Raw genomic sequence first — 55,495 nt, 5'->3', positions numbered from 1 at the left:
ATTCGCCGGATTTTTCCGCCGGGATGATCTTGGCAAAGTGGCTGCGGCTCAGTGCCTGCACGCCGCCCTGGAACATGCCCACCAGCACGGCCAGTACCCAGAACTGCCACTGGCTGGTCAGGAAGAAGGCAAACACCGCAATGCCGGTGTAGGCCGCGATGCAGACCGGGATAAGCTGGCTGGACGGGTATTTTGCACTCAGCCGACCAAAAATCAGCGCCGAAGGGAAGGCCACGATCTGCGTTACCAGCAGGGCCAGCAAAAGGCCGGTGGTCTCCAGCCCCAGTGCCGTGCCGTAGGCGGTGGCCATATCGATGATGGTATACACGCCATCGATGTAGCAGAAGAAGGCCAGCAGGAACCAGAACACCTGCTTATCCTCGCGCAGATGCTTGAGGGTGTGGCCGATGCGCACAAAGCTCTGCCGGATGGCGTGCTGCTCTACCTCCACATAGTTGATCTGCTTATAGTTCCGCAGCAGCGGCAAGGTGGTGCCCAGCCACCACACAGCGGTGATGAGCAGCGCCACGGAAAGGGCGGTCATCTGGCTCAGACCGATAGCCCCGCTGCCCAGCACCAGTGCCAGACACACCACAAAGGGCACGCAGCTGCCAATGTAGCCCCATGCATAGCCCTGCGAAGACACAACATCCATGCGTTCCGGGGTGGTCACATCGCCCAGCATGGAATCGTAGAACACCAGACTGCCCGAAAAGCCGATCTTTGCAAGGATGAAGATGATCAGGAACGGAAGCCAAGTAGTGGCAAGGCCCATGGCACAGCAGCCTGCCACGCCCACGAACAGGCAGAGCATGAAGATGGGCTTTTTAAAGCCTCTGGTATCGGCCAGCGTGCCCAAAATCGGTCCCAGCACTGCCGTGATCACCGTGACCACCGAGCTTGCATAGCCCCAGTAGGCCAGATAGTTCACCGGACTCAATCCCCCGGCCTCGGCCAGCGCATTAAAGAAAATGGGCACCAGTGTGGCGATCATCAGCACAAAGGCCGAGTTGCCCACATCGTACAGGATCCACGCGCGTTCCAGCGGTGTCATCTTGAATTTTTCATGTTTCATCTTGTTTCCTCTCGCACCGCCGGGCGGTGCACCCTCATTTTTTGTGCCCGCTCAAAACTCCCCGAAGGTGTGGTCAAAGGCCTTGCTCAGGGGCTGGTCCGTGTCCAGCTTTGCCACAAATTCCAAAATCAGCGTTTCTGCCAGCGGAAGCGCCTGCGCATACAGTTCTTCCAGCCGCTTGCCGCTCTCCACGCACTTCGGGTTCGGCTGCGGATCTGCCACAAGGCCGTGCAGCATGTCGTATTTGCCCACCACCTTCATGCCTGTCAGCACCACCCAGCGCTTGACAGGATTGGATACCTGCAGCAGCCTGTGCACTGAGATCATGCCCTTGAGCGCTTCCAGTGCCACCTGCTCCGAGATGCCCTCGTAAAAGGGCGCGATTGCCTTTGCATTCTGTTCCGACGGGTGGATATGGCTGGCTGTGAAAAACTTCAGCGGGTCCAGCCCGTCGCGGCGCAGCAGCATGTTGTCAAACTCGGTCTCGATCTCGCAGTGGGTCACGCCGCTTTCCCGGGTAAACTGCTCCACATACGGGTGGCAGGTGCTGTCCAGTGCAAAGTGGCACACAAAGCCCAGCGCATAGGCCAGCGCAGCATCCCGGTCTGCCTCGCAGTGCACCACCCTGCGCGCCCGGTCAAAAAAGACCCGCCCCGGCTCCTCGTGCATGGCATTGCCCAATGCACCCACCGGGTTGGACTTGGCAGCATGGTAATAAAACAGCAGGTCCGGCCCGTGCAGGCCGATATCATAAAGCTCACGGTTCTGTTCCAGCTGAGCACGCAGTTCATCCGGCAGATGTTCCAGCACATTGGTGCCAAAGCGGCGGTGCGCATAAGTTGACGGCATGGCAGATTCCTCTCTTTCTCTCCGACAGGGTGCACAAAACGTCCCCCGGTTTTTGCGTTCTGTTTCAGTATAGCAGAAAGTTTCCCGACCTTCTACCCTTTTACGTCTGATTTTGGTAAAAAATTTGAATTATTTTGTGTTTTCGGCCAGTGGGCAGGCCGCGCAGCAAAAAAGGCACAGCCATCTGCAGACAGCTGTGCCTTCTCCCTTAAAATTCAGACTTTTTCGTAGCCCTGCGGCATCTCGTTCTTCCGGTTGCGGTCCATCAGGGTGCGCAGCGCGTCGCTGGCGCTCATGCCCTCCTTCACGATGGCGTTCACCGTCTGCACAATGGGCATTTCCACATTGTACTTTGCTGCCAGCTCCATAGCGGCAGGCAGTGCATTGATGCCCTCCACCACCATGCCGACCTCCTTCACGGCCTGCTCCGGGCTTTTGCCCTTGCCGATCAGAATGCCCGCACGATTGTTGCGGCTGTGCATACTGGTCGCCGTCACGATCAGGTCGCCGATACCGGCCAGACCCGCAAAGGTGTGGATGTTGCAGCCCATGGCCACGCCCAGCCGGGCGATCTCGGCAATGCCGCGGGTGATGAGGGCTGCGCGGGCGTTGTCGCCGTAGCCAAGGCCGGTGGAGATGCCAACACCCAGCGCAATCACATTCTTCAGCGCGCCGCTCAGCTCCACGCCCTTGATGTCGGCGTTGGTGTACACACGCATACAGGTGTTGCTGAACACATCCTGCACATACTCGGCAGCGGCTTCATCCGGGCAGGCCGAAACGATGGTGGTGGGCATGTCCAGCGCCACCTCTTCCGCATGGGTCGGGCCGGAAAGGGCCACCAGCTTTGTGTTTTGGGGGCCACCCTCTTTGTTCAGCTCGTCGGCGATGACCTCGGTCATGGTATATAAGGTGTCCGGCTCCATGCCCTTGGCAACGTCCACAAGGATCTGGCCGTCCGGGATGTAAGGCCGGGCCTTGGCCGTGGTGGAGCGCACAAATACCGACGGCACTGCAAACAGCAGCACATCCTTGCCAGTGCACACTTCCTCAATGCTCTTGGTAAACTGCAGCTCTTCCGGGATCTTCATGCCCGGCAGATTGGGGTGCACCCGCGTAGCGGAAAGGTTCTCCACCTCAGCCGGAAGCGCCGACCACACCTGCACATCATTGCCGCTGACACACAGCATCCGTGCCAGAGCCATGCCCCAGGTACCTGCACCCAGAACGCCAATTTTTTTCTTCGTCACGTTCGTGTCCTCCGTGTCTGCACCGCGCAAAGGGCACTGCGCCCTCTGCGGTGAATTTGCGCCTGTGCCGGGCCAAGCCCGGTGCGCGTTGTTATGTTCATTGTACACGAAAGCCGGTGCGCCGTCAACCGCTTGCCGCATTGCACAAAGTTTTCCAGATGGGTCGTCCGTTTTTGTACACATCACGCGTTTTGAGCAAACCGTTTGCACTCCATCCGGATTCATGCTATAGTATTCTGGTAGGTTTTGTAGGAATTTTAGAAAAAGCCCTTGACTTCAAGCGCACTCCAAGCCTTATAATACCCTTTGTTCTTCCGATTTACAAAGTATTTGAATACCGTTCTGAGGGAACATTTTTCATGTTTGAAGCATTTCTTTCCAACCGCACGGTCAGCGTGCTGGCGGAGGCCCTGCCCCGTATCCTTACGGCAGGCCTTACCATGACCATCCCGCTCACGCTGGTCTCCTTCTTTTTTGCCATGATCATTGCCGTGGCCGTTGCACTGGTGCAGTACGCCAATGTGCCGGTGCTGCGGCAGATCGCGCGGTTCTACATCTGGGTCATCCGCGGCACGCCGCTGCTGGTGCAGCTGTTCATCATCTTTTATGGTCTGCCCAGCGTGGGCATCATGCTGGACGCTTTCCCTGCTGCGGTCATCGCCTTTGCCTTCAACGAGGGTGCCTACTGTGCCGAGACCATGCGCGGCGCACTGGAAAGCGTGCCGCAGGGCCAGCTGGAAGCCGGTTACTGCGTGGGCATGAGCTGGTGGCAGATCATGCGCCGCATCGTGCTGCCGCAGGCCCTGCGCACCGCAGTGCCCGCCCTCTCCAACTCGCTCATCGGCATGATCAAGGACACCTCGCTGGCGTCCAACATCACGGTGGCCGAGCTGTTCATGGCCGGTCAGCGCGTGGCCGCCCGCACCTACATCTTCCTGCCCATCTACTGTGAGGTGGCCGTGGTGTATCTGCTGTTCTGCACGGTCATCACCAAGCTGCAGGCACTGCTGGAACGTCGGCTCAACGCCCACGGCTTCCAGTAAGAAAGGAGTGTGGCAACCATGTCCATGTTAGAGATCAAAAACGTCCACAAATCCTTTTTCACCTACACAAAGCCCCGCCTGCAGGCAGGCATCTTCCACCGGCCCGGTGCACGCAAAGTGACCAGCGAGCTGCAGGTGCTGCGCGGCGTGGACCTGACCGTGGAAAAGGGCGATGTAGTGGCCATCCTCGGCCCCTCCGGCTCCGGCAAGACCACCCTGCTGCGCTGTCTGAACTTTCTGGAGACCGCCGACGCAGGCCAGCTCACCTTTGACGGCGAGACGTTCGACCTTGCCAAGGCCAGCCGCGCCGACATTGCCCGGCTGCGCAAAAAGACGGCCTTTGTGTTCCAGAGCTACAATCTGTTCCGCAACAAGACTGCCTTGCAGAACGTGACCGAGGGCCTCATCATTGCCCGCAAAATGCCCAAAGAGCAGGCGGATGCCGTTGGCATGAAGATGCTGGAAAAGGTGGGCCTTGCCGACCGAGCCGACTACTATCCGCGCCAGCTTTCCGGTGGCCAGCAGCAGCGCGTGGCCATTGCCCGTGCGCTGGCATCTGACCCGGAGATCATCTATTTTGACGAGCCGACTTCGGCCCTTGACCCGGAGCTGACTGGCGAAGTGCTGGCCGTGATGCGGCAGCTGGCCGAAGAGGGCATGACCATGCTGGTGGTCACCCACGAGATGGGCTTTGCCCGCAATGTTTCCTCCAAGACCGTTTTCATGGAGAACGGCGTGGTAGTGGAGCAGGCTCCCTCGCATGAGTTTTTCGCCAACCCCAAAGAGGAGCGCACCCGCGAATTTTTGCGCAAGATCGCTCACACCGAGTGAGGTTACCATTTAGAATGGCCTCCGCTTCGCTCTGGCCATAATCAGCGGGATTTTGTTTTTATTTCGTGTTTGTCGCGGCCTGCGGGCCGCTCCAAACACATTTTCACCAAAAGGGTCGTAATGGACAGCTGCATCTGTCCCAGCAGGACGGCGGGAAGTTTCTCTGAGGACCGTCCGCTGGGGTGGGACCCTGTTGCCGAAGGCAATAGGGCGGGCGATGGAATGGCCTGCAACAGCAACGACCGCCGCCAGTGGCGGAAACAGGAAGTTGCTGTTGGGACAGCGGCCAGCAGGATGCGAGTGCTGCTCAAAGCACGAAGCATCCGCTGGGTGCCGCAACCCGTACTCGCGTCCGAGGAGAAAGCTTCCCGATGACCTGCCAACTTATAGTATCTACTGAAAGGACTTATCATTATGAAACGCAGAACATTTATTTCTCTTATGAGCGTTATGGCCGCTGCCGGCGTGCTGACTCTGTCCGGCTGCTCCAATTCTTCCGGCAGCACCGCTGCTTCCGGTACTGCTGCATCTGTGGCTCCTGCTGCCGGCGACCAGCTGTCCAACATCCAGTCCAGCGGCAAGCTGATCGTTGCACTGGAAGGCGCATGGCAGCCCTGGAGCTACCACGACGAATCCGATACTCTGGTGGGCTACGATGTGGAAGTCTCCCGTGCCCTTGCAGAAAAGCTGGGCGTGGAGCCGGAGTACGTGGAAAGCGACTGGGACAGCCTGTTTGCCGGTCTGGACGCAGGCCGCTACGACATCGTGTGCAACGGCGTGGAAGTGACCGATGAGCGCGCCAAGACCTATGATTTCACCGAGCCCTACGGCTACATCCACACTGCCCTTGCCGTCCGCAAGGATAACGACGAGATCACCAGCTTTGAAGACCTGAAGGGCAAGACCACCGCCAACAGCCTTGCTTCCACCTACATGGAACTGGCCGAAAGCTATGGTGCCACCGTACAGGGCATCGACACGCTGGAAGAAACCATCCAGCTGCTCACCGCCGGCCGCATCGATGCCACCCTGAACGCTGATGTCTCCTTCTACGATTACCTGAACGTCCACCCGGATGCAGATTTCAAGCTGGTGGCCCAGACCGAGGACGCATCCCACGTTGCCATTCCTCTGCGCAAGGGCGATGCCAGCGCCACCCTGCTGGATGCCATCAACACCGCCATCGACGAGCTGCGTGCCGACGGCACCCTGAAGGAGCTGAGCGAAAAGTATTTCGGTCAGGATATTTCTGCGGAGAACTAAAGCTTTTCTCAAATCGTAAAAGACCCTCAGTCCTTTGAAAGCTAAGGATCGAGGGTCTTTTTATTATTATACTAACTGCTTTTTATGTGTTTTTACTTTTGTCCGGTATAACAGTTCTGCAAGAAGCATCGATAAGCCCAGCACCAGAAACGTTCTGCACACTCCCCATACATCACCATCTATATGGATCTGAAAAATCAAGGTGGTATAAATCATCAGATGGTAGCAGTAAACTTCAGCAGACAGCTCCCTGCCAATATGAACCAATACCTTTTTCAGTCGTTCCGACATCCATGCAAAACTTGTAAAATGTCCCCTGTTCAGAATTGAAAGCACTGCCAGCACCGTGCTGAAATAAATTTCTTTCTTTCCAAAAGCATGAGCCTCCAGAACGCTCATCACAAGCCAAAAAGCTGTCGGCAGTTTAAACATCGCGGGCAGTCTATTCTTTTGGGCATATATTCCAATCAGAATAAACGGCATTCCTTCAAAAAGCCAGTTCCGATACCATGCCAACTTTTGTGGAACAACTGCCTGCAAGATAAGCATCACCGCCAAAAGCACTATGCCAATTTTATTGCCATATTTTTCCAAGTTAAAATCTTTGCACAGTTTTTTCCAGCAGTAAAGCACTACGTAGCAGTTCAGCATGGCAAACAGCCACCATAAATGCCATGCGTAGCTGTCTACCAGACTATTACTGTTATACACCAGTAGCTTTAAAATTTCAGAAATGCTGAATTTTTCTGAAAGCCATTCAGGAATAAATGTTCCCACAGACAGTTCCACTATCACTGCAAACAGGGTGTACGCTGCACCAACTCGGAGCAGCATATGTGCCGTCTTTTTTATTTTGCCTTTCAGCTGTTCCACCTGCTGTTCGGAGTCATCGGTTCGGAACAGATACCAGCCGGATACCGAAAAGAAAAACGGTACACTGATCCGCGCTGCCGCCGTTAAAATCCATCTGGCAGCACCAGGAAATGGGCAGTGAATAAATACCACAAGGGTGCATGCTAAAGCTTTCCAGATATAAAAATAATCACTTTCCTGTTTTGTTTTGTCCATAGTCTTCTTTCATTATGCATGAAAATAATCGTAGATGATCTGTGCCGTCTGTTTGCCCACGCCGGGGGTGTTTTCCAGCTGGTCAGGCGTGGCTTCCTTCACCGCACCCACGCTTTTGAACTGGGCCATCAGCGCCTTGGCCGTTTTGGGGCCGATGCCGGGGATTTCCGTCAGGGTGGAGGAATAACTCTTCTGCTTCATCTGCTGCTTGCGGTAGGCATTGGCAAAGCGATGGGTCTCGTCCTGAATGGCCGTGATAAAGGTAAAGGTGCCCCGGTTCATATTGATGGCAATTTCCCGGCCGTCGCTGTCCACAATGGCGCGGGTGCGGTGGTGGTCGTCCTTCACCATGCCGTAGAGCGGCACATCCGCAAGGGCAGTCCCGGCCAATGCTTCTTTTGCCGCGCTCACCTGCCCCCTGCCGCCGTCCATCAAAAGCAGATCCGGCTTCTGCCCGAACCAGTTGCTGCAGGGTTCTCCCTTTTTTGCAAGCTCTGCGTACTTTTCGTACTCTGCCGCCCGCCGGGAGACAGTCTCTGCCAGTGATGCATAGTCGTCCGTGCCCGCAACGGTCTTCATTTTGAATCTGCGGTAGCCCGCCTTATAGGGTTTGCCGTCCCTGAAGGTGACCATGCCGCAGACGCTGGAGCCATCGCCCCAGTTGGAGATATCGTAGCTCTCAATGGCCCTGGGCGGCTTTGCAAGGCCCAGCACCTGCGCCAGCTCGTCCAGCAGCTTTTCCTCCCGGGCATAGCGGCCGCTCTCCCGCGCCAGACGCTCCACCGCGTTGGTGTGGGCCATTTCCACCAGATGGGCCTTGTCGCCCCGCTGGGGCACATACAGCTGCACCTCGCTGCCGCGCTTTTCGTTCAGCGCCTGCTGCAACGCGTCGCTGTCCGGCGGCAGCTCATCCACCGCAATGATCTTGGGGATCTGCTCGTCATCCAGATAATACCGGGGCAGAAATTCCTCCCGCACGGCGGCAATGTCCGAGGTATCGTGGAACAAAAACTCCCGCTTATCGGTCAGCCGTCCGTCCCGGAAGCGCAGCACCGCCGCACACACGCTGTCCGGCGTGCCTGCCAGCGCCACCACGTCCATCTCCACATCCGGGTCCACAATGACCTTCTGCCCAGCGCTCACCTTGGTGATGGCTGCGATCTGGTCCCGCAGCAGCGCCGCCGTCTCAAATTCCAGCCGGTCCGAGGCCTCCTGCATCCGCTCATTAAGGATCTTCAGGATGTCCTTTTTGCCATAGCGGATCAGGTGCACGGCGCTCTTGACGGCCTGATTGTAGTTTTCGCAGCTGATCCTGCCGCTGCACACTGCCATGCACTTGCCGATGTGGGCGTTCAGGCAGGGCCGTCCCTTGCCGATCTCCTGCGGGAAGCGCTTATTGCAGCGCGGCAGCAGAAAGGCATCCATGGCGGTTTCTGCCATCTGCCGCGCCGCAAAGCTGGAGGTATAGGGGCCGATATACTCGGCATCGTCCTCCTCCTTTTGCAGCACGAAGGAGAGCCTGGGCCATGGCTCCTTTGTCACCTTGATATAGCTGTAGCCTTTATCATCCTTGAGCAGGATGTTGTACTTCGGCGTGTGGGCCTTGATCTGGCTGGCTTCCAGCACCAGCGCTTCAAACTCGCTCTGGCAGACGATCACGTCAAAGGCATAGGCATGGGCGATCATCTGGCTGACCTTGTTGTCGTGGGGCACGCCCTCGCGGAAGTACTGGCTCACCCGGATGCGCAGCCGCTTTGCCTTGCCGATATAAATGATGGTGTCTGTCTTATCCCGGATGATATAAACGCCGGGCAGCAGCGGCAGCATACAGGCTTTCTGATACAGTTCAGCTTTGGTCATGGATTCTCCTTGAAAAACAAAAAGCGGCAGGTTCCCCCGCCGCTCCATTTATAGACACAAATTACTCAGCAAAACCGGACTCCACCAGCTTGATCAAGCCGTCAACAGCAGCCTGCTCATCAGCGCCGTCAGCGATGATGCGGATGGTGGTACCGCCCACGATGCCCAGAGACAGAACGCCCAGCAGGCTCTTTGCGTTCACGCGGCGTTCTTCCTTCTCGACCCAGATGGAAGACTTGAACTCGTTAGCCTTCTGGATGAAGAAGGTAGCCGGACGAGCGTGCAGACCAACCTGATTTTCAACGGTAACTTCTTTCACGTACATAGTAAAGCGCTCCTATCTAATATCGTTTTGGGTATAGAATCTGTATCCTGTGCCTGTTGCGTTACGATTATTTTAGCGCAAGTCGAAACGGTTGTACAGCCCCCCGGCGCATTTTTGGCGGTTTCTCCAATGAAAAGCGGCCCATTTTTCATTATTTATACAAAGATAATAAAATTATTCCCCGAAGGTTAGAGGGTAAATACAAAAGTTTTCAACATTTTTTCGACCATCGGGCAATATCTCGGCCGTTTTTGTGCGTTTCCAGCACCATACCCTCCGGTCCGAACATCCATTTTCGTGCCTTTTTCGCTGTCCGATGCACCTGCAGCTGCCGTCCGGAGTTACTTCTGTGCGCTGCCCTCGTACCGCATCCAAACCAGAGCACACTTTTTCACCACAGCCGGATATTGCTCCGGCGTGAACTCCAGCTCGGTGCCGCTGGTCAGCTTCCAGCCCATGCGGGTGTAAAGCGCTATGGCGCGGGTGTTGGTGTTCAGCACGCTCAGCACCGGGTGCGGGTGCTCCGGCAGCTTCCTGCGGGCAAAGTCCAGCATCTTCATGCCAATGCCCCTGCCGCGGGCTTTTTCAGTGACGAACAGATGTTCGATGTGCCCCACCTTGTGGTTGATGCTCACGATGCCGTCCGGCACATCCTTGGTGGTGTGCAGGTAGCACACCCAGCCTGCGGCCTTTTCCTGCCGCAGCTGCAAAAGATATTCTTCCTCGTTGAGGCTGGCACAGTATTCCGGGGTCCAGTTCTCGGCACAGGTCGCACGCCGTCCCTCCACAAAGATGCGGGCGGCAGCAGCAAACTGCTCGTCGGTCTTGACAAGGCGCATGTTCTCGCCGCGCTTCCACTTGGGCAGCTCGGTCACAGGGTGGGTCTCACACCACTTCTCGTACAGCTCCGGGCGGCGCAGGCGGGTGCGCTCCCGGCTCTGTTCTCCGCGCCATGCATCGATCTTCTGGTGGTCGCCGCCCAGCAGCACCTGCGGCACGGCGCGGCCTTCCCACACCTCGGGGCGGGTGTACTGGGGATACTCCAGCAGGCCGTCCCAGTAGCTTTCTTCCTCGTAGCCCTTCTGCTCAGCCAGCACGCCGGGCTTCAGGCGCAGCACACTGTCCGCCACCACAAGGCTGGCCAGCTCGCCGCCGGTGAGGATGTAGTCACCGATGGAGATCTCTTCATCCGCAAAAGCATCGATCACACGCTCGTCGATGCCCTCATAGTGGCCGCATACCAGTGTCAGGTTATCGTACTGGGCAAGCCGCTTTGCGTGCTCCTCGGTGTAGCGCTGGCCGCCTGCCGTCAGGAACACGATATGCGGGGCCGGACGGCCCTGTGAAGCCACTTCCTGCTGCACAGCACGCAGGCAGTCTGCGATGGGCTGAGCGTACAGCACCATGCCGCAGCCGCCGCCGTAGGGGTAATCGTCGGTCTGCTTCTGTTTGTTCAGGGTGTAGTCCCGGATCTGGTGGCAGTGGGTCTCAATAAAGCCCTTCTTTGCCGCGCGCCCGATGATGCTGGCATCCAGCACCTGCTGGCACATTTCCGGGAACAGGGTCACGATATCCACACGCATTCCCATGGCTCACTCTTCCTCCCGTTCGCTGTCAAAGTCATCGTCCAGCAGGCCCGGAATGGGGGTGACGAGGAGATAGCCCTCCGGCGGGTTGCGCTCTTTCAGAAAAGCATCCACGCCCGGGAACATGTATTCCTTGCCGTTCGGTGCTTTGACGGTGTAGATATCCTGTGCACCGGGGTGATCCACGCTGGTCACAACGCCGTACACCCTGCCGGTGTCGGCATCCCGCACTTCGCACCCGATCAGGTCGGCCACATACCAGCGGCCTGCGGGCAGGGTGGCATCATTGCGGTCAAAGTAGAACACCTGCCCCCGCAGTGCACGGGCAGCATCCATATCGTCCACGCCTTCCAGCTGCAGCAGAGCCATCTGGCCCTGTGCGCGGATGGACACGATCTTATAGGCCCTGCCGCCCTGTGCCGAGGGGTACAGCCTGCCCACCTTTTTGAGAAAATTCACGCCGTCGCACCAAAGCTCCAGCTTCATTTCGCCGCGCACGCCGTGGGTGGTCACGACCTTGCCCGCTTCCAGATATTGCTGCATAATCTTGCTCCTATAATCAAAAAGGCCCCTTGCCGCAAGGGCAAAGGGCCTGTAGGGTGCTCAGTCGATCTCAACAAGGACCTTTTCATCGACCCGCACAGCAGCCGCGCGCATCACCACACGAATGGCTTTTGCGATCCGGCCCTGCTTGCCGATGACACGGCCCATATCTCCCTCTGCCACGCTCAGGTGGTAGACGATGGTGCCGTCCTCGCGAGGCTCGTCCACCGTGACCTTAACGGCTTCCTTATCCTCCACGAGACCGCGGGCAACTGCCAGCAACAGCTCCTGCATGAGTCAGCCCTCCCTACTTACAGAACGTTGGACTTCTTCAGCAGGACGCGAACGGTATCAGTGGGCTGTGCGCCGTTGGCGATCCACTGCTTTGCCTTCTCAGCGTCGATCTTGATCTCAGAGGGCTCCTTGTTGGGATCGTAGGTGCCGATCTCTTCGATGAAACGGCCGTCACGGGGGAAGCGGCTGTCAGCAACAACAACACGATAGAAGGGAGCCTTCTTGGCGCCAACGCGGCGCAGACGAATCTTAACTGCCATGGTAAATATCCTCCAAAAATTGTTTTGTGCGGCCCTTGCGGGCGCATGTTGATTATATTGTACAAACCCGCAAGGGGGTTGTATCACAAAGTTATTTCAGCCCGCGGAAGGCATTGGGGTTGCCCATCATGCCGCCCAGACGGCGGGCAAAACCCTTGGGGCTTTTCTTGAACTGCTTCATCATCTTCTGCATCATCTCAAACTGCTTGAGCAGCTTGTTCACGTCGGCCACGGTGGTACCGCTGCCGGCCGCAATGCGGCGCTTGCGCTTTGGGTTGATGATGGAGGGCTTCTCGCGTTCTTCCTTGGTCATGGAATAGATCATGGCCTCGATGCGGTCGAACGCCTTTTCATCGACCTGACTGGGATCGATGCCGCTGCCGCCAGGCAGCATGCTCAGCATCGCGCCTGCACCACCCATCTTGCGGATCTGTGCGAACTGGTCCAGCATGTCGTTCATGTCGAACTTGTTCTCCATCATCCGCTTGGCGGTCTCTTCGGCAGCCTTTTCGTCGGCCGTCTCCTGCGCACGCTCGATCAGGCTCAGCACATCGCCCATGCCAAGGATGCGGCTTGCCATGCGGTCCGGGTGGAACACATCCAGATCGTCCAGCTTTTCGCCGGTGCCCTGAAACTTGATGGGCTTGCCGGTAACGGCCAGCACTGAAAGTGCCGCACCGCCGCGGGTATCGCCATCGGTCTTGGTGAGGATGATGCCGTCGATGCTCACCTTCTCGTTAAAGGTCTTGGCAACGTTCACGGCATCCTGACCGGCCATGGCATCCACCACCAGCAGGGTCTCGTCCACAGGAACGGCTTCCTTGATGTCCACCAGCTCCTGCATGAGCACATCGTCGATCTGCAGACGACCGGCGGTATCCAGGATCACGACGTCATTGCCGTAATCCTTGGCGTGTGCCAGCGCCTTCTTTGCAATTTCCGGCGGCTTTGCGCCCGGCAGGGTGAACACCGGTGCGCCCGCCTGTTTGCCCACCACCTGCAGCTGATCGATGGCCGCAGGGCGGTAAATATCGCAGGCCACCAGCATGGGGCGGCGGCCCTGTTTGATAAAGTACTTTGCCAGCTTTGCGGCGTGGGTGGTTTTACCGTTGCCCTGCAGGCCGCAGAGCATGATGATCGTCTGGCCCTTGTTCTTGATGTTCAGGCGGGCCGCTTCGCTGCCGCCCATCAGGGCAACCAGCTCTTCGTTGACGATCTTGACCACCTGCTGTGCCGGGGTCAGGCTTTCCATGACCTCCTGACCCATGGCGCGCTCGGACACCTTTGCGCAGAAGTCCTTGGCAACCTTGTAGTTGACATCGGCTTCCAGCAGGGCCATGCGCACCTCACGCATCGCGGCCTTGATATCTGCCTCGGTCAGCTTGCCGTGACCGCGCAGCTTTTTGAACACACCGGCAAGGCGGTCGGTAAGGGATTCAAATGCCATTGTACGGTGCTCCTTTCACAGGTTTCAGCTCTCGTTTGCTTCGTCGATGGAGCGGATGAGCTTTAACATTTTGGTCAGCTGGTGTTCGTACTCGGTGGTGGTCAGGCCCTGCGGGCCGGTGCACTCGAACCGTGCATCGATCACCATTTGCTCCAGCTCTTCCAGCTTCTGCTGCACGCGGCGGTAACGCGCCGCAAAGCCGACCTTTTCCTCCAGCTCCTTCAGCGCGTTCTCGCCATGCTTGATGGCATCCCGCGCCCCCTGACGGGTGATGCCGAAGTTCTCGCCGATCTCGCTCAGCGAAAGGTCATCGTTGTAATACTGGCGCAGCATTTCGCGCTGTTTCTCGGTGAGCACCTCGCCGTAAAAGTCCAGCAGATAGCCCATTTCCAGATCTTTTGCCATCCTCTGATCCCCCGGTTTTGTGCCTGTACTTTCGAGAAGTGATGTAAAGTTCATTTGCTTTACGGATGAAGTATAGCAGATGCACCGCATCCTGTCAAGAGCCTTTCGGAGATTTTTCCAGAAAATCCGCCAAAAATTCGCCGTTTTTGCTAAAACGCATCTTGACGCGCGCAGTCCTTTTGCGTTAGGATAATATTGTTGTATCCCATGAAAGGAGGGTCTTCGTGCCGATCTACCCCAATTTTTACCAGACGCTCAGCGCCTGCCCCATCGTGGAGCTGCGCGGCTATGCTGCCGCCTGCGGGCTGAAGGGACGGCTGTATGCCTATCTGGACTTTGCAGGCCCCACCGGCACGGCCCGGGACGGCCTTGCCGAAGGGATGCTGGCCCTTGCCATTGAAAAAAAGAAGCTGATCTCCGGTCAGCCCATCATTGAAGCGGCCTCCGGCCCGTTTGCCGCTGCGCTCACGCTGGCGGGCCTGACCGCCGGTCACCCGGTGGTTCTGGTGATGCCGGAGGATGCCCCCGCCCTGCGGCAGGAGACCCTGCTGCGGCTGGGTGCGCAGATCCGCCACAGCCCGGCCCGCAGCGGTGTGAACGGTGCCCGCCGTCTGGCGGCACAGACCGCCGCCGCCAACGGCTGGTACTACATGGACTGGCTTGCCAACGATGATAACCCGGAGTACCACCGCCGCGTTACCGGCCCTGCCATTGTGCAAAGCATCGCGCGAGAGGGCAAAAGCGCCGTGGACGCTATCGTGATCGGCGTGGGCAGCGGCGGCACCGTGACCGGCGTGGGCGAGACCATCAAGGCATGGACGAACGATGTGCGCATCGCCGCCGTGGAGCCTTACGAATCGCAGGCGCTGGGCGGCGGCCTGACCGGCCCCCACGGCATCAGCGATCTGGGCTACGGCTTTGTGCCGGAAAACTTCAACGCCTATGTGGTGGACAACGTGGTGGCGGTGAACACCACCGATGCGCAGCGGGCCGCGCAAAAGGTGCTGCGCACCGATGCCATCCCGGCTTCGGTGGCATCCGGTGCCGTTTTGCAGGCGGCCGCACAACTCATCCATGTAGGTGCCAGCCGCTCTGCCCTTGCCATCCTGCCCGGACGGCAGATCGTAAATACATTATAAGGAGAAATCATAGAGTTTCCATGACAAACGACATGACAAAGGGAGCCATTACACCGCTCCTGATCCGTTTTACCATTCCGCTGGTACTTGGCAACCTGTTCCAGCTCACCTACAACGCCGCCGACAGCATCATCGTGGGCAAGTTCGTGGGCGAGGAAGCTCTTGCCGCCGTCGGCACTTCCAACCCGCTCATGACCCTTGCCATCCTGTTTATCAACGGCATGTGTCTGGGTGCCGGCATTCTGGTCAGCACTGCCTTTGGCGCAGGCGACACCCAGCTGATGGAGCGTCAGGTGTCCACCACCGCCATTGCAGGCACCGTGTTCTCGCTGGCGTTCTCGGCAGCATGCGTCGTTCTGGCCACGCCCCTGCTGCGGCTAATGCAGGTGCCCGCCGATATCCTGCCCATTGCGGTCAGCTACCTGCGCATCGTGTTTGCAGGCCTGATCTTCACCTTCTTCTATAACTTCCTTGCCGCCACCATGCGTGCACTGGGCGACAGCAAGAGTGCCCTGTATTTCCTGATGATCAGCTCTGTGCTGAACATCGGCGGCGACCTGTTCTTTGTGCAGGTGCTGAACTGGGGCAGCAACGGCTGCGCCCTTTCCACCGTGGTCAGCGAAGCACTGTGCTGCGTGCTGTGCGTACTGTACATCCGCTGGAAGGTGCCCATCCTGCAGCTGGGCAGGCGCTGGCTGGTGTTTGACGGCAAGCTGCTGCGCAAAACGGTCAGCTACGGCTGGGCCAGCGCCATGCAGCAAGCCACCGTGCAGCTTGGCAAGATCGCGGTGCAGGCCATCGTGAACACCATGGGTGTCAACGCCATGGCCGCCTTTACCGCTGCTTCCCGCATTGACGACTTTGCCTATACCCCGCAGCAGAACATCGGCCACGCCATGACCACCCTCATGGCGCAGAACCGGGGTGCCGGCAAGCACAACCGTGTGAAGCAGGGCTTCCACTGCGGTATGCGCATCGAGGCCGCTTACGGCGTGCTGATCGCCGTTGTATGCTTTGCCGGTGCGCCCTTTATCATGAAGCTGTTCGTCACCGACCCGGAGGTCGTCCATCTGGGCGTGCGCTTCCTGCGCACGGTTTCCCTGTTCTACCTGATGCCCGCAGCCACCAATGGCATTCAGGGCTTCTTCCGCGGCATTGGCGATCTGAAGGTCACGCTGGTGTCCAGCACCTTCAACATGGTGTTCCGTGTGGCGGCAGCTGCGGTGTTCGTGCTGGTGTGGAAAATGGAGATTGAAGCTCTGCCTTACAGCTATGCGGTGGGCTGGGTCGTCATGCTGCTCTACGAGCTGCCCATGCTGGTTCGGTATCTGCGCAGCCATGGAGAGGAATTATAATCGTTTTATTTGATTTGTGATACGAAAAAGGCTCTGCATCGCAAGGATGCAGAGCCTTTTTCGTATTAAACTTACTTGCGGCTTGCCAGCAGATTCTCGATCTTCTTCAGCGGGTCGATAATGCTGGAAACAGACATGTCGTGGTTCAGAGCCACCACAAAGTATGCAGCGTACTTGGAAACATCCACATCCACATACCAGTCGCGGGTGAGCAGCTCAGGCATACGGTAGGTCAGGTTGGTGCCCACAACATAGGTCAGCTTGCCCTCGGCCACAGCCTTGTCGAACTTCTCCAGACCGCTGGTGAACAGGGGGAAGGTGGCGTTGGCGATGATGTTGGCAGCGCCGCGCTCCTTCAGGTTGCTGGCGACCTCCAGCATGCTCTCGCCGGAAGCAATGATGTCGTCTGCGATAAAGACGGTCTTGCCTTCCACGCTCTCGCCCAGATACTCGTGGGCAACGATGGGGTTGCGGCCATTCACCACGCGGGTGTAATCGCGGCGCTTGTAGAACATGCCCAGATTGCAGCCCAGCACGCTGGAGAAGTACATGTTGCGGTTCATGGCGCCCTCGTCCGGGCTGACCACGGTAAACTTGCTCTTATCAAAGGAGAGGTCCGGGTCCTTCTTCAGCAGGCTCTTCAGCACCTGATAGGTGGGCATTGCGTTATCAAAGCTCATCAGCGGCACAGCGTTCTGCACGCGGGGGTCATGAGCATCAAAGGTGATGATGTTGCGCACACCCATGGTCTGCAGCTCCTGCAGGGCCACAGCGCAGTCCAGACTTTCGCGCACCACACGGCGATGCTGACGGCCGCCGTACAGGCTGGGCATAATGACCGACACACGGTGTGCCTTGCCGGCCACTGCCTGGATCAGGCGCTTCAGGTTGGCGAAGTGATCGTCCGGAGACATGTGGTTCTCGTAGTTGAACAGCTTGTAAGTCACGCTGTAGTTGCCGGGATCGACCACGATGAAGATATCGTCGCCGCGCACCGACTCCTTCACCAGACCCTTGGCATCGCCACTCTGGAAGCGGGGGCAGTCGCAAGGAATAATGAAGGTCTCTTTGTCAATTCCGGCAGCCTTGGCCCAGCGGACCAGATGCTTGTCGATCAGGCCGGTCAGTTCCTCTGCACCGGGGCAGGAGATCAGCCGCATATCTGCCACGCTGGGCTGCTCAAAGAACGACTTCGGGGAAATTTCAATAGACATAGTCATAACTCCTTATTGCTGTTTACGATCCGTATCATGCACACAAGAGCGCATATCTGGTTTTATTTTATCACATTTCGTCGATTCTGCCATATCAATTTGTTTCATGTCAGGATTTTCTGCGCCTTGCACAGCTGTTTTTCTTTTTTCTCAAAGAGAATGTGTGTTTTCGACAAAAAGACAGCCGATTCTTTGCCATTTCGCAAATTTCGGCTGATTTCCGTGGAAAAGTAAGACTTTTCTTTGTCTGAGCAGTCTGCCGGGATCGCTCTTCCGGGAGATAAAAATGCAGTGTGCCGGCAGCGGAGATTCTGCTGTTTTCGCTCGTTCGCCCTCCCCGGCAGAGCCGCAAAAACAAAGGCATCTGCAGCAAATTTGCTGAGCTTCAGAAGCTCAGCAGCGATCGTTGCAGATGCCTTCTTATTTTATATGATTGCGATAGGTGCTTTGTGTTCCGCTTACAGAGCAGCAACCGCAGCCTTCAGGGCATCCACGCGGTCGGTGTTCTCCCACTTCACGCCCAGATCCTCGCGGCCCATGTGGCCGTATGCGGCCAGCTTGCGGTAGATGGGCTTGCGCAGGTCGAGTTCGCGGATGATGGCGGCGGGGGTCAGGTCGAACACCTTTTCCACAGCCTGCTCGATCTTCTCATCCGAGACGGTGCCGGTGCCGAAGGTGTCCACCATGATGGACACAGGCTTTGCCACGCCGATGGCGTAGGCCACCTGCACTTCGCACTGCTTGGCAAGACCTGCAGCCACGATGTTCTTTGCCACCCAGCGGGTCGCATAGGCAGCGCTGCGGTCCACCTTGCTGGGGTCCTTGCCGGAGAAGGCACCGCCGCCGTGGCGTGCATAGCCGCCGTAGGTGTCCACGATGATCTTGCGGCCGGTCAGGCCGGTGTCACCCTGCGGGCCGCCCACAACGAAGCGGCCGGTGGGGTTAATGTAGTATTTGGTGTTCTCGTCCAGCAGCTCGGCAGGGATGGTGGCCTTGATGACCTTCTCCATCACATCGGCGCGCAGCTGTTCCATGCTGACGCTCTCGCTGTGCTGGCTGGAGATGACCACAGCATCCACACGCACGGGCTTGTTGTTCTCATCGTACTCCACAGTGACCTGGCTCTTGCCATCCGGACGCAGGTAGTCCATCTCGCCGTTCTTGCGCACCTCGGTCAGGCGCTTTGCCAGCTTGTGAGCCAGACTGATGGGCATCGGCATCAGCTCCGGGGTCTCATCGCAGGCATAGCCGAACATCATGCCCTGATCGCCTGCACCGCCCACCTGATCGTTGGTGCCCAGTGCGATGTCGGGGCTCTGGCCGTCGATGTTGGAGATGACGGCACAGGTGTCGGCATCAAAACCGAACTTTGCGCGGGTGTAGCCGATATCTGCCACCACCTCGCGGACGACCTTCTGGAAATCCACATAGCAATTGGTGGTGATCTCGCCCATGATGTGCACAAGGCCGGTGGATGCACAGGTCTCGCAGGCCACACGGGCATCGGGGTCGTGGGTCAGGATCTCGTCCAGAATGGCATCCGAGATCTGGTCGCAGATCTTGTCGGGATGTCCTTCAGTGACGGACTCAGAAGTAAACAGGTGTCTTGCCATTGTTTTGCCTCCTAAACTTTTTTTACTGGCAGGGTGTGTATTTCTTGCTCCAACATTCCGTTCAAGCTTTTTGCGCGAAAAATAAAAGCGCCCAGAGCCCGAAAGCTCTGAGCGTTGCACTCTTATCTCTCGGTTTCCCGCAGGATTTGGCACCTTGCGCTCACGCGCAGGTTGTCGGGCTTCACAGGGCCTGTCCCCTCAGCCGCTCTTGATAAGTCGGTATTCAGTTGGTACGTTCAGTATTCTATCATTGCTTCGTCAGATTGTCAAGAAGAGTATCACTCTTTTTAGACATTATTCTGAAATTGATGGAGCGTTCCCCTGCTCCGGTGCAGCATGGCCGTTCCGGGCAGCGTGGAAGGCGCGCTTTTCCGCATACATCCGCTCGTCCAGTTCCACCAGAAATTTCTCCACGCTGCCGCCCTCATACTTTGCCACACCGGTGGAGAAAGACAGCTGAAAGCTGCCCGCCGGGGCGGCGGCGTTATAGCGCTGCACTCGCTGCTCGATGGCGGCACAGGTCTTATCCATGATCTCCTCCGAACCGTGCCGGATCAGCACCATGAACTCATCGCCGCTCATGCGGATGGCTACCGAGTTTGCCACCAGCGCCCCGGACAGGATGTGACCGATCTCCTGGATCGCCCGGTCGCCCTCGGCGTGACCGTAGGTGTCGTTGATCTCCTTGAAGCAGTTCACGTCCATCATGATGCCGTAAACGTCCTTCTCCTGTGTGGCGTAGATGTGCTCCAGACAGTAGTTCATGTACTTGCGCCCAAACAGACCGGACAGTTCATCGGTATAACCTCGCAGGCTCCGGGTCTGACTGTCCACAAACACAAAGGCGATGGCTACTGACAGCCAGCCGAAGGCCATACCGTAGAACGCGCCCTGCAGCACCGTGCCCACCGCACAGGTAATCACAAAATAGTACACCGGGAAAAACTCCACCGTAACGCCATCGCGCCTGGCCTTATGCACCTGCCACACGCTCTCGGCATAATAGCCGAACAGCAGCAGGTAAAGCAAACTGTTCAGCGGACCGCGATGGTAAACGTTGTCCGCGGAGATGGTAAAGATCCATCCTGTGCCGAAAAGGTTCGCCGCCAGCAGCGCCAGAACAGCCAGCAGCGGCACGCCCAGCAGCAGATGCCTTCTGCGCAGGCGTCCGGTGCTGCGGTAGACCCGGAAGTCCACATACAAGCACCACGCATAGCCCACGCACACGGTAGCGCCGGTGCAGACGGTGTTGGTCAGGTACAGCCAGAACCGGCTTGCCGCGCCGGGCACGCCGTCCAGCAGAAAGCTGATCGTCTCTGTGGCCTGTGCCAGCAGCGTCACCACCAGAATCCGGCAGAACAGCGCTGTTCCCACGCTGTTTTTACTCTCGCCGCGCACCCGCAGTAAAAGCAGAAAGCATACCAGCACCGCCCCTGTGCCATTGGCCACAAGGATCTCGGGTATATTCATTGCATTTCCTCTTCTGCCCGCCTTACCCCATAAGGCAGACAGCCTCCTGTTTTATACAGGATCTATCTGTATTATACACCCTGCTGTGCCCCGCTTGCAAGACTTGGGCGCAAAAAGGCCGCTGCACAGCAATTTGTGCAGCGGCCCTTGGGAAAGCCAGACGATCCAGAACAGCCTCCGCGTGTGCTCTGATTCTGTTCTGCGGAAATATTATTTATAATTGCATTTTTTCGCAGAAAGATCAATAGCCCTTTGCCTGCTCGCCGTTCAGAATTTTGACAGCGCGGGAGGTTCCCAGACGGTCAGCACCCAGCGCCAGGAAGGTCTCCATATCCTCCACGGTGGAGATGCCGCCGGCAGCCTTGACCTTGCAGCGGCCATGCACGCCCTTGACCATCAGCTCCACATCGTGGAAGTTGGCACCGGCAGTGGAGAAGCCGGTGCTGGTCTTGATGTAGTCAGCGCCTGCCTCGCAGACGATATCGCACATCTTTTCCTTTTCCTCGTCGGTCAGCAGGCAGGTCTCGATGATGACCTTCAGGACCTTGTCGCCCACCGCCTGCTTCACGGCGCGGATGTCCTCGCGCACGGCATCGTACTCCTTGTTCTTCAGGCGGCCGATGTTGATGACCATATCCACCTCGGCGGCACCATTCTCAATGGCAGTCTTGGCTTCAAACGCCTTGCTGGCGGTATCCATGGCACCCAGAGGGAAGCCTACCACGCAGCATACCGGGATGCGGCCCGCCATGTACTCCACAGCCTGCCTGACGTAGCAGGTGTTGATGCAGACGGATGCGGTGTGGTTGGCAATGGCTTCGTCACACAGGGTCTGGATCTGGGGCCAGGTGGCCTCCGGCTTCAGCAGGGTGTGATCGACATGGGAGAGAATTTCTTCACGAGTCATGTTTGTTTCTCCTTTTTACTTGCTGGCACGGCGCACCTTTGCCATGCCGACAGCACTCAGGGCAATTGCAGTTGCAGAGACCGTTGCACCAATGATGCCCAGCACCAGACCGGAGACCAGAAATGCAAAACCTTTCAGACCACGCTTCATAAAACCGTACCTCCTAAATTATATTGGATATTTTCTCCACCTGCGGCAGAGAAAATATCTCACTTGCGATTTTTAAAGATGATCAGCTTGCTGAACACATAGTTCAGCACGATCACCAGTACATTGGAAAAGACCTTCACGGCAAGGCCCCACAGTGCCTGCGCATTGTAGCGGCTGGTAACGAAGATCGCCGTGGGGCCGTCTGCACCGCCGATGACGGCAATGGCGGCAGAGCCATCCGTGACCCCCGCCGGTGTGCCTGCATAGGAGGCTGCCATCTGGATGGCCGTATCCGGGCTAAGCCAGTGGGCCACCACGCTCAGCACCCCCTGCATCAGCTCGTCCATCAGCGCTGCACCCTGCGCAGCCAGCAGATTGCCCAGCACCAGCATAATTGCGGTGTCCAGCAGCATTGTACCCAGACGACAGGTGACAAATGCACCAAATTCTCTCGCCATGGCCTTGCCCTGCGTTTTGCTGTGGAACACAAAGGCGCGGTTGGTGCAGTAGGCAAACAAGATGCAGATGATGTTATCCAGCACATTGCCCCAGCTGTTGGCGGCTGTATAGCCGAACAGCTTGTTGAACAGCGCATACAGCACAATGTTCAGCAGGGTGCACAGCACACCGAAAACCAGATAGCTCAGCACTTCCCAGTGTTTCTTGAAAAATTTTATCATAAAAAATAACCCTCTCCGTCCGCTCACGTTGTTCGCGTCCACCTCTCCCGAAAGGGAGAGGTTTTGTCAGTTTTCCTCAAACTTTTTTGCTCACTGTTAAAAGCTCGCCCTTCGGGAGAGCTGTCGCGGCGCAAGCCGTGACTGAGAAGGGTTTCTCCCTTAACAAAAACAGCCCCGCCGCCGTTTTCCCGGCAACGGGGCTGTTGATCGCATTGTGTCAGAAGCTTTTCTTCCGAACGAAAGGCTGATTACTCAGCGTCGTCGTTCAGCAGGGCCTTCATAGACAGGCTGATGCGCTTCTTGTCGAAGTCCACATCCAGCAGCTTCACATCGACCATATCGCCGACCTTCAGTGCGTCAGAGACCTTCTCAACGCGGTCATTGCTGATCTCGCTGATGTGGACCAGACCATCCACACCCGGCAGGATGCGGACGAATGCACCGAACTTGGTCAGGGAGACGACCGGAGCATGGAAGGTGCTGCCGATGGGGTAGTTATTCTTCAGCTGCTCCCAGGGGTTGTCCTCGGCCTTCTTGTAGCCCAGAGAGACCTTGTGGTTCTCGGTGTCGATATCCTTCACATACACCTCGATGGTGTCGCCAACGGAGACGACCTCGGAAGGATGCTTGATGCGGTTCCAGCTCAGCTCGCTGATGTGGCACAGACCGTCCACACCGCCGATATCGACGAATGCACCGTAAGAAGTCAGGCTCTTGACAACGCCGGTGTAGGTCTTGCCCACCTCAACGTTTGCCCAGAACTCTTCACGCTTTGCCTTGTTCTGCTCAGCGGTCACCTTGTTGATGCTGCCGACGATCTTGCGGCCGGAGCACTCGGTGACAACCAGCTGAACGTGCTGGCCAACCAGAGCGGTGTAGTCCTCATCACGGCGCATAGTAGCCTGAGAACGAGGAACGAACACCTTGACACCCTTGACGTTGACCACAACGCCGCCCTTGTTGAACTCGGTGACATCGCCCTCGACGACCTCGCCGGACTCAGCGGCCTTAGCGATCTCTTCCATGCCCTTGCGAGATGCGAGCTTCTTGCGGGAGAGCTGGATGACGCCATCCTGATCCATAACCTTCTCGACGATGAGGTCCAGCTCATCGCCAACCTTCACCAGGTCTTCGACCTTGGCGGAGGAATCATCGGTCAGCTCGCTCAGCTTGACAAAGCCGGTCTGCTTCGCTCCGATATCCACCTGGATCTCGTTGGCAGAGATGCTGGTCACGATTCCTTTCACAATACTGCCTGCATGAACACGCTTTTCCTCGGATGCATTCAGCATCTCCTCAAAGCTCATGCTGTCATTGATTTCTGCGCTCATACTGTTAAGTACCTCCTCAATAATAGACGATGGCGTTGAAGCCCCGGCTGTCACGCCCGCCACTTTAACATCTGCAAACCATTCCGGCCGAAGTTCGCTCGCTGTCTCGACCGTTACGGCACGCGTGTGTTTTGCGGCGACCTGTACCAGCTTTTGGGTATTGGAAGAATGATGACCGCCAATGACAACAACGATGTCGCATTTTTGGCTGAGGTCTTCCGCTTCCTGTTGCCTCGCCCACGTCGCATTACATATTGTATCAAAAATTCGGGCGTTTGTATAGGCTTTTTTGAGAAACTCCGAACTTTCTTGCCATTTTGTAACCTGAAATGTGGTCTGTGCAACTGCAAACAGGGGTTTTTGCGGGTCAGAGGGGCCTTTCCATGCCTTCAACTCGGCCAGATCGGCAAAAACGAACACCTCTCCGCGGGTGTGGCCCACGATCCCCTGCACCTCCGGATGGGTCTTGTCGCCTGCCACCAGCAGCACCCCCCCCGCCTTTTCGGCCTCGGCGGCAATGCGCTGGATCTTCTGCACGAAGGGGCAGGTGGCATCATGGTAAGTGATGCCGCGCGCATCCAGCTCGTCGTACACAGTGCGCGGCACACCGTGGCTGCGGATGACCGCCTCGTACCCGGCGGGCACATCGGCGATGGCATCCGCCACAAGGGCACCCTTTTTCTGCATATCCTCCACAGCCTGCGGGTTATGGATCAGCGGGCCGAGGGTGGCCACCTTGCAGCCTTCGTTCAGCAGGCCATAGGTCAGGTCCACCGCCCGCTTGACACCAAAGCAGAACCCCGCCGTTTTGGCAACTCGGATCTCCATCTTTTACGCCCCCATCTTTTCCCACGCATCCAGCAGGGCCTGCTTGTTGGCACGCAGCTTTTTGGTGTCTCGGCGGCTCTCCATAGCAAACTGCTCTGCAGGCATCGGCTCGCCGTAGATCACCCGTACTTTGCAGAACAGGTGCATCTTTCCATCCGGCGTATCGTACAGGATGCGGCAGGGCACTACGTCCACCCCGGCCCCCGCCGCAATGACGAACAGTCCGCTCTTGGGCGGCAGAAGCTTCCCGTCCTTTTCGCGGGTGCCCTCCGGGAAGATGAGCAGTGTTTCGCCGTTTCTGCACTTTTCTACGGTCTGCTCAATGGCAGCCATTTCATCCTTTGTGCCGCGCACGCACACCGCGCCGCAGCAGCGGAAGAACCATGTGAGCAGGGCGTTGATCTCGAACAGTTCCTTCTTGGCGAACACGATCATCCGCCTGCCCCACCGGGTGACCACGATGAACACCGGGTCGATGGCGGAGACATGGGTGGGCGCAAGGATGCAGCCCTTTGTCTGCACCTTTTTCAGGTTTTCGCGGCCCTCTACATGGATGCGGAAGCCGATATGCCACAAAAGCCACGCAAAGGGCACTAAGATGTAATATAATATCATTTTATCGTTTGATTCACTTTCTCCGCAATGATCTTCTTCATTGCAGCAAGGCTCTGTTCAAAATCCAGCTCCGAAGTATCCAGCAGCACGGCATCGTCCGCCCGCTTCAGGGGTGCAGCGTCACGGTGGGTGTCCTGATAGTCCCGCTGCTTCACGTCGGCCAGAACCTCTTCATAGGGAGTATCGATGCCCTTGGCCTGATACTCTTTCCACCTGCGTGTGGCGCGGGCTTCCGGCGTGGCGGTGAGGAAGATCTTCACCGTGGCATCCGGCAGCACCACCGTGCCGATGTCGCGGCCGTCCATCAGCACATCCTGTTTCTTTGCCATATCCCGCTGCAGTTCCAGCAGAAAGGCGCGCACAGCCGGGTTTGCGCCCACGGCAGAGGCAGCCATACCTGCGGCCTCGGTGCGGATGGCGGTGCTGACGTCCTCTTCCTTTAAATAAATGTGCTGCTCGCCCTCAATGGAGGCCAGCCGCAGCTCGATCTGGGGAAGCAGCGCGTTGACCGCTGCGTTGTCCTTGGGGTCCTTGCCCGCACGCAGGGCATACAGGCCGATGGCGCGGTACATGGCACCGGTATCCACATAAATATAGCCCAGCTCAGCCGCCAGACGGCGTGCCAGCGTGGATTTGCCTGCGCCTGCAGGCCCGTCGATCGCAACAGATACCATATTGTATCTCTCCTTTTTAAACTGAACGATTTAAAATGGCCTCCGCATGCGCTGTGGCCATCTTCAGCGGAAAATCATTTTAATATTTTTGTGTTTGTCGCGCTCTGCGGAGCGTTCCAAACACATTTTCACCGGATGGGGCCATAACGGAGAACTGCATTGCTGCTCGTTCCCTTCAGGAACAGTTGCGCAGCGGTCTGTGAGACTATCCCGGCAACAACTCTTTTTGTGAAAACGTATTTTGAAAACGACCGCAGTCGTTTTCAAAATACAAATCAAAAAAATCTATTCCAATAAATATGCCCAGAGCAGCGCGGAGGGCATTTAAAATTGTTTTATCTGTAATTACAGATTATTTGCAAATGCCTGTGCAGTGCAGAAGGCGATCTGCAGGTTGTAGCCGCCGGTATAGGCATCCACATCCAGCACTTCGCCTGCAAAGTAAAGGCCCATCGCCTTTTTGCTCTGCATCGTCCTGGGGTCTACCTCGCGCACGGACACGCCGCCGCTGGTGATCACCGCGTGGGCCAGATCGCCCCGGGCATCAATGGACACCCGCCAGTGCTTCATCAGCTGCACCAGCTCCCTCTTCTGCTCCCGGGTGATCTGGTTTGCCTTGGTAGCCAGGTCGATGCCCCAGCGCGCCACCATCACCGGCTGCATACTGGACGGCAAAAGCTTTACCAGCGCGCCCTGCGCTGCATGGTTTGCCAGCAGGGCAAAATCCCGCGTGATGCGGTCGTAAAGCTGCTCCTCGCTGAGGGCTGGCTTCAGGTCGATCTCCGCATGATACTTGTGTTTTTTCATGTCGCCCAGATGGCTGGAGGCGCTCAAAGTCAGCGGGCCGCTGATGCCAAAATGAGTGAACAGCATTTCGCCCTGCTCGTCAAAAATGGCCTTGCCGTCCTCGAACAGGGTCAGGGTGACGTTTTTCAGCGCCAAGCCCATCATCTTTTTGCAGTCCGCGTCATGGCTCACAAGACTGACCAGACTGGGCACCGGCTCGATGAGGGTGTGCCCGGCCTGCTGGGCCAGTTTGTAGCCGTCGCCGGTAGAGCCGGTGGTGGGGTAGCTCACGCCGCCGGTGGCCACCAGCACGGCATCCGCCCGGTACTCCCGGCCGGAGGTGCCCCGCACACCGATGCACCGCAGTGCCGGGCCTGCCTTTTTCTTTTTGGGGTGGCGCGGGTTTTCCGGTGCGGCGGGAGCTGCTTCCGGCTCCGGTGTTACCTCTTCCAGCAGCAGCTTTTTCGCGCCGTCATGCACGAGTTCAGCATCCTGCGCATAGCGCAAAAGAGCCTGCCGGATCTCCTCGGCCTTGTCCGATACTGGAAACACCCGGCGGCCGCGCTCCACCTTCAGCTCCACGCCAAGGCCCTCGAACAGTTCCATGGTCTTTGCCGGTGGAAAGGCCCCCAGCGACGAATACAGAAAGCGCGGGTTCGTGCGCACATGGCGCAGAAATTCCTCCGCCGGGCAGTCGTTGGTCACATTGCAGCGGCCCTTGCCGGTGACAAGGATCTTCTGGCCGGGCTTGTTCATGTGTTCCAGCACCGTCACCTGATGCCCCTCCCGCACGGCGGCACCCGCCGCCATCAGTCCTGCCGCGCCTGCGCCGACGATCAATACTTTCGCCATCCGTTTTCTCTCCCATCGCCTGATAATACGAGTATATCATACCAGAATCGACACACAAAAGCAATGTGTTGCCGTATTTCTGCCAATTACAACAGCTGGGCAAGGATGCTGTTCTGCACGATGAGACCCGCCGGGGTCAGGGCAAGGGTGCGGCCGTCAAAGCTTGCATAGCCCGCCCGGACGCAGTTTTGCACAAAGGCCAGCTGTGCGGTGGAAAATTCTTTCCCGTAAAGTTTTTTGTATGCATCCAGCGAAAGGCCTTTGCGCAGACGCAGCTGTAAAATAAGGTAGTCCTCTGCGCCGCAGCTGCCGTCCATCACCGGGGCGGCGGCATCGTTCAGGAAAGCGGCGGTGTCCGGCGGGTAGTAGAACCGTCTGCCGCCCATGCAGGAGTGCGCCGCCGGGCCAAGGCCCAGATAGTCGCCGCAGTCCCAGTAAATGAGGTTGTGTCTGCCCTCATAGCCGGGCTTTGCAAAGTTGGAGATCTCGTACTGTTTGTAGCCGTGGTGTTCCAGCTGTTCCACTGCATAAAGGTAAAAATCGGCGGCTTCATCGCCGGTGGGCAGGCCTTCGGGTGGATGCTTTCCAAAGGCCGAATCCGGCTCGATCTTCAGCAGATATGCCGAAATATGGGTAGCCCCGCCACCCTCGATCAGTTCCAGCGTTTCGTCAAACTCGGCTTCGGTGTAGTGCGGCAGTGCCAGCATGATGTCGCCGCTGATGTTCGTAAACCCTGCGCGCCGGGCGGCGGCAAATGCAGCCCGCGCCTGCTTTGCCGTGTGCGGCCTGCCCAGTGTGCGCAGCTGGGTATCCCGGGCAGACTGCACCCCGAAGGAGATACGGTTCACTCCCGCCTCCCGGAAGCCTGCAAGACTTTCTTCCGTCACCGTCTCCGGGTTTGCTTCCAGTGTGATCTCGGCCCCCGGCATCGGCCGGGCCGCATCGATCAGCCGTTTTGCCTGCTCCGGGCGCAGCAGGCTGGGCGTGCCGCCGCCAAAATAAAGGGTGTCCGGCTGCAGAGGTGCTTCCGGCGCAAAGCGGGAAAGCTCCCGCAAAAGAGCATTCACATAAGCTTCCGGTACGCCGCGCTCACCGGGATGGGAATAGAAATCGCAGTATCTGCATTTGGAAAAACAGTACGGAATGTGTAAATAAAGTCCAAGAGACATACAATATCACAGCCTTTTTCATGAAACGTTCATTTCTATGCAGTATACTATATTCCGTAGACCGGAGCAAGGAAAAAGTGTTCCGGCAGAAAGAGACTGGAGGAGTCCCATATGGATTACAATTACAATGGTTACGATCGAGGCTACACGGAGCCTGCCATGACCTCGGCTGACTATATGAACCGCACCTACCGCTGGATGGCGGCAGGCCTGCTCATCACCTTTGCAGCGGCGTTCGTTACAGCCGCTACCCCGCTGCTGTACGTTGTCAACTCGCTGTATCTGGTGTTCACCATCGCAGAGCTGGTGCTGGTGTATGTGCTCAGCTCCCGCGTGCAGAACATGTCGGTGGGCGGTGCAAGAGCCACCTTCTTTGCCTATGCACTGCTCAACGGCATGGTGCTGAGCTACTACTTCCTGGTATTTGATCTGGGCACTCTGGTGCTGGCCTTCCTTGCCACCTCGCTGTACTTCGGCCTGATGGCGGTCTACGGCACTACTACCCACAAGGATCTGTCCGGCTGGGGTCCCAAGCTGATGATGGGCCTGTTCGCGCTCATCATCACCGGCTTTGTGGGCATGCTGTTCGGCATGAGCTTCCTTACCACGGTGCTGTACAGCGCTGTCGGTCTGGTGGTGTTCATGCTGCTGACCGCCTACGACACCCAGAAACTGAGCCAGATGTTCTCCTACTACGCCTATGACGGCGAGCTGGCCGAGAAGGCTTCCATCTACGGCGCACTGACGTTGTATCTGGACTTCATCAACATCTTCCTGTATGTTGTACGCCTGTTGGGCATGAACAGCCGCCGCCGCAACTGATTTTTGATCTGCAAGGGCTCTCCCGAAAAGGGAGGGCCTTTTTGTTTGGTACTATCATTTAGAATATCCTCCGCTTCGCTCTGGGTATCAACACAGAAGGCCATAGAGGGAAGATGCATTTTCCGGCTGCGGCCCTCTCATGAAAACGCAGAACCGGTCAGACCGCAGTCTGACCGGTTCTGCATCACTATAAATACAATTCCGCTATTATGGCCAGAATGAAATGGAGGCCATTTTAAATCGTTCCGTGCATAAAACCTGCCCTGCTGTCCCACACTAAGCCCAGAAGCAATGCGTACACAATGCAGCAGATGGGAGTAACGACAATGGAGCAGATCAAAAAGTTTTTGCGCAGCAGGGGCTTTACACTGGCACTGCTGGCCTGTCTCGTCGCAGCCGCAGCGGCGGGCGTGTGGGCAGTGCGCACCGTGCGGGATGAACTGAAAAAGAGCTACGACGACCTGACGACCCCGCAGGAAGAACCTGCCCCGGAGCCGCAGCTCACCCTTGACCCACAGGAGGACGATGTATGGCAGCAGCCCGTGACCGACGCCGCAGAATCTTCGGCAAATGTACCCAAGCCCGCATCCTCTGCGTCCTCTTCTGGGGCGCAGTCTGGCTCTGGTTTGGTGCACGAACCCTCCGCACTGCAGGGCGCATCCTCGCCTGCCAGCAGTTCAGCAGCGCCTGCCTCCACGCAGCCCGTCTCGGGCAGGGTCTTGAACGCCTACAGCGGCGATGAGCTGGTGTACAGCAGTACCCTTGGCGACTGGCGCACCCACAACGGTGTGGACTACGCCTGTGCGCAGGATGCACAGGTGTGTGCTCCCGCCGCCGGTAAGGTGACCGCCGTGGACACCGATAGCCGCTGGGGCAGTGTGGTGTGCATCGAGGACAGCGCCGGGCACCTGTGGCGGGTGTGCGGCACAGCCGACCCCACGGTGCAGACCGGCGATGAAGTGAGTGTGGGCCAGATACTTGGCCGTGCAGGCAGCATTCCCAACGAATGCGCCGAGGAGACGCATATCCATCTGGAAGTACTGCAGGGTGAGCAGTACCTTGACCCGGCAAAGCTGCTGAACTGATGCAGTCCGCCGTATCCCCTGCGTATTTTTCAGTAAAATATTCCAAGCAGCAAAAAATCGGAAAGGCCGTTCTGGTCTTTCCGATTTTTCATTCTACAGGATAGATGCAGGCTCAGGCATTTTCCAGCTCAACCACCGGCCAGCCCAGAAGGCGGATGGCTTCGCGGTCGTGGGTAGCCAGCAAGACAGGCTTTTCTCCGCAGCGCTCCCGCAGCAGCGCCGCAGCAGCGGCAAGGGTGTCCGGGTCCATGCCGGTAAAGGGTTCGTCTAACAGCAGCGTATCGCTGGCGGCCCACAAAGCCCGCAGCAGAGCCGTGCGGCGCTTCTGTCCGCCGGAAAGCCGTGCGGCAGGCAGGGCCAGTGCGGCAGCATCCATGCCAAACTGTTGAAAATCTTTTATGATTTGCTCCTTGTATTGTTCCGCACTGCCGGGCAATACCAGCGTCACGTTCTGCACAGCTGTCAGCTGTGGGCAGAGCCGGTCTTCCTGAAACACTGCTGCCACCCGGCCAACGCCCTGTACTATGCCAGAAGTGGGTTCTTCCAGCCCCATGAGGATGCGCAGCAATGTGGTCTTGCCCCAGCCGCTGGGTGCCCACAGCACCGCCGGGCCTTCCACCGTGAGGCAGAGATCCCGGAAAAGCGTTTTCTCCCCGAACTGTTTTGTCAGATGCTCGATGGTCAGCATTGCGGCACCTCCCCGGTCACGGCGCGGGTCACGCAGTCCAGAAGCAGCAGGAACAGCTTTTCAAACCCGGCGCTGAGCAGGATGATCACAAACGTCCATGCGAACAGCTCCCCGGTGGAAAGGGTGATCTTGGCCCGGTAGAGTGCATCGCCGATGCTGCCATTGGGCAGGCCGATCACCTCAGCGGCAACGCCGCTCTTCCAGCAGATGCCAAGGGCCACACTGCATCCCTGCCGGAAAGCCGGCAGTACCGCAGGCAGCCACACCGCCCGCAGCCGTCGGCCCAGCGGCAGGCGAAACACCTTCGTCATCTCCAACAGCTGTGGGTCTGCGCTCTGGATGCCGATGCGCACCGCACCGTACAGCACGGGCAGCACCATTAAAAAGCTGATGAGCACCGAAAGCGATGCCCCCCGCACCCACACCAGCGCCAGAATGATAAAGCTTGCCACTGGCGTGGCTTTGACCAGCTGCAGCACCGGAGCAAGCAGCACATCTGCCGTGTGCCACGCCTGTGCGGCCACAGCCAGCACGATGCTTACGGCCACGCCCAGCCCGAAGCCCAGCAGGATGCGTCCGGAGCTGAAGCCCACCCGCTGCCAGAACTCTGCCTGCGGCAGAAGCTGCAAAAGGGTGCGCAGCGCCTGCACCGGCGAAACAAGGAACACCTCCTGTCCCACCGCCATGGCGGCGCACTGCCACACCGCCAGCCAGAAGGCCGCAGCGCCCAGCCGCTGAAAAAATTGTTTATGTCGCTTCATAAACTTACCTGCTCCTGATTATAAATAAATGCAGGACGGCAGGGAATTTCTTCAGCAAATGATCCGAGGATAGGACCCTGTTGCCATAAGGCAACAGGGCGGGAGCTGGAAGCCCCGAATTTCGCGAAGAAAGCGCCCTGATGGCCTGCTCAGTTCTACATTATGCATTATAATACCACATCTTTTTCCAAACGCCAATGACCCGTGCATCATGATGCATAAGAGCTTATCATGCCTGCCATTACTTTTCTTCATGTTTTTCTTTCTTGACATGAAATCAATAAAACGATAAACTGAGCTGTATAAATCTCTGTCATCTTTGATGCAAGAAAGAAATGAGGTGTCTGTCCTATGCAGAAGCTTTCCGGCAAAAATCTGCTTCTGGTCGGCTTTACACTGTTTTCCATGTTTTTTGGTGCAGGCAATCTGATCTTCCCGCCGCATCTGGGCGCACAGGCCGGTACCAGCCTCTGGCCTGCCTTTGCGGGCCTTGCCGTCAGCGCCGTCGGCCTGCCCATTGCGGGCGTGGTGGCTGTGGCACGGGCAGGCGGTCTGGATAAGCTTGCCGGCCGGGTGCATCCGGTGTTCGCCATGGTGTTCACCATTCTGGTGTATCTTTCCATCGGGCCCTGCCTTGCCATCCCCCGCACCGCCAGTACCTCCTTCCAGATGCTGGTGCCGCTGATAGGCGGCGGTACCGGGCTGCAGCTGGCCTACTCGGTGCTGTTTTTTGCAGCGGCCTTTCTGGTGGCGCTGCGGCCGGAAAAGCTTACCGACTGGCTGGGCCGCATCCTCTGCCCCTGCCTGATCGTGCTCATCGTGGTGCTGTTTGCCGGGTGTCTCATCCATCCGCTGGCGGCACACTACGGCACACCCAGCGCAGAGTACGCAGCCCTGCCCGCTGTGCAGGGCATCCTGTACGGCTACCAGACCATGGACACGCTGGCCGGGCTGAATTTTGGCGCGGTCATCGCCCTGAACATCCGCGCCCGGGGTGTCACAGAAAGCCGTGCCGTGGAGGGCGGCACCATCCGGGCCGGTTTTATTGCAGGCGGACTGATGCTGGTGGTGTACGCCATGCTGGGCCACGCCGGGGCCGAGACCGGCACGGTGTATCCGGGCCTTGCCACCGGTGCCGAGGTGCTTACCGCTCTGGCGCAAACGCTGTTCGGCCGGGCGGGCCTTGTACTGGTCGCAGCCATTTTTGTGATCGCATGCTTCAACACCTGCGTGGGCCTGATCGCCTGCGTGGGTCAGTATTTTCATCAGCTGCTGCCCCGCATCCCCTACCCTGCCATCGCAGCTTTTTTTGCTGTGGCCAGTATGCTGGTATCGAACCTCGGCCTTGCTGCCATCATCCGGCTGTCCACTCCGGTGCTGAACGCCATTTATCCCGCAGCCATCGTGCTGATCCTGCTTTCCTTTATGCCGGGCCTTGAAAAGCACCGGGCGGTGTATCCGCTGTGCATGGGCCTGACCGCCCTGCAGAGCATCGCCGCTGCGCTGCCGCTGGGGGCAGTATCTGCCGCCGCCAACGCTCTGCCGCTGGGCAGCATGGGCTTTGGCTGGGTGCTGCCTGCAGCGGTGGGACTGGCAGCCGGACTGCTTTTAAACAAATCTGATCTGCAATAAAATAACCTGAAAGGCCCGGTTCCCATGTTACAGGGAGCCGGGCCTTTGCTATTTACTGCAGTTTTTTGCGTTTTTCGTAGTCGTTCAGGGCGGCAAGCGCTTCCTTTGCCATGGGCACCAAGGCTATCATGTTGAAAATAGTCATCAGGCCGATGCCCACGTCGCCCAGATCCCACACCACCGTGTAGGCCTGCATACCGCCGATCACCAGCATGGCCAGCGCGATCAGCTTATACACGGTCTGGCTCCACCAGTTGTCGCCGCACAGATAGGCCACATTGCCGCGGGCATAGTACAAAACGCCCAGAAAGGTGGAAAAGCTGAACAGCGCCAGCGTGGCCGCAATGAACACGACGCCAAAGCCGCCCAGATGGTACTGCAGGGCAGTCTGCAAAAGGTCCATGCCCGCAAGTCCTTCCGTGATCTCCTGCGGCACCAGCAGCATCAAAAAAGCCGTGCAGCTGCAGATCACCACCGTATCGATCAGCACGCCAAGTGCCTGCACAAAGCCCATCTTGACCGGGTCGTCGCACTCTGCGGCGGCAGCTGCACAGGGTGCCGAACCGCTGCCCGCTTCGTTGGAGAACAGGCCGCGCTTGACACCGTTCATCAGCACAGCACCAAAGCCGCCAGCCACGGCCTGCTGCAGACCGAACGCTTCCGCAAAGATGCGCCCGAACACCGCCGGGAGCTTGGGCAGGTTGAACAGCACGACGCCCACGGTGATGACAAAATAGCACACCGCCATGATGGGCACCATCACGTCCAGACTTTTCACGGTGGCATTCTTGCGCAGCACGATCACCGCCGCAATGGCCGTGAGCACCAGTGTGGTAGTAAGCGGCGGAATATGGAACGCATTTTCAAACGCAGAACTGACCGAGTTGGAGATCACCTGACTGATGCCGCACCAGCAGATGAGGCCAGACACCGCAAACAGCGCCGCTGCCACAGAGCGTTTGAGCTTTTTGCCGCGCCTGCGCTCCGCCAGCACATGCAGATAGTAGGCCGGGCCGCCGCGCCAGCCGCCGTACAGCGGGTCGGGCTGGCGGTATTTCTGGGCAAGGGTGGATTCGATAAAGGAGGTGGACGCACCCAAAATGGCAGTGACCCACATCCAGAACACCGCACCGGCACCGCCTGCAGAAACAGCGGCCACCACGCCCACCAGATTGCCCATGCCCACGCGGGTGGCGGTGGAAATGACCAGCGTCTGGAAGGAGGAAAGGCCGTCCCTGCCCTGCTTTTTCTCGCACACGGCGGCGATCATATCCCGGAACAGCCGCACCGGCAAAAGACGGGTGCGGCAGGTGAACCAGATACCCGCCGTGAACAGCAGCACCACCATGAAGGAAATGCCGATGCCGCCGCCCAGCGGGATGGTGAACAAGTCGCCCCACAAAAGGCGATAGACGGATTCGATAAGATTTACCAGCAAGGCAGATTCCTCCTGTACTTTGGGTGAATGAAGTTGTTGACTTTATTATAGTACAGTACAGAAGAATTGTAAATTCTAAAAAATTGATAGAAATAATCGATAATAAAAAAGCCGCCCGGCGGTCATACCGGGCGGCGGAGGAAGATGCACGCTGCTGCGCGCAAAACAGAAGATTTTTACAGAATGTCGATGTACTCACCGGCCAGCGCCTTGTTCATGCTGCGCACGGCACAGAACTTGCCGCACATGCTGCAGGTGTCGCTGTGGTCGTCCTCCGGCAGACGGGCATCTCGGATGGCCTTTGCGGTCTCCGGGTCCAGTGCGCAGGCGAACTGTGCATCCCAGTCCAGCACACGGCGGGCATCGCCCATCTTATCGTCGATGTCCCGGGCGTGGGGGATGCCCTTGGCGATATCGGCGGCGTGGGCAGCGATCTTGGAGGCCACGATGCCCTGCTTCACATCGTCCACATTGGGCAGAGCCAGATGCTCGGCGGGGGTCACATAGCACAGGAAAGCTGCACCGCTGGCTGCAGCCACAGCGCCGCCGATGGCAGCGGTGATGTGGTCGTAACCGGGGGCGATATCGGTGACGAGGGGTCCCAGCACATAGAAGGGTGCGCCCATGCAGATGCTCTTCTGCACCTCCATGTTGGCAGCCACCTGATTCAGGGGCACATGACCGGGGCCTTCCACCATCACCTGCACGTTGTGTGCCCATGCGCGCTTGGTCAGCTCACCCAGACGCACCAGCTCCTCGATCTGGCACACATCGGTGGCGTCGGCCAGACAGCCGGGACGGCAGGCGTCGCCCAGCGAGATGGTCACATCATGCTCGGCGCAGATCTCGCAGATCTCGTCAAAGTGCTCGTAGAAGGGGTTCTCGTTGCCGGTCATGCTCATCCATGCAAACACCAGAGAGCCACCGCGGCTGACAATGTTCATCTTGCGCTTGTGCTTGCGGATCTGCTCGATGGTCTTGCGGGTGATGCCGCAGTGCAGGGTAACAAAGTCCACACCGTCCTCTGCATGCAGGCGCACCACATCGATGAAGTCCTGTGCGGTCAGCTCAGCCAGATCGCGCTGGTAGTGGATGACCGAATCGTACACCGGCACAGTGCCGATCATCACCGGGCACTCGTGGGTCAGCTTCTGGCGGAAGGGCTGGGTGTTGCCGTGGCTGGAAAGATCCATAATGGCTTCCGCACCCATGTTGACGGCGCTCATCACCTTCTGCATCTCCACGTTGTAGTCCTTGCAGTCGCGGGAGACACCAAGGTTCACGTTGATCTTGGTGCGCAGCATGGAGCCGACACCCTCGGGGTTTAAACACTCGTGGTGCTTGTTGGCCGGAATGGCTACCTTGCCTTCGGCCACCCACTGGCGGATCTCCTCGGTGGTGCGATACTCTTTTTTAGCCACGATCTCCATCTGCGGCGTGATGATGCCCTTGCGGGCAGCATCCATCTGAGTGGTATAAGTCTGCATACGCTCTGTTCCTCCAAATGACAGTTTATCTCTGAACAGCAGGGTGCTGGTCATACAAGGGTAGGGAAAGGCAGCCGTCATTCAGAAAAAACAGAACGTTCTGGATGCCGGCACCTGCGCAAAATACGCTTTTCATGTTGATTTTCTCCATGAATTTTATAACGCGGCCCAAGGTGGTGTCCCCGGTTTGCCGCGGGATCGGTCAGATGATCTGCTCCGACAGGGCTTTCAACTCTTTGCACTCGGTCTCGATGTCGTCTGCTGCAAAGATGGCGCTCACAAGGGCCACGCCATCCACACCGGTGCCCTTGAGCTGCAGGATGTTCTCCTTGTGGATGCCGCCAATGGCCACCACCGGGATGTCCACGGCATCACAGATGGCCTTCAGGGTCTCGTGGGGCAGAACATCCACATCGGTCTTGGTGTGGGTGGCAAAGGCCGCGCCCACGCCAAGGCAGTCTGCGCCGTGCTTGACGGCTTCCCGTGCTTCCTCCACACTGTGGACGGAAACGCCGATCATCATTCCCTCGCCCACACGGGCGCGCACCTGCGCTGCGGCCATATCCTCCTGCCCCACGTGCACGCCCTCGGCGTGGCAGCGGATGGCAATGTCCACGTTGTCGTTCACAAAGAACGGCACGCCGTAGCGCTGGCACAGAGCATGGATCTCCACAGCCTCTTTCAGAAAGGCTTCGTCGTCCAGCTCTTTTTCACGCAGCTGCACACAGGTGACACCGCCCTTCAGGGCGCTCTCCACCTGTTCATAGAGGGTCTGTTTGCCCACCCATGCGCGGTCGGTGACGGCATACAGAAGCATGTTCTGCTTATCGCACTTCATAGTTTGCTCCTTCTTCCAGCTGATCCGGGGTCATATTGTAAATGGCATCGATGATATAATTGCGGTAGGTGGAGTTGCCGTCCAGCGGGGTCAGGCGCTTGTGGGCGGTCTCGCCCGCAAGGCCCATGGCGCACACTGCGGCTGCAGCGGCTTCCAGCGGATGGCCGGGGTTGGCGGTGACGAACGCCGCCGTCAGGGCCGAAAGCTGGCAGCCCGTACCGGTGATGCTGCTCATCATGGCATTGCCGTTGCGGATGCAGTAGGCGGTGTGGGCATCGGCCACGATGTCGATGGCACCGGTAATGGCAATAACGGCACCCGTCTGGGCTGCAAAGGCCTTGGCAAAGGCCACGGCAGAATCCAGATTGGCCTCAGTAACTTTATCGGCCACATCGGCATCCACGCCCTTGGTGGTTCCCGCGCCGGAGGCCAGCGTTTTGATCTCCGAGATGTTGCCGCGGATCACGGTGAACTTTACGTCCCTGAGCAGGCGGAAAGCCGTGTCGGTGCGCAGACGGGATGCACCCGCACCCACCGGGTCCAGCACCACAGGATGGCCCAGCTGGTTTGCCTTTTTGCCCGCCAGCAGCATGCTGGTGATGGTGCGGCTGTTCAGGGTGCCGATGTTGATGTTCAGACCGCCGCAGATGGTGGTGATGTCCTCCACCTCGGCGGCATCGTCGGCCATGATGGGCGAAGCACCGCAGGCCAGCACCATGTTGGCGCAGTCGTTCACGGTGACGTAGTTGGTAATGTTATGGATGAGCGGGCAGGTGCGGCGGACATTTTCAAACTCTGTTTTAAACATTTGCACGCACCTTCGTTAAGAAAGGCTCTGCTGCATGGAGCGCAGTGCGCCGGAGCGCTGCAGGCTGTACACCAGCACGCCCGCAATGATGGAACCCACTGCAGTGGAGATGAGGAACGGCACGATGTAGGCATAGAACGCGATATCGCCAGCGCTCTTGCCCATGAGGAAGATGGCCACCGGGTAAGCGCACAGGCCGCCCAGAATGCTGGTGCCGAACACCTCGCCCACCATGGTGGCAAGGATGTTTTTGGTCTTATGGTACACAAGGCCGCACAGCAGTGCGCCGAACATGCTGCCGGGGAAGGCCATCAGGCTGCCCAGACCCAGCAGATTGCGCAGCAGCGAGGCCACAAAGGCCACGCCCACGCCCCACCACGGGCCAAGCAGCACCGCGCAGGTCACATTGACCATGTGCTGGATGGGTGCACATTTGCTGCCGAACATGGGGAAGCTGAATACGCTGCCCACCACGCACAGAGCACACAGCATGCCGGCCAGCGCCAGCTTTTTCACAGAGAGTTTTTTCATAAGGCAAGGCTCCTTTCCAAACCTGCGGAAGCAGCAAAAACCATACAGCGCCTCCGCAAACAGCCCGCACCCGGTGCCAGACCCGGCGCAGGAACTATAAGAAGCGGTCGAGACTTTCTGGTCTCCTCTCACGCCGGAACACGGCTTCCCATCGCTGACGGTCACAAAGCTCAGGGCGCTCCCCCTCAGCCCGCTGCGGCACTTCCGCAGAAAAGTACAAGGCATCCTCCTTAATGGTAATAGGTGCACAACAAAAAACAGGAGACACCTTCCGCGGTGCCTCCTGCAAAAAATCATCCATTCTGACTTCCTACGGCGGCATTATCCGCATCAGGTAAAAGGGTCGAAGTTTGGGTACTTCCTCTCAGCCTGCTTCACAAGCTCCCCTGTATTTGATTGTGATTGTATTCTACACCCTTTGCGCACAAATTGCAAGAGGGGGCAAAGGCGCGCACAGCGGTGCAAAACGTTTTTCACGCAGTTTTTGGGGCGTTTCACGCAGGTTTTATTGAAAAAGAAGGTGAAATATGGTATTTTCAAGGTGGACGCATACCCCCCCCCGTAAGCAAAAAGGAGGAATTCCGTATGAAGCAGACGACCCTGACCCAAAGGCTGCTCTCAGCCCTCGTGGCGCTGTGCATGGTGCTGAGCGTGTGCGCACCGGCACTGGCGGCAGAACCGGAAATAGGAAGCGCGGCGATGATCACGCTTACAAAAGGCGGGACAACAACGGACCTTAAGATGCCTGAGGGCAACGTGAGCCTGAGCGCAGCGTATCGGGAGACATATCACCTGTATGAAGATAAGAGTAAAGCCGAGTTCTTTGTGGACGGTAAGCAGGTCTATCAGGCACCGGCAGGCGTCCGCGTTACCGTAAAGCTTGTGGATGGTTTCATCAACGACCACCACGAATTTGATCAGTGGCAGAGCTACACGACTCTTGTAGACCCGGAGGAAGGCTGGGAGCACAAGCCGAGCTTCAGCTTCACCATGCCGTCCGACATAGTGCTCCTGGTGGCACACAGGACGACCCTGTACGATGTCAACGTCACACACGGCACCATCGTGGACGGAACCGGCGACACCGGCACATCCAAAAAGATCGTGAAGCCGGGCCAGCCGGTCACCGTCCGGGCCGAGAGCACGGAGGAGAACCCCTTCCTGCAGTGGACGTATACCGGCAAAGCACCCGTAGAGCCGGATGACGGCTGGCAGACCAGCCCGGAGTTCACCTTTAAAATGCCTTACGGCAATGTGACGCTGGAAGCACAGCGGGACCAGCTGTACAAGGTATCCATCAACGACAGGCTGGGCAGTGTGACCATCAACGGCGAACCACTCAGCAGCCTTTGGATCAAGGAAGGCGAAACGGTGACAGTGGCTACCACCCTGAAAGACGGCTACTGGATGGAGTTTGAGAAGTGGAACTCCACCGGCACTGCACCCGAAGAGCCGGAGGGCGGCTGGACAGAGACAAACAAAAGCACCAGCACAACCTTTACCTTTAAAATGCCCAATGGCCCGGTGGAACTGGTCGCTCAGTGGTCGGCCAGCTCGCTTGACCCGTATCAGCCCATCGACCCGGACGAACCTCTTGATGAAGACTTCGGCGTGGAACCTGATACCACAGGCGGTACCATTGCCGCCGTGGCCGTTGGCGGTGCAGCCATCTGGGGCGGCTACGAGATCGCCACCCGCGTGATCCTGCACAGCCTCCTGCCCGAGGGCGCAGCCATCCCCGCAAACCGCGGCCAGCTGGCTCTGCTGGTGTGGAACACCGCAGGCAGGCCCGAACCCGCAGGCGCACCCGCCTTTGCGGATGTGACCGACCCTGATATGGCCAAGGCCGCACAGTGGTGCACCGAGCAAGGCACCATGGCTGCCAAGGGCGACCGCTTTGAGCCCGAAGGCTGGACCCCGAAGTTCAAGGTGATCGAAGTGTGGAACAAGACGTTCCCCGCAGCCTGATGCCGGCAGTGTGGATGCCGTGCTCGGTTCGGACCTTTTCCGTGAAAATGGGGCTGTTGCAAAATATCTCTCTGAAAAAATCATGAACAAAACCCGGAACCTTTTCTCGGCCAAAACGGCTCAAAAAGGGTTCCGGGTTTTTGATATTATGCTGTTTCCGCCTTATCCTTTCCACCCTCTTGCTGCGGGATCCAGCATTTCGGCGGCAGAGTAAATGAGGGCGTTGCAGATGGCTGCAGCCACATTGCTGCCGCCCTTGCGGCCCATGGCGGCGATGGCAGGCACGCCGTATCGCTCGCAGGCGGCAAACAGTACTTCCTTGCTTTCCACCACATTCACAAACCCCACCGGCACGCCAATGACCAGTGCAGGCCGCAGACCGGCTTCCATTTCCTCCGCAATGGTCAAAAGGGCCGTGGGCGCATTGCCAATGGCCAGAATGGCCCCCGGGTGCTCCCGGGCAGCGCGGTGCATGGCGGCAACGGCACGGGTGGTGCCCGCCTGCTTTGCGGCTTCGGCCACAGCGGGGTCTGCCATGTAGCAGATGGCTTCACCGTTCAGTTTTTTCAGGCCCGGCTTTGTGATGCCCGCCAGCGCCATATTGGTGTCGGTAACGATGAAAGCACCCGCGTGCAGGGCCTTGACTGCGGCTTCCACCGCGCCGGGTGTAAAGCGCAGATTTTTGGCATAGTCGAAATCCGCGGTGGTGTGGATGACCCGCTTGACCACCGCAGCCGTCTCCGGCGGCGGGGTCAGGCCCAGCTCGTCCAGTTCCCTTGTGATAATGGAGATGCTCGTCCGTTCAATGTCGGCGGGCAGATGATGCTGCGGTGTCATGTGTTGTCTCCTTTTTGCATTCCCATGGCGGCATAGATGGCGGGCATATCCAGTGCCGCACGCACACCATCGGCAAGCAGATCAAACTGCTGCTGACGGTACTGCTCCATGGGGATAAGCTCGGCCCCGGCCGGATCGATGCCCTTCCGTTTGCACAAAAATGCGGTCAGTTTTTCGGTCAGTTCGCCGGTGTCGAACAGGCCGTGCAGGTAGGTACCGAATACACCGTCCTGCACACAGCCCTCCGGCGTGCCGTCTGCAAGGATGCAGAACGCACTGCCCCGCACCTCGGTGCGGCCTGCGTGGATCTCGTAGCCCGTGAGAGCTGCCCCGGCAAAAGGAACTGCGGCAGCGCGGGCTGCGGTCTGGGTCAGGTGCTTTTCGGTGCCGAACACCGTCGTGGTGGGCAGCAGGCCAAGGCCCCGCAGGGTGCAGGGGGTGCCGCTCTCCTCCCCTGCCGGGTCGCAGAGCTGTTCGCCCAGCATCTGATAGCCGCCGCACACGCCCAGCACCGGCGTACCGGCTGCCGAAAGCCTGAGCACCGCCGCTTCCAGTCCGCTTTCCCGCAGCCAGCGCAGGTCGTCCATGGTGTTCTTGGTGCCGGGCAGGATGACGAGATCCGGTGCACCCAGCTGGCGGGTGCGCTGCACATACCGCACACCCAGCAGCGGGTGCTGCTCCAGCGGGATAAAGTCGGTGAAGTTGGACACATGCGGCAGGCGCAGGATGGCGATATCCAGCGGCTTGACCGCAGCTTTTGTATCCAGCCGGTCGGAGAGGGAGTCCTCGTCCTCGATCTCCACCCGCAGGTACGGCACTACGCCCAGTACGGGCAGCTGCGTTTTTTCTTCCAGCATGGCAAGGCCGGGCCGCAGGATCTCCACATCGCCCCGGAACTTGTTGATGATGAGGCCCCTGATGCGGGCACGCTCGTCGGCTTCCAGCAGCTCCACAGTGCCGTACAGCTGGGCGAATACGCCGCCCCGGTCGATATCGCCCGCCAGCAGCACCGGCGCATCCACCAGCTTTGCAAGGCCCATGTTCACGATATCGTCGGCTTTCAGGTTGATCTCCGCCGGGCTGCCCGCGCCTTCGATCACGATAATGTCGTTCTCAGCGGCAAGGCTGTTGTAGGCTTCCAGAATGTCCGGGATAAGGCTGCGCTTCATTTTAAAGTAGGCGGCGGCAGGCATCTGGCCCCGGGCCTTGCCGTTCACGATCACCTGACTGCCCACATCGCTGCTGGGCTTGAGCAGGATGGGGTTCATGCGCACATCCGGCTCCACGCCTGCAGCCTGTGCCTGCACCACCTGAGCACGGCCCATCTCTGCACCGTTGCGGGTGACGAAGCTGTTCAGGGCCATGTTCTGGCTTTTGAAAGGGGCCACGCGGTAGCCATCCTGCGCAAAGATGCGGCACAGCGCCGCGCACAGCAGGCTTTTGCCCGCACCGCTCATGGTGCCCTGCACCATAATGCATTTTGCTTTGCTCATTGCGCCACCTCCGGCAGGGTTTCGGCCAGCAGTGCAAGCAGCTGCCGGTTCTCGTTTTCTGTGCGCACGGCGGTGCGGTACCAGCTGGCATCAAGGCCCGGATAATTGCCGCAGCTGCGCAGTACCGCACCCTTGCGGCGCAGCGCTTCGCCCAGCGCTTCCGGCGCGCGGAACAGCAGATAGTTAGCCCGGCCCTCGATCACCCGCAGGCCCAGCGCCCGCAGGCCGTCTGCCAGCACAGGCCGCTGTGCTTCGATCAATGCACGCACCTTCGCCACATATTCCGTCTCATCCAGCGCAGCAATGCCCGCCGCCTGTGCCAGACTGGAAACCGCCCACGGCTGGCCCGCTGCCCGCATCCGGGCAAGCAGCTCTGTATCAGAGCACAGGCAATAGCCCAGACGCACGCCTGCCATGCCGTAAAGCTTGGTGAAGGCTTTTAAAATAATCAGTTTTTTGCTGTTTTTCAGCAGATGCTTTGCCGAAAGGCCTTCGCCCTCCGGCAGAAAATCCAGAAAGCATTCGTCCACGGCCAGCACCGCACCCACGGCTTCGCATCTGTGCAGCAGCGCTTCCACAAGGGCAGGCTCTGCCAGCTGGCCGGTGGGGTTGTTGGGCTGACAGAGGAACACCATATTTGTACCCGGGTGCACCGCGTTCAGGAGATCCTTCGTCACCGCAAAATCGTTTTCTTCCCGCAAAAAATGCCGTTCCACCCTGCAGTCCACAGTTCCCAGTGCCGTGGCGTACTCGGCGAAGGTGGGTGCCGTCACAAGGGCGGTGCGGGGCTTTTCGGCCAGCGCCAGCCGGAAGATGAGGTCTGCCGCGCCGTTGCCGCACAGCAGCCATTCGGCGGGCACTCCCTCAGCCACCGCCAGTTTTTCACGCAGGGCCCGGCACAGCGGGTCGGGGTAGCGGTCGGCCGTGGCAAGCGCTGCCGTAATGGCCTTTGCCACGCCCCCGGGCAGACCCAGCGGGCTGACATTGGCCGAAAAATCCAGCGGGTCGCGGCCAAACTCGGCGCGGTAGCCCGCCCAGTCGCCGCCATGGGGCAATTGTTTCATGCAAGGAACCCCCGTATTGCTGCACCCCATGCCAGCGCAAAGCCGCTTGCCACATACATCATGCGGTTGGCGCGCAGGATGTCCTGCGGCTCAATGGGGCGCAGGGCATCACCGATGGTGGGCTTGGGGTAATATTCGCCAAAATAGTAAGCCGGGCCGGCCAGCTGCACGCCCAGTGCACCGGCGCAGGCGCTTTCGGTCTGGGCGCTGTTGGGGCTGGCGTGGTTGCACCGGTCCCGCCGCCAGATGTGCCATGCGCCCTTGGCATCGTTGCCGGTAAAGGCCGCAGCGGCCACCCACAAAAGGGCGGCAAGGCGGCTGGGGATGTAGTTGGCAAGGTCGTCCAGCTTCGCGGCTGCGCGGCCAAAGTAAAGATACTTCTCGTTTTTGTAGCCCAGCATGCTGTCCATGGTATTGATAGCCTTGTAGGTCAGCGCCAGCGGTGCCCCGCCGATGAGCATATACAGCAGCGGCGCAATGACGCCGTCGCTGGCATTTTCGGCCACCGTTTCCACCGCAGCTTTGGTCACACCCTCTGCGGTCAGGTTCTGGGTGTCGCGGCCCACGATGCGGCTCACGGCTTTGCGAGCAGCGGGCAGGTCGTTCCGGACCAGCTCGATATACACATTTGTGCTCTCCTGCGCAAGGCCCCTTGCCGCCAGCGCCTGCCCGCACCAGAACATCTGTACGGCAAGGCCCAGCCATGGGCTGAGCTTTGCCGCCGCCAGACACACAAGGCTCGTGACCAGAAAGGTGCCCACCGGCAGGCAGAACGCCGTCACGGCACCGCCCAGCAGCTCGCCCTGCGGGGTGCCGGGCAGGCGGACACGCAGGAACTTTTCCAGCCGGGAGATGCATCTGCCCATGAGCACCACCGGGTGCGGCAGCCACGCCGGGTCTCCGAAGAGCGCGTCCAGCACAAAACCGCCCAGCACAGCCCACAGGACCATCACTCGGCCCCCTTTGTATACTGCACCGTCTTGATGAGATGCAAAACGTGCTTCGTCTGCCAGTCCTTTGCATCCAGCACAAAGCCGCCCGCGTTGGGCCCGCACCACGCATAATAGTCCCTGTGGGGGACGGCAAACCGTTCCATGGCGGCCATCTGGGTTCCGCCGTGGGCCAGAATGACCAGCCGCTCTTCGCCTGCGGCAAGAGCTTTATCGATCAGCTCTGCCACGGTGCGGCAGATGCGGTCTGAGAAATCCGTCTTGCGCTCTCCATCCGGGCAGGGGCTTTCGCAGTTGGCCTTCACCCATGCCTGATACTCGGGGTCCTTTTCCATCTCGATGAAATTGCGGCCCTCAAAGCTGCCAAAGCACATCTCTTTCAGGCCGTCCACCGGCACAAGCTTTGCCTCCGGGAACAGGATGCGCGCCGTCTGGCTGGTGCGCTGCAGGGTGGAAACATAGACCACATCGGGGTCAAAATCTGCCCGGCGCAGCTGGGCAGCGCCTTCGGGTGAGAGCGGGATATCGCGCTGGCCCTGATAACGCTTCTGGGCGTTGTATTCCGTCTGGCCATGACGCAAAAGATAGATCAGCATTGAGACAATTCTCCTTTCAAAACCGTTGGGATGCCGCAGAACATCTGCACAACGCATTCGGCCCGTGCGGCCAGCAGGCAGGCAAGTCTGCCCGCCGCCTCGCGGTCTGCGCGCTGTTTGGCATCCATCGGCACAACACCGCCGCCTACCTCGGTGGCGATGAGGATATCGTATTCATGGGCAAGCTTGTCTGCCAAGGCAGGCAGATCGGCGGCATCGGCAGCCAATACCTGCACGTCCGAAAGACGCTTGCCGGGAAGTGTTTGCGCAAAGGTGCGCTTGCCGCTGTAGAGCGGCCCGGTAATAAAGATCATAGCAGCCCTCCCCACTGGCAGGCACACAGCGCCGCCAGCATCCAGAGCTCGGCCTTTTGCAAAAACCACCCGGCAAGGTCGCCGGTGATGCCGCCGAACTGCTTCCGGCTCACGGCATGGTAGCGCCAGAGCACCGCCAGCGCTGCCAGCACCAGCGCCCAGCCGCCCAGCGCCGCCATACCCGCGCACAGCACTGCGGCCAGCACCGCCAGCACTCGGCGCACCACAGTTTTGTCTGCTGCAGTGGCAAAGGTGTGTGCAAGACCGGTGTTTTTTGCCATGGGGAACGATGCCACCGCAAGGCCCGAAAGCGCCCGTTCCAGCACCAGTGCCAGAACCCACAGCACACCCACGCGGGGTGTAAAACTCACACAGGTGCACAGGGCAAAATAGGCCAGAAAATAGCTGCACAGCCGGATGACCGCAAAGGCACCGCAGTGGGGGTCTTTTAATATTTCCAGCTTCTTTTCTCGGTCGCCGTAGCTGGAAAGGGCATCGCAGGTGTCGGCATAGCCGTCCAGATGGATGCCGCCGGTGATCCATACCGGGATCAGCGCAAAGCCCGCCGCCTTTGCAAGGCCCGGCAGAGGCAGCGTGCCACACACACACCACGCCGCACCAATAACGACACCAATGAGCGGGAAGGCGCACATGGCATAACGCATATTCTTTTCGTTCCATTCGAACTGCGGCACCGGGATGGCCGAAAACATGGCAAAGGCCACCGCGATGGTCTGCAAAACGATCATTTTTCCACTCCTTTATAGTACACGGGGATGCCGCATACCACCCGCACCACCGCATCTGCCCGGGCGGCAAAGGCATTGTTCACCTGCGCCAGTGCCAGCAGATAGCGGTCTGTGTCACCGGCATAGTCGGCCCCGCCGCTGAACACCTCGTTGGAGACCACGAGCAGGTTTTCGCACTGGGCGGCAAGGCTTTCCAGCCCGTGCAGGATGGCTTTGGCCGCGTTTTCCCCTGCTCCCGCCGGGTCGTACAGCTCGTTGGCGGCAAGGTTGCCAAGGTCTTCCAGCAAGGCGGTGCCCCGCGCAGGCAGGCGCACATTGCCCAGATGCAAGGGACACTCCACCGTTTCAAACTGCTTTGCGGCCCGCATTTTGCGGTGCTTTTCCACCCGGGCGGCACACTCGGCATCCCACACCTGCATGGTGGCAAGATAGTAGCGGGGGCCGGTGGTCCTGAGCACAAGGCTCTCGGCGTATTCACTTTTGCCGCTGGCCGCGCCGCCCAGAACCAGCGTCAACATTGGGGCGTATACGGCGCAATGCCGCCCTCCGCAAAGGAGTAGCACCCGCCGTATACGGCCAGCGCCATATCCCACAGCGGGATGCTGGCCACCGCGCCGGTGCCCTCGCCCAGATGCAGCCCCGCCGTAATGATGGGTGCCTTGCCCAGTGCTTCCAGCACGATGCGCGCGGCAGGCTCTGCCGAGCAGTGGCTTGCAAACACAGCCTTTGCCGCCGCCGGGCACAGCCGCACGGCGCACAGCGCGGCCACTCCGCTGATAAAGCCATCTGCCAGCACCGGCACACCGGCCAGTGCACCGCCCAGAAACACACCGCACAGGCCCGCGATATCAAAGCCGCCAAGCTTTGCAAGAACATCCAATGCGTCTTCCGGGTCCGGCTCATTGCAAAGGATGCCGCGGCAGATGGCATCCACCTTGCGGGCAAGCCCTTCGTCCGAGAGGCCCGCACCGCGCCCGGTCATAAGCTCCACGGGCTGGCCCAGCAGCACCGCCGCCACCGCGCTGGAGGTGGTGGTATTGCCAATGCCCATTTCACCGGTGGCGATGAGCCTGTAGCCATCCTCTGCCAGTTCCCGGGCAAGGGCAATGCCCTCCCCAACGGCCTGCACGGCCTCGGCCCGGCTCATGGCAGGGCCTTGGGTAAAATCCGCCGTGCCTGCGGCAATGCGGCAGCTGCGCACGCCGGGCACCGGTTCGCCTGCCATGCCCATATCCACGGGCAGAACATCGCAGTGGGCCGTGCGGGCCATCTGGCACACACTGGTGCGCCGCATGGCAAGGTTTTCGGCCACGGCACGGGTCACTTCCTGCCCGGTCTGGCTCACGCCCTGCGCCACTACGCCGTTATCCGCGCAGAGCACCACCACCACCCGGCGGGAAAGATCAAGCTCCGCACTGCCGGTAAGGGCGGCGGCATCCTCCAGCATGGTCTCCAGCCGGCCCAACCCGCCCAGAGGCTTTGCAAGGCTGGCCCAGTGGGCGTGTGCCGCCGCACGGGCGGCTTCGTTGGCCGGGGTGATACCCGCCAAAAGTGCATTCAGTTCCGTTTCGGTCATTTTGGTCATCCTTTTGTTTTGCTGTATCGTTCTGCCGCGCGCACAAAGCGGCCCGGCAGGGGCGTGCCCGCCCAGTATAAATGCGGGAACCCCGCATAGAAATTCTCGTTTGCAAAGCCGCATTCCCACTGCATTTTTTCGTTTTTGCAGGCAGTAAATGCAGTGCCGTTTGCGGTGGAATCCCAGTGGTGGAATTCGTGGATGGGCAGCGTTTCTCCGGCGCAGAAGAGCATACTGTCCGCCTTGGCGGTCATTTCGGCATAGCCAAAGCGCACCAGCCTTCCCACCCGGATGCCATCGCCCGGCAGAACGTCTGCCATGGGCCACGCCTTACCGTCGGCATCCTCAAGGCTCCGGCCCAGATACAAAAAGCCGCCGCATTCGGCCGCTGTGGGCAGGCCCGCCTGCACGGCCTGCCGGATGGAAGCCATCATGGTTTTGTTTTCACTCAGAGTTTTGGCGTACAGCTCCGGGTAGCCGCCGGGCAGATACAGCCCGCCTATATTTTCCGGCAAAACCGCATCCTGCACCGGGCTGAAAAGCACAAGCTCCGCCCCGGCATCCCGCAGTGCGTCCAGCGTTTCGGCATAGGTAAAGCAGAACGCCTCGTCCTTTGCCACCGCAATGCGGACGGATGTGGGTGCAGCTGCTCCCGGCAAAGCTTCCGGCGCAGGCTTTTCGGTCAGCACGGCAAGGCGCTGCCAATCCAGTACCAGTGCATCGGCCAGCAGGGCGATCTTTTCCTGCAGGTCGGCAATTTCATCTGCAGTCTTCAGGCCGAGGTGTCGGCTTTCTACCGCTGCCTGCGGCAAATGGGGCAGATAACCCAGCACCGGCAGGCCGGTCTCCCTTTCCAGCAGGGCCTTGAGCATTTTATACAGCTTTTCGGAACAATCATTGAGCAGGATGCCCGAAACATGGCTGTTTTTGCGGAAGTTCACAAGGCCCTGAATTTGCGCGGCCAGCGTCACGCTGGCACCCTTGGGCTGTACCACCAGCAGCACCGGCAGGCCCAGCGTATCCGCCAGTTCCCAAGCGCTGGCACGGGTGGTCAGGCCCTGACCATCATAAAAGCCCATAGCGCCCTCGCACACGGCGGCACCATGCCCGGCGGCATAGCGGGCAAAAATGGCCCGCACCATATCCCTGTTGGAAAGAAACAGATCCAGATTGTGGCTGTCCACCTGCAGAGCCGAGCGGTGGAACATGGGGTCGATGTAGTCCGGCCCGCTTTTGAACGCACAGGGGTCGGCCCCGCGCTTTTTTAGCGCCGCCAGCACTGCGCAGGCAACAGTGGTCTTGCCGCTGCCGGAAGAAGGCGCGGCGATGAGGAATTGCATCATTTGCGTGTACCCGTAATGAGGAAGATGGGGTTATTGGCCATGAGCAGGTGCAGTCGGCCCGCCGGTTTTGTGCGGCTGACGGCGATCTGCGTTACCTCTGCGGTCAGGCCCCGAGCCGTGAGGGCGGCAATGGCAGCGCCCAGCGTTTCCAGCGCAATGGCCGAAATGCAGATGCGTGCGTTCGGATTCTTGCCGAGCACTTCATCCAGCACGGCTTCCATGCCGCCTTTGGTGCCGCCGATGAACACGGCATCCGGTGCAGGCAGGTCTGCCAGAACATCCGGTGCGCGGCCCTCGATGAGGATGAGGTTGCAAGCATGGAACTTTGCCCGGTTTTTACGGATCAGTTCACAGGCATCCGGTTCACACTCCACGGCGTAAACGCGGCCTTTGGGTGCCGCCAGCGCAAGCTCCACGCTCACACTGCCGGTGCCTGCGCCCACATCCCACAGAGTGTCGGTGGGCATTACCGCCAGCTTTGCCAGCGCAGCAGCGCGCACCTCCTGCTTGGTCATGGGCACCTCGCTCCGGATGAAGCTTTCGTCCGGGAAGCCCGGCGCACGCAGCTGCGGCAGATCAAAGTTTTCCACCAGAAGCACGCTGAGTGGTGCAAAGCTCTGCCCCGCCAGCTCTGCAGCAGAGCCGTAGCGGATGGCTTCCGCCTCGGTGCCAAGGTTTTCGCCCACCACGCCGTGGGCTTCGCCCATACCGGCATCGGTCAGCTTCTGGCACAGAGAGGCGGGCGTTTCAGTGCCGCCGGTGAGGAAGAACACCGAACGGTTCATCATGCACTCGGCCACCGGGTCGCAGGCGCAGCCATGGGCCGAAACCAGCTTCCAGTCCTGCCACGGTCGGCCCAGCGCCGCTGAAAGCAGCTGGATGCTGGAAACGCCCGGATACACCCGCGCGGGGATGCCCAGCGCCCGCAGCGGCGTGAGCAGACCGGACGCACCGGAGTAAAATCCGGTATCGCCGCTGTAAAGCACGGCAGCATCCTGCCCGGGGTTTTGTGCCAGTGTTTCCAGAATGTCAGCGGGCTGGTAGAGCGCGAACTGCCGGGCCGTGCAGTCTGCAGGCAGGCCCGCCAGCAGCCGCTTTGCACCGAACACAAGGCCCGCGCTGCGCACAGCCTGCTGCGCCTGCGCCGAAAGGGCTTCCCATTTTCCGCTGCCCATGCCGATCAGTGTGACCATTGCAAAATCTCCTTGCAATACGCTAAAATTTGTGTTTCCGTCTCGCCAGTTTCCGGCGGGCGGCGCAGCACCACCAGCTGTGCGCCGGTATCGGCAGCGGCCTGCACCTTCTCGGCAAAGCCGCCCGCTGCGCCGCCGTCCTTGGTGACGAGGTACCGGATCTGGAACTGTGTTATCAACGCCTTATTCAGCGCCAGACTGAACGGCCCCTGCATGGCAATGATGTTCCGGTGCGGGACATTGGCCGCTTCACAGGCGGCAATGCCCTCCGTCGTGGGCAGGACGCGCGGGTAAAGCCGCGCCGGTTCCAGCCCGGCAAACACAGCCAGCTCCTTGGCACCGGTGGCAAGCAGGATATTGCCCTCTGTCCCTGCCAGATATTCTGCAGCCTGCGCTGCTGTTTCAAACACCGCACAGCCGGGCGGCAAGGGGCTTTGCGCACGCAGCAGGCGGCGGTATTCCACGCCCGCCTGCACCGCTGCAGCGCGGATGTTCCTGGTGGCATCCACTGCATAAGGGTGGGTGGCATCCACGCAGAGATCAGCTCCCGCCAGCAATGCCGCCATGGCATCCGGCTGCAGCCGCCCGGCGTGCACCGTGATGCCCGCCATTTCGCCCTGCTCCTCGGCACCCAGCGGCGTTGCCACGCACACCGTTACCGCAACGCCAAGCTCTGCCAGCTTTTTGGAAAAGCGACGTCCCTCGGTGGTGCCGCTGAACACGACCGCCTTCACTTACGGTACCCCCGCGGCGTGACCATCCGGCCCGAAAGGGCGCGGGTATTGCTGTTGCCGATATACACGGTGGTGAACATATCCACCGGCGTGTTTTCCAGCTCGGCCAGCGTCAGCACCCGGGCGCTCTGGCCCTCGCGGCCAATGTTGCGCACAAGGCCGCAGACGGTATCATCCGCCTTGCCGTTTGCGCGCAGGATGCGCACCGCCTTTTGCAGGTAGTCCGGCCTGCCCTTGGAGGAAGGATTATAGAGTGCAGCGCAGAAATCCCCCTGCGCTGCGCAGGTCAGCCGCTTTTCGATGACCTCCCACGGGGTGAGCCGGTCAGAAAGGGAGATCACGCAGAAATCGTGGGCCAGCGGCGCGCCCAGCACAGCCCCGCCGCTGAGGGCGGCCGTAAGGCCGGGCACCACTTCTACGGCAACGTCCGGGTAATCCTGCGCCAGTTCCAGCACAGGGCTGGCCATGCCGTAAACACCTGCGTCGCCGCTGCACACCATCACCACGCGCCTGCCGGTATCCGCCTTTTCCAGCGCCCAGCGGCAGCGGTCGATCTCCTGCGTCATGCCGGTGGAATAATATTCCTCACATGGGAACTCCGGCTCGATCAGGTCAAGATAAAGTTTATAGCCGCAGATGGCATCTGCGTGTTCCAGAACGGTCTGGGCTTCCTGCGTCAGGTAGTAAACATCTCCGGGGCCAATGCCCACCACGTAGACTACCTTTTCCGGTTCGTCGATTTCAAATTCCATCGGGTCAAACATTCTGCCACCTCCAGTCCGGGGCATAGGGCCGCACGGCCAGCGCAAAGGTCACGCCGGTATAGGCATATTTGTGAAAAACGAGTGTCCCGCCTGCGGCCAGCACTGCCGACCGTTCACAGACGTTATCCACGCCGGTAACGCTCTGTACAAAGGCCGAAGGCGTAAAGCTGCCGGGAGCGGCACGCAGCTGTTCCGCTGTGAAAAACTGCACCGGCCAGCTGTGGCTCTTACAGAAGGTCAGCAGGCCCGTCTCGTTTTGTTTTAAGTCGATGCTTGCCGCCGCCGTGATGCATTGCGGCGCAAGGCAGTTCTGGGCACAGAAAGCTGCAAAGGCTTCGGCCAGCGTTGCGGCGCTGGTGCCGCGTTTGCAGCCCACGCCCAGCACGCCGATGCGCGGCACCAGATGCAGCGCATCCCCCGCCGGGCAGAGGGTGAGGGCAAAGTCCGGGTCATCTCCCGCCGTGATCCCATCAGGCGGTGCACCCGCAATGGGCCAGTCGGATGCAAACTGCACCGTTTTGCCCGCCAGCAGTGCACCGCTGACAAGCTTGATGCGCTCCGGCTCCAGCACGGTGCAGTTCTGGTGCTTTGCCCACTCGTCCACCGCAAACACACCGTTTGCGTCGGTGGCTGTGGTGATCACCGGCACCGCACCGCACACAGCGGCAAACGCCCGGGCAAGGTCGTTGGCACCGCCCAGGTGGCCTGAGAGGATGGGCACGGCAAAGCGGCCGCACTCGTCCAGCACCACAACGGCAGGGTCCTGCGCCTTGCTTTGGCAGTGGGGCGCAATGGCCCGCACCGCAATGCCCACAGCACCTACAAAAACAAGGGCATCGCTCCCGGCAAACTGGCAGGCCGTCCAATCGGCAAGGTGCACCTGCCCGGCTTCATGGCCGCAGCGGGTCACACTGCCGGGATATGCCGCCGCCAGTTTTTGGGCCAGTGCAAGGCCCTTTGCCGTAAAGGCCAGATAGGCGCGGGTCACTGGTCTGTCCCCTTGCGGAACTCGGTGGTAAAGGCCGGGTCGTAGAGCTTGCTGCGCTCATAATTCCGGCCCAGAAAGCCGCCTGCCACGATGAGCGCCGTTTTGGTGATGCCCGCTGCATGAACGCTTTCCGCCAGCGTACCTACGGTGCAGCGCACCGTTTTTTCTTCCGGCCATGTGGCCTTATACACCACCGCTGCCGGGGTATCCGGCGTATAGGCACCGCCTGCCAGAAGCGCCTGCTGTACTTTGTCCACAAGGCCGATGGATAGGAAAATGACCATCGTTGCCCCGTGGGCGGCAAGGCTTGCCAGCTTTTCTTTTTCCGGCACCGGGGTGCGGCCCTCCATGCGGGTGATGATGACGGTCTGGCTCACGGTGGGCAGCGTGTACTCGGCATTCAGTGCCGCCGCTGCACCGCAGAAGCTGGAAACACCGGGGGTATCATCGTAGGGAATGCCCTCGGCGTCCAGCACATCCATCTGCTCCCGGATGGCACCGTAAAGGCAGGGGTCGCCGGTGTGCAGGCGCACGGTGATCTTACCCGCAGCTTCCATCTGCCGCATCACATCCAGCACCTGCTCCAGCGTCATTTCAGCGCTGTTATAAATGGCGCAGTCTGCCTTTGCAAGGCCCAGCAGGGCCGGGTTCACCAGACTGCCCGCATAGATGATGCAGTCGGCTTTCTGAAGCAGGGCCGCGCCCCGCCGGGTGATGAGGTCCGGTGCGCCGGGGCCTGCACCAACAAAATGTACCATAACGTTACTCCTTTACCAAAACGGTGGCAAAATAACCGGCCTGTTCCTGTGGCCGCTCAAGGGAAAGATCCGGGTAGACCCGCTCGTCCGGCAGACCGCAGTTGCACACAAGTGCGCTTTTTTTCAGCTTATCTGCCTGCTGCAGGGTATCCAATAAGACAGGCAATTGCCTGCCGGCTTTCATCAATACCTTGGTGCCGGGCATTTCCAGCACGCGGTCTGTCCAGCCGCCGGGCGCAATGGTAAGCGGCGTATCCATGCCGCCGGTCAGCGGCACATTCAGCCGCGCCGCCGCCGCACAAAAGCTGGGCACGCCTGCCGCCATGACGGTGGCATAACCCTCGGCCTGCAAGATCTCCTGCAGGTAACCAAAGGTGGCATAGATGGAAACATCACCGATGTTCAGCATGGCAACGTCCTGCCCGGCATCCAGATACTGCCGCACCGCGGCGGCTGCTTTTTCGTGCGAAGCCGCCAGCGCGGCCGGGTCACGGCTCATGGCAAAGTACAGCGGGACGATGGTCTTGCCGTCCAGCGCTTCTCCCAGCGCACTGCGGGCGATGTCCAGCGCCAGCATCTGGCCGGAAGCAGTCTGCGGCGCGGCCATCACCGGGCACTGCCGGATGAGCCGCACAGCCTGCAGCGTCATCAGCTCCGGGTCGCCGGGGCCGACGCTGACACCGTAAAATGTGCCTTTCAGTTCTGCCATTCCCGCATCAGCTCCTTTGCCGTTTTTGTCTCGCCCAGCGGGCCGTGCTGGTTGGAGAACAGCACCGCGCCCACCCGGAAGGCCCCGCCTGCCCGTCGCTCCAGATGCATCTGGATGGCGGCAAGGATGCTTTCCAGCACCGGTGCACGCAGCTGTGCGCCGTCCAGAATGTCAAGGCAGGCATCGGTGGTGGCGGCATCCATCAGGGCGGCGCACACCTCATGCGCGGCACCGCACAGCGCCGCATGGGCGCAAAACACTTCAGCGCGGCCATCCGCCGTGTGGGAGTGGGTGTTCATGACCCCTGCCGCCAGCTTGCAGAGCTTGCCCACGTGGCCTACCAGAAGCACTTCCTCAAATTTGGCCGTGGCAGCCATATCCAGCGTATCCCCGATGAAGTTGGAGGTCTTGACCACCGGGAACCGTTCGAACTGCGGCAGAGCGCTGGCCAGATAATCCAGCCCGTAGTTGCCGGGGGCCAGCACCA

At 59.4% G+C, this 55,495-nt stretch carries 56 protein-coding genes and 2 riboswitches (2 of these 58 cut by a window edge); of the genes, 9 read left to right on the top strand and 47 right to left on the bottom strand.

The window, feature by feature from the left end; genetic code table 11:
- From DWV57_RS08325 to DWV57_RS08315, 3 genes are all read right to left on the bottom strand, one after another.
- Window positions 1-1,075, bottom strand: the 5' portion of a protein-coding gene (locus DWV57_RS08325; protein ID WP_120020507.1) for an MFS transporter. The gene continues 182 nt to the left of window position 1, outside the view; 1,075 of the gene's 1,257 nt are visible here — the first part of the coding sequence; its start codon is at window positions 1,073-1,075; its stop codon lies beyond the left edge, outside the window.
- 51 nt (window positions 1,076-1,126) lie between these two features.
- The gene (locus tag DWV57_RS08320) at window positions 1,127-1,924 is read right to left on the bottom strand and encodes a zinc dependent phospholipase C family protein (protein ID WP_120020506.1); all 798 of its coding nucleotides are present in this window, start codon (window positions 1,922-1,924) and stop codon (window positions 1,127-1,129) included.
- Between the two features lie 215 nt (window positions 1,925-2,139).
- Complete coding sequence (locus DWV57_RS08315) at window positions 2,140-3,129, bottom strand: NAD(P)H-dependent glycerol-3-phosphate dehydrogenase (protein ID WP_347562386.1); 990 nt, start codon at window positions 3,127-3,129, stop codon at window positions 2,140-2,142.
- A gap of 404 nt (window positions 3,130-3,533) precedes the next feature.
- Between DWV57_RS08315 and DWV57_RS08310 the strand changes: the two genes are divergently transcribed.
- From DWV57_RS08310 to DWV57_RS08295, 3 genes are all read left to right on the top strand, one after another.
- On the top strand, window positions 3,534-4,217 hold the full coding sequence (locus DWV57_RS08310) for an amino acid ABC transporter permease (RefSeq protein WP_097775067.1): 684 nt from the start codon (window positions 3,534-3,536) through the stop codon (window positions 4,215-4,217).
- Window positions 4,218-4,235: 18 nt separating this feature from the next.
- The gene (locus DWV57_RS08305) at window positions 4,236-5,048 is read left to right on the top strand and encodes an amino acid ABC transporter ATP-binding protein (RefSeq protein ID WP_097776383.1); all 813 of its coding nucleotides are present in this window, start codon (window positions 4,236-4,238) and stop codon (window positions 5,046-5,048) included.
- 414 nt (window positions 5,049-5,462) lie between these two features.
- Window positions 5,463-6,311 (top strand): transporter substrate-binding domain-containing protein, encoded by an 849-nt coding sequence (locus DWV57_RS08295; RefSeq protein ID WP_118529024.1) that lies wholly within the window; start codon window positions 5,463-5,465, stop codon window positions 6,309-6,311.
- A gap of 66 nt (window positions 6,312-6,377) precedes the next feature.
- Here DWV57_RS08295 and DWV57_RS08290 read toward each other — a convergent pair whose 3' ends face one another.
- The 9 genes from DWV57_RS08290 to DWV57_RS08250 all read right to left on the bottom strand — a co-directional run bounded on the left by DWV57_RS08290 (window position 6,378) and on the right by DWV57_RS08250 (window position 14,099).
- On the bottom strand, window positions 6,378-7,379 hold the full coding sequence (locus DWV57_RS08290; RefSeq protein WP_120020504.1) for an acyltransferase family protein: 1,002 nt from the start codon (window positions 7,377-7,379) through the stop codon (window positions 6,378-6,380).
- A gap of 12 nt (window positions 7,380-7,391) precedes the next feature.
- Window positions 7,392-9,239, bottom strand: coding sequence for an excinuclease ABC subunit UvrC (gene uvrC, locus DWV57_RS08285; RefSeq protein WP_120020503.1), 1,848 nt, complete (start codon window positions 9,237-9,239; stop codon window positions 7,392-7,394).
- A gap of 61 nt (window positions 9,240-9,300) precedes the next feature.
- On the bottom strand, window positions 9,301-9,564 hold the full coding sequence (locus tag DWV57_RS08280; RefSeq protein WP_005920365.1) for an HPr family phosphocarrier protein: 264 nt from the start codon (window positions 9,562-9,564) through the stop codon (window positions 9,301-9,303).
- A gap of 341 nt (window positions 9,565-9,905) precedes the next feature.
- Complete coding sequence (gene trmD / locus DWV57_RS08275; protein ID WP_097776378.1) at window positions 9,906-11,153, bottom strand: tRNA (guanosine(37)-N1)-methyltransferase TrmD; 1,248 nt, start codon at window positions 11,151-11,153, stop codon at window positions 9,906-9,908.
- A 3-nt stretch (window positions 11,154-11,156) separates the two neighbouring features.
- Complete coding sequence (gene rimM / locus DWV57_RS08270) at window positions 11,157-11,693, bottom strand: ribosome maturation factor RimM (protein ID WP_005944690.1); 537 nt, start codon at window positions 11,691-11,693, stop codon at window positions 11,157-11,159.
- A 60-nt stretch (window positions 11,694-11,753) separates the two neighbouring features.
- A complete protein-coding gene (locus DWV57_RS08265; protein ID WP_005934928.1) occupies window positions 11,754-11,987 on the bottom strand; it encodes a KH domain-containing protein in 234 nt (77 codons plus the stop codon).
- Window positions 11,988-12,004: 17 nt separating this feature from the next.
- Complete coding sequence (gene rpsP / locus DWV57_RS08260) at window positions 12,005-12,247, bottom strand: 30S ribosomal protein S16 (RefSeq protein ID WP_005944692.1); 243 nt, start codon at window positions 12,245-12,247, stop codon at window positions 12,005-12,007.
- 91 nt (window positions 12,248-12,338) lie between these two features.
- Window positions 12,339-13,694: a signal recognition particle protein gene (gene ffh / locus DWV57_RS08255; RefSeq protein WP_120020502.1), complete on the bottom strand. Its 1,356-nt coding sequence runs from the start codon at window positions 13,692-13,694 to the stop codon at window positions 12,339-12,341.
- Between the two features lie 24 nt (window positions 13,695-13,718).
- The gene (locus DWV57_RS08250) at window positions 13,719-14,099 is read right to left on the bottom strand and encodes a sigma factor-like helix-turn-helix DNA-binding protein (protein ID WP_097775061.1); all 381 of its coding nucleotides are present in this window, start codon (window positions 14,097-14,099) and stop codon (window positions 13,719-13,721) included.
- 224 nt (window positions 14,100-14,323) lie between these two features.
- On the opposite strand from DWV57_RS08250, the gene DWV57_RS08245 reads away from it, so the two are divergent.
- Complete coding sequence (locus DWV57_RS08245; protein WP_097781517.1) at window positions 14,324-15,238, top strand: pyridoxal-phosphate dependent enzyme; 915 nt, start codon at window positions 14,324-14,326, stop codon at window positions 15,236-15,238.
- A 20-nt stretch (window positions 15,239-15,258) separates the two neighbouring features.
- On the top strand, window positions 15,259-16,593 hold the full coding sequence (locus DWV57_RS08240) for an MATE family efflux transporter (RefSeq protein WP_120020501.1): 1,335 nt from the start codon (window positions 15,259-15,261) through the stop codon (window positions 16,591-16,593).
- Window positions 16,594-16,664: 71 nt separating this feature from the next.
- Here the strand turns inward: DWV57_RS08240 and DWV57_RS08235 are convergent, their stop codons facing one another.
- The 11 genes from DWV57_RS08235 to hemW all read right to left on the bottom strand — a co-directional run bounded on the left by DWV57_RS08235 (window position 16,665) and on the right by hemW (window position 28,882).
- Window positions 16,665-17,807 (bottom strand): ribose-phosphate pyrophosphokinase, encoded by a 1,143-nt coding sequence (locus DWV57_RS08235; protein WP_044954082.1) that lies wholly within the window; start codon window positions 17,805-17,807, stop codon window positions 16,665-16,667.
- A gap of 458 nt (window positions 17,808-18,265) precedes the next feature.
- Window positions 18,266-19,420 (bottom strand): methionine adenosyltransferase, encoded by a 1,155-nt coding sequence (gene metK / locus DWV57_RS08230; protein ID WP_120020500.1) that lies wholly within the window; start codon window positions 19,418-19,420, stop codon window positions 18,266-18,268.
- Window positions 19,421-19,539: 119 nt separating this feature from the next.
- Window positions 19,540-19,638, bottom strand: a riboswitch (SAM riboswitch).
- A gap of 76 nt (window positions 19,639-19,714) precedes the next feature.
- Entirely contained in the window at window positions 19,715-20,890 is a 1,176-nt protein-coding gene (locus DWV57_RS08225; RefSeq protein WP_118529010.1) for a GGDEF domain-containing protein, read from the bottom strand.
- Window positions 20,891-21,131: 241 nt separating this feature from the next.
- Window positions 21,132-21,797, bottom strand: coding sequence for a deoxyribose-phosphate aldolase (deoC, locus tag DWV57_RS08220; RefSeq protein ID WP_118529008.1), 666 nt, complete (start codon window positions 21,795-21,797; stop codon window positions 21,132-21,134).
- Window positions 21,798-21,812: 15 nt separating this feature from the next.
- On the bottom strand, window positions 21,813-21,947 hold the full coding sequence (locus tag DWV57_RS14940) for a hypothetical protein (RefSeq protein ID WP_005944717.1): 135 nt from the start codon (window positions 21,945-21,947) through the stop codon (window positions 21,813-21,815).
- Window positions 21,948-22,006: 59 nt separating this feature from the next.
- On the bottom strand, window positions 22,007-22,627 hold the full coding sequence (locus DWV57_RS08215; protein ID WP_097776369.1) for a GtrA family protein: 621 nt from the start codon (window positions 22,625-22,627) through the stop codon (window positions 22,007-22,009).
- A gap of 248 nt (window positions 22,628-22,875) precedes the next feature.
- Window positions 22,876-24,786, bottom strand: a complete 1,911-nt coding sequence (locus DWV57_RS08210) for a bifunctional 4-hydroxy-3-methylbut-2-enyl diphosphate reductase/30S ribosomal protein S1 (RefSeq protein ID WP_120020499.1) — start codon at window positions 24,784-24,786, stop codon at window positions 22,876-22,878.
- Between the two features lie 3 nt (window positions 24,787-24,789).
- Window positions 24,790-25,401, bottom strand: a complete 612-nt coding sequence (locus tag DWV57_RS08205; protein ID WP_005944723.1) for a lysophospholipid acyltransferase family protein — start codon at window positions 25,399-25,401, stop codon at window positions 24,790-24,792.
- Window positions 25,398-26,075 (bottom strand): (d)CMP kinase, encoded by a 678-nt coding sequence (gene cmk / locus DWV57_RS08200; RefSeq protein WP_120020498.1) that lies wholly within the window; start codon window positions 26,073-26,075, stop codon window positions 25,398-25,400. Before cmk ends, DWV57_RS08205 begins: the two co-directional genes overlap by 4 nt.
- 345 nt (window positions 26,076-26,420) lie before the next feature.
- Window positions 26,421-27,713, bottom strand: coding sequence for an NAD(P)/FAD-dependent oxidoreductase (locus tag DWV57_RS08195; RefSeq protein WP_120020497.1), 1,293 nt, complete (start codon window positions 27,711-27,713; stop codon window positions 26,421-26,423).
- Window positions 27,714-27,799: 86 nt separating this feature from the next.
- Window positions 27,800-28,882, bottom strand: a complete 1,083-nt coding sequence (hemW, locus tag DWV57_RS08190) for a radical SAM family heme chaperone HemW (protein ID WP_120020496.1) — start codon at window positions 28,880-28,882, stop codon at window positions 27,800-27,802.
- A gap of 111 nt (window positions 28,883-28,993) precedes the next feature.
- On the opposite strand from hemW, the gene DWV57_RS08185 reads away from it, so the two are divergent.
- The gene (locus DWV57_RS08185) at window positions 28,994-29,704 is read left to right on the top strand and encodes a Bax inhibitor-1/YccA family protein (RefSeq protein WP_097776364.1); all 711 of its coding nucleotides are present in this window, start codon (window positions 28,994-28,996) and stop codon (window positions 29,702-29,704) included.
- Window positions 29,705-30,030: 326 nt separating this feature from the next.
- Window positions 30,031-30,789, top strand: coding sequence for a M23 family metallopeptidase (locus tag DWV57_RS08180; protein WP_165853680.1), 759 nt, complete (start codon window positions 30,031-30,033; stop codon window positions 30,787-30,789).
- A 112-nt stretch (window positions 30,790-30,901) separates the two neighbouring features.
- Here DWV57_RS08180 and DWV57_RS08175 read toward each other — a convergent pair whose 3' ends face one another.
- Both DWV57_RS08175 and DWV57_RS08170 read right to left on the bottom strand, forming a co-directional pair.
- Window positions 30,902-31,477 carry an ATP-binding cassette domain-containing protein gene (locus tag DWV57_RS08175; RefSeq protein WP_118528994.1) on the bottom strand — a complete coding sequence of 192 codons (576 nt, stop codon included), beginning with the start codon at window positions 31,475-31,477 and terminating at the stop codon, window positions 30,902-30,904.
- Window positions 31,471-32,238: an ABC transporter permease subunit gene (locus DWV57_RS08170; protein WP_120020494.1), complete on the bottom strand. Its 768-nt coding sequence runs from the start codon at window positions 32,236-32,238 to the stop codon at window positions 31,471-31,473. The genes DWV57_RS08175 and DWV57_RS08170 overlap by 7 nt, the downstream gene beginning before the upstream one ends.
- A 351-nt stretch (window positions 32,239-32,589) precedes the next feature.
- Here DWV57_RS08170 and brnQ point away from each other — a divergent pair, with 351 nt between their 5' ends.
- On the top strand, window positions 32,590-33,870 hold the full coding sequence (brnQ, locus tag DWV57_RS08165) for a branched-chain amino acid transport system II carrier protein (protein WP_120020493.1): 1,281 nt from the start codon (window positions 32,590-32,592) through the stop codon (window positions 33,868-33,870).
- Window positions 33,871-33,922: 52 nt separating this feature from the next.
- Here the strand turns inward: brnQ and DWV57_RS08160 are convergent, their stop codons facing one another.
- The 5 genes from DWV57_RS08160 to thiW all read right to left on the bottom strand — a co-directional run bounded on the left by DWV57_RS08160 (window position 33,923) and on the right by thiW (window position 38,972).
- The gene (locus DWV57_RS08160) at window positions 33,923-35,308 is read right to left on the bottom strand and encodes an alanine/glycine:cation symporter family protein (RefSeq protein WP_120020492.1); all 1,386 of its coding nucleotides are present in this window, start codon (window positions 35,306-35,308) and stop codon (window positions 33,923-33,925) included.
- A 176-nt stretch (window positions 35,309-35,484) separates the two neighbouring features.
- A complete protein-coding gene (gene thiC / locus DWV57_RS08155) occupies window positions 35,485-36,795 on the bottom strand; it encodes a phosphomethylpyrimidine synthase ThiC (protein ID WP_044953845.1) in 1,311 nt (436 codons plus the stop codon).
- A 202-nt stretch (window positions 36,796-36,997) separates the two neighbouring features.
- Complete coding sequence (gene thiE, locus DWV57_RS08150) at window positions 36,998-37,633, bottom strand: thiamine phosphate synthase (protein WP_097775043.1); 636 nt, start codon at window positions 37,631-37,633, stop codon at window positions 36,998-37,000.
- Window positions 37,620-38,441: a hydroxyethylthiazole kinase gene (thiM, locus tag DWV57_RS08145; RefSeq protein ID WP_118528983.1), complete on the bottom strand. Its 822-nt coding sequence runs from the start codon at window positions 38,439-38,441 to the stop codon at window positions 37,620-37,622. The genes thiE and thiM overlap by 14 nt, the downstream gene beginning before the upstream one ends.
- 15 nt (window positions 38,442-38,456) lie before the next feature.
- Window positions 38,457-38,972 carry an energy coupling factor transporter S component ThiW gene (gene thiW / locus DWV57_RS08140; protein ID WP_120020491.1) on the bottom strand — a complete coding sequence of 172 codons (516 nt, stop codon included), beginning with the start codon at window positions 38,970-38,972 and terminating at the stop codon, window positions 38,457-38,459.
- A 290-nt stretch (window positions 38,973-39,262) separates the two neighbouring features.
- Window positions 39,263-39,370, bottom strand: a riboswitch (TPP riboswitch).
- Window positions 39,371-39,557: 187 nt separating this feature from the next.
- On the opposite strand from thiW, the gene DWV57_RS08135 reads away from it, so the two are divergent.
- Window positions 39,558-40,940: a hypothetical protein gene (locus DWV57_RS08135; protein WP_120020490.1), complete on the top strand. Its 1,383-nt coding sequence runs from the start codon at window positions 39,558-39,560 to the stop codon at window positions 40,938-40,940.
- A gap of 162 nt (window positions 40,941-41,102) precedes the next feature.
- Here the strand turns inward: DWV57_RS08135 and DWV57_RS08130 are convergent, their stop codons facing one another.
- The 17 genes in view from DWV57_RS08130 to cbiD are tightly spaced (at most 5 nt apart) and all read right to left on the bottom strand, a layout consistent with a single transcriptional unit that may run on beyond the window.
- Window positions 41,103-41,777: a precorrin-8X methylmutase gene (locus DWV57_RS08130; RefSeq protein ID WP_120020489.1), complete on the bottom strand. Its 675-nt coding sequence runs from the start codon at window positions 41,775-41,777 to the stop codon at window positions 41,103-41,105.
- Window positions 41,774-43,270 (bottom strand): cobyric acid synthase, encoded by a 1,497-nt coding sequence (locus DWV57_RS08125; RefSeq protein ID WP_120020488.1) that lies wholly within the window; start codon window positions 43,268-43,270, stop codon window positions 41,774-41,776. The genes DWV57_RS08130 and DWV57_RS08125 overlap by 4 nt, the downstream gene beginning before the upstream one ends.
- Complete coding sequence (locus tag DWV57_RS08120) at window positions 43,267-44,334, bottom strand: aminotransferase class I/II-fold pyridoxal phosphate-dependent enzyme (protein WP_120020487.1); 1,068 nt, start codon at window positions 44,332-44,334, stop codon at window positions 43,267-43,269. The genes DWV57_RS08125 and DWV57_RS08120 overlap by 4 nt, the downstream gene beginning before the upstream one ends.
- Window positions 44,331-45,284: an adenosylcobinamide-phosphate synthase CbiB gene (cbiB, locus tag DWV57_RS08115; RefSeq protein ID WP_120020486.1), complete on the bottom strand. Its 954-nt coding sequence runs from the start codon at window positions 45,282-45,284 to the stop codon at window positions 44,331-44,333. The genes DWV57_RS08120 and cbiB overlap by 4 nt, the downstream gene beginning before the upstream one ends.
- Window positions 45,284-45,880 carry a histidine phosphatase family protein gene (locus DWV57_RS08110; RefSeq protein WP_120020485.1) on the bottom strand — a complete coding sequence of 199 codons (597 nt, stop codon included), beginning with the start codon at window positions 45,878-45,880 and terminating at the stop codon, window positions 45,284-45,286. Before DWV57_RS08110 ends, cbiB begins: the two co-directional genes overlap by 1 nt.
- Window positions 45,874-46,194 (bottom strand): bifunctional adenosylcobinamide kinase/adenosylcobinamide-phosphate guanylyltransferase, encoded by a 321-nt coding sequence (locus DWV57_RS08105; protein WP_097776349.1) that lies wholly within the window; start codon window positions 46,192-46,194, stop codon window positions 45,874-45,876. Before DWV57_RS08105 ends, DWV57_RS08110 begins: the two co-directional genes overlap by 7 nt.
- Window positions 46,191-46,943: an adenosylcobinamide-GDP ribazoletransferase gene (locus tag DWV57_RS08100; RefSeq protein ID WP_120020484.1), complete on the bottom strand. Its 753-nt coding sequence runs from the start codon at window positions 46,941-46,943 to the stop codon at window positions 46,191-46,193. The genes DWV57_RS08105 and DWV57_RS08100 overlap by 4 nt, the downstream gene beginning before the upstream one ends.
- Window positions 46,940-47,461, bottom strand: a complete 522-nt coding sequence (locus DWV57_RS08095) for a bifunctional adenosylcobinamide kinase/adenosylcobinamide-phosphate guanylyltransferase (protein WP_118528967.1) — start codon at window positions 47,459-47,461, stop codon at window positions 46,940-46,942. Before DWV57_RS08095 ends, DWV57_RS08100 begins: the two co-directional genes overlap by 4 nt.
- Entirely contained in the window at window positions 47,455-48,519 is a 1,065-nt protein-coding gene (gene cobT / locus DWV57_RS08090) for a nicotinate-nucleotide--dimethylbenzimidazole phosphoribosyltransferase (protein WP_165853679.1), read from the bottom strand. Before cobT ends, DWV57_RS08095 begins: the two co-directional genes overlap by 7 nt.
- Window positions 48,520-48,524: 5 nt before the next feature.
- A complete protein-coding gene (locus DWV57_RS08085; RefSeq protein ID WP_120020482.1) occupies window positions 48,525-49,862 on the bottom strand; it encodes a cobyrinate a,c-diamide synthase in 1,338 nt (445 codons plus the stop codon).
- The gene (cbiE, locus tag DWV57_RS08080) at window positions 49,859-51,055 is read right to left on the bottom strand and encodes a precorrin-6y C5,15-methyltransferase (decarboxylating) subunit CbiE (protein WP_118528961.1); all 1,197 of its coding nucleotides are present in this window, start codon (window positions 51,053-51,055) and stop codon (window positions 49,859-49,861) included. The genes DWV57_RS08085 and cbiE overlap by 4 nt, the downstream gene beginning before the upstream one ends.
- Complete coding sequence (gene cobK / locus DWV57_RS08075) at window positions 51,043-51,789, bottom strand: precorrin-6A reductase (protein WP_120020481.1); 747 nt, start codon at window positions 51,787-51,789, stop codon at window positions 51,043-51,045. The genes cbiE and cobK overlap by 13 nt, the downstream gene beginning before the upstream one ends.
- On the bottom strand, window positions 51,786-52,553 hold the full coding sequence (cobJ, locus tag DWV57_RS08070) for a precorrin-3B C(17)-methyltransferase (RefSeq protein WP_120020480.1): 768 nt from the start codon (window positions 52,551-52,553) through the stop codon (window positions 51,786-51,788). Before cobJ ends, cobK begins: the two co-directional genes overlap by 4 nt.
- Complete coding sequence (locus DWV57_RS08065) at window positions 52,546-53,541, bottom strand: cobalamin biosynthesis protein (protein ID WP_120020479.1); 996 nt, start codon at window positions 53,539-53,541, stop codon at window positions 52,546-52,548. The genes cobJ and DWV57_RS08065 overlap by 8 nt, the downstream gene beginning before the upstream one ends.
- On the bottom strand, window positions 53,538-54,299 hold the full coding sequence (gene cobM / locus DWV57_RS08060) for a precorrin-4 C(11)-methyltransferase (protein WP_097775026.1): 762 nt from the start codon (window positions 54,297-54,299) through the stop codon (window positions 53,538-53,540). The genes DWV57_RS08065 and cobM overlap by 4 nt, the downstream gene beginning before the upstream one ends.
- A 4-nt stretch (window positions 54,300-54,303) precedes the next feature.
- Window positions 54,304-55,008, bottom strand: a complete 705-nt coding sequence (gene cobI, locus DWV57_RS08055; protein ID WP_120020478.1) for a precorrin-2 C(20)-methyltransferase — start codon at window positions 55,006-55,008, stop codon at window positions 54,304-54,306.
- Window positions 54,996-55,495: the final stretch of a cobalt-precorrin-5B (C(1))-methyltransferase CbiD gene (gene cbiD, locus DWV57_RS08050; RefSeq protein WP_120020477.1), read on the bottom strand. 1,453 nt of this gene lie beyond the right edge of the window; only the last 500 of its 1,953 coding nucleotides appear in the window; its start codon lies off the right edge, out of view; its stop codon occupies window positions 54,996-54,998. The genes cobI and cbiD overlap by 13 nt, the downstream gene beginning before the upstream one ends.

Source organism: Faecalibacterium sp. AF10-46 (genome assembly GCF_003604105.1).
Taxonomy (GTDB): domain Bacteria; phylum Bacillota; class Clostridia; order Oscillospirales; family Ruminococcaceae; genus Faecalibacterium; species Faecalibacterium taiwanense.
This window is presented reverse-complemented; position numbering and strand designations above follow the sequence as displayed.

Excerpts from the sequence above, each read along its gene's own strand:
- DWV57_RS08320 (WP_120020506.1), bottom strand. The coding sequence starts at position 1,924 with ATGCCGTCAACTTATGCGCACCGCCGCTTTGGCACCAATGTGCTGGAA.
- DWV57_RS08315 (WP_347562386.1), bottom strand. The coding sequence starts at position 3,129 with ATGGCTCTGGCACGGATGCTGTGTGTCAGCGGCAATGATGTGCAGGTG.
- DWV57_RS08310 (WP_097775067.1), top strand. The coding sequence starts at position 3,534 with ATGTTTGAAGCATTTCTTTCCAACCGCACGGTCAGCGTGCTGGCGGAG.
- DWV57_RS08305 (WP_097776383.1), top strand. The coding sequence starts at position 4,236 with ATGTCCATGTTAGAGATCAAAAACGTCCACAAATCCTTTTTCACCTAC.
- DWV57_RS08295 (WP_118529024.1), top strand. The coding sequence starts at position 5,463 with ATGAAACGCAGAACATTTATTTCTCTTATGAGCGTTATGGCCGCTGCC.
- DWV57_RS08290 (WP_120020504.1), bottom strand. The coding sequence starts at position 7,379 with ATGGACAAAACAAAACAGGAAAGTGATTATTTTTATATCTGGAAAGCT.
- uvrC (WP_120020503.1), bottom strand. The coding sequence starts at position 9,239 with ATGACCAAAGCTGAACTGTATCAGAAAGCCTGTATGCTGCCGCTGCTG.
- DWV57_RS08280 (WP_005920365.1), bottom strand. The coding sequence starts at position 9,564 with ATGTACGTGAAAGAAGTTACCGTTGAAAATCAGGTTGGTCTGCACGCT.
- trmD (WP_097776378.1), bottom strand. The coding sequence starts at position 11,153 with ATGGGAATGCGTGTGGATATCGTGACCCTGTTCCCGGAAATGTGCCAG.
- rimM (WP_005944690.1), bottom strand. The coding sequence starts at position 11,693 with ATGCAGCAATATCTGGAAGCGGGCAAGGTCGTGACCACCCACGGCGTG.
- DWV57_RS08265 (WP_005934928.1), bottom strand. The coding sequence starts at position 11,987 with ATGCAGGAGCTGTTGCTGGCAGTTGCCCGCGGTCTCGTGGAGGATAAG.
- rpsP (WP_005944692.1), bottom strand. The coding sequence starts at position 12,247 with ATGGCAGTTAAGATTCGTCTGCGCCGCGTTGGCGCCAAGAAGGCTCCC.
- ffh (WP_120020502.1), bottom strand. The coding sequence starts at position 13,694 with ATGGCATTTGAATCCCTTACCGACCGCCTTGCCGGTGTGTTCAAAAAG.
- DWV57_RS08250 (WP_097775061.1), bottom strand. The coding sequence starts at position 14,099 with ATGGCAAAAGATCTGGAAATGGGCTATCTGCTGGACTTTTACGGCGAG.
- DWV57_RS08240 (WP_120020501.1), top strand. The coding sequence starts at position 15,259 with ATGACAAACGACATGACAAAGGGAGCCATTACACCGCTCCTGATCCGT.
- DWV57_RS08235 (WP_044954082.1), bottom strand. The coding sequence starts at position 17,807 with ATGTCTATTGAAATTTCCCCGAAGTCGTTCTTTGAGCAGCCCAGCGTG.
- metK (WP_120020500.1), bottom strand. The coding sequence starts at position 19,420 with ATGGCAAGACACCTGTTTACTTCTGAGTCCGTCACTGAAGGACATCCC.
- DWV57_RS08225 (WP_118529010.1), bottom strand. The coding sequence starts at position 20,890 with ATGAATATACCCGAGATCCTTGTGGCCAATGGCACAGGGGCGGTGCTG.
- deoC (WP_118529008.1), bottom strand. The coding sequence starts at position 21,797 with ATGACTCGTGAAGAAATTCTCTCCCATGTCGATCACACCCTGCTGAAG.
- DWV57_RS14940 (WP_005944717.1), bottom strand. The coding sequence starts at position 21,947 with ATGAAGCGTGGTCTGAAAGGTTTTGCATTTCTGGTCTCCGGTCTGGTG.
- DWV57_RS08215 (WP_097776369.1), bottom strand. The coding sequence starts at position 22,627 with ATGATAAAATTTTTCAAGAAACACTGGGAAGTGCTGAGCTATCTGGTT.
- DWV57_RS08210 (WP_120020499.1), bottom strand. The coding sequence starts at position 24,786 with ATGGAGATCCGAGTTGCCAAAACGGCGGGGTTCTGCTTTGGTGTCAAG.
- DWV57_RS08205 (WP_005944723.1), bottom strand. The coding sequence starts at position 25,401 with ATGATATTATATTACATCTTAGTGCCCTTTGCGTGGCTTTTGTGGCAT.
- cmk (WP_120020498.1), bottom strand. The coding sequence starts at position 26,075 with ATGGTATCTGTTGCGATCGACGGGCCTGCAGGCGCAGGCAAATCCACG.
- DWV57_RS08195 (WP_120020497.1), bottom strand. The coding sequence starts at position 27,713 with ATGGCGAAAGTATTGATCGTCGGCGCAGGCGCGGCAGGACTGATGGCG.
- hemW (WP_120020496.1), bottom strand. The coding sequence starts at position 28,882 with ATGTCTCTTGGACTTTATTTACACATTCCGTACTGTTTTTCCAAATGC.
- DWV57_RS08185 (WP_097776364.1), top strand. The coding sequence starts at position 28,994 with ATGGATTACAATTACAATGGTTACGATCGAGGCTACACGGAGCCTGCC.
- DWV57_RS08180 (WP_165853680.1), top strand. The coding sequence starts at position 30,031 with ATGGAGCAGATCAAAAAGTTTTTGCGCAGCAGGGGCTTTACACTGGCA.
- DWV57_RS08175 (WP_118528994.1), bottom strand. The coding sequence starts at position 31,477 with ATGCTGACCATCGAGCATCTGACAAAACAGTTCGGGGAGAAAACGCTT.
- DWV57_RS08170 (WP_120020494.1), bottom strand. The coding sequence starts at position 32,238 with ATGAAGCGACATAAACAATTTTTTCAGCGGCTGGGCGCTGCGGCCTTC.
- brnQ (WP_120020493.1), top strand. The coding sequence starts at position 32,590 with ATGCAGAAGCTTTCCGGCAAAAATCTGCTTCTGGTCGGCTTTACACTG.
- thiC (WP_044953845.1), bottom strand. The coding sequence starts at position 36,795 with ATGCAGACTTATACCACTCAGATGGATGCTGCCCGCAAGGGCATCATC.
- thiE (WP_097775043.1), bottom strand. The coding sequence starts at position 37,633 with ATGAAGTGCGATAAGCAGAACATGCTTCTGTATGCCGTCACCGACCGC.
- thiM (WP_118528983.1), bottom strand. The coding sequence starts at position 38,441 with ATGTTTAAAACAGAGTTTGAAAATGTCCGCCGCACCTGCCCGCTCATC.
- thiW (WP_120020491.1), bottom strand. The coding sequence starts at position 38,972 with ATGAAAAAACTCTCTGTGAAAAAGCTGGCGCTGGCCGGCATGCTGTGT.
- DWV57_RS08135 (WP_120020490.1), top strand. The coding sequence starts at position 39,558 with ATGAAGCAGACGACCCTGACCCAAAGGCTGCTCTCAGCCCTCGTGGCG.
- DWV57_RS08130 (WP_120020489.1), bottom strand. The coding sequence starts at position 41,777 with ATGACACCGCAGCATCATCTGCCCGCCGACATTGAACGGACGAGCATC.
- DWV57_RS08125 (WP_120020488.1), bottom strand. The coding sequence starts at position 43,270 with ATGAGCAAAGCAAAATGCATTATGGTGCAGGGCACCATGAGCGGTGCG.
- DWV57_RS08120 (WP_120020487.1), bottom strand. The coding sequence starts at position 44,334 with ATGAAACAATTGCCCCATGGCGGCGACTGGGCGGGCTACCGCGCCGAG.
- cbiB (WP_120020486.1), bottom strand. The coding sequence starts at position 45,284 with ATGGTCCTGTGGGCTGTGCTGGGCGGTTTTGTGCTGGACGCGCTCTTC.
- DWV57_RS08110 (WP_120020485.1), bottom strand. The coding sequence starts at position 45,880 with ATGCTGATCTATCTTTTGCGTCATGGCCAGACGGAATACAACGCCCAG.
- DWV57_RS08105 (WP_097776349.1), bottom strand. The coding sequence starts at position 46,194 with ATGATCTTTATTACCGGGCCGCTCTACAGCGGCAAGCGCACCTTTGCG.
- DWV57_RS08100 (WP_120020484.1), bottom strand. The coding sequence starts at position 46,943 with ATGATCGTTTTGCAGACCATCGCGGTGGCCTTTGCCATGTTTTCGGCC.
- DWV57_RS08095 (WP_118528967.1), bottom strand. The coding sequence starts at position 47,461 with ATGTTGACGCTGGTTCTGGGCGGCGCGGCCAGCGGCAAAAGTGAATAC.
- cobT (WP_165853679.1), bottom strand. The coding sequence starts at position 48,519 with ATGACCGAAACGGAACTGAATGCACTTTTGGCGGGTATCACCCCGGCC.
- DWV57_RS08085 (WP_120020482.1), bottom strand. The coding sequence starts at position 49,862 with ATGATGCAATTCCTCATCGCCGCGCCTTCTTCCGGCAGCGGCAAGACC.
- cbiE (WP_118528961.1), bottom strand. The coding sequence starts at position 51,055 with ATGGTCACACTGATCGGCATGGGCAGCGGAAAATGGGAAGCCCTTTCG.
- cobJ (WP_120020480.1), bottom strand. The coding sequence starts at position 52,553 with ATGTTTGACCCGATGGAATTTGAAATCGACGAACCGGAAAAGGTAGTC.
- cobM (WP_097775026.1), bottom strand. The coding sequence starts at position 54,299 with ATGGTACATTTTGTTGGTGCAGGCCCCGGCGCACCGGACCTCATCACC.
- cobI (WP_120020478.1), bottom strand. The coding sequence starts at position 55,008 with ATGGCAGAACTGAAAGGCACATTTTACGGTGTCAGCGTCGGCCCCGGC.